This window comes from Aquabacterium sp., from assembly GCF_034003525.1.
Lineage (GTDB): Bacteria > Pseudomonadota > Gammaproteobacteria > Burkholderiales > Burkholderiaceae_C > Aquabacterium.
The window spans coordinates 1-40,637 of the sequence record NZ_JAVEYN010000025.1 but is presented as its reverse complement, the minus strand read 5'-3'; the positions used below and the strand labels follow the sequence as shown (position 1 = coordinate 40,637).

The window sequence follows — 40,637 nt, the reverse complement described above, 5'->3', positions numbered from 1 at the left end:
TGGCTCATGGCCACGGCCTGGAGCTTGAACTCCAGGCTATAGCGTTTGGTCTTTTGTGGTCCAGGTGTGCCCATGGCACGTATTCTCCGTTAGGTCAGAGTGTCCACAAAAGTCAGGCAAGGTTCGAGTCGGTTCCAGCGAAAGGTTAGCCCCCACTTTCGCACGAGAGTTTGCCTTGTAGTTGTAGTAGCCGAGCTTGGTACTCCTCCGCTTGCCGACGTGTTTCAGCGGCTCGTTGCCTTGCACCAGATGCGTCGTTGTTCATGTCCAGTCGCATGCTGTGCTCCGCTAGGTCCTTTCGTCGCTCCACATCACGGACTTGCGAAAGAACGCTGCAGTTTGCGGAAGCTTGGTTGAGCCCGCGTTGTAGCTCAGCGTTCGCACTCTTCCACTCCTCGAGCGATGCCTTCCATTGATTGAGAGCGGACTGAGTGTCACGCAGTTTTGACTCGAGCTCCGTTCTTGCCGAAGTTTGCTTAGCCAGATCGCGTTGACAATTGTCCGCACCCGAAGACAGCTCCTTTAGCTCCGTCGCTTTACGTTCGAGTTCTGCGATGCGCTCAGCCTTAGGTGCAACGCGAAGATACTCAGACACACCGACTCCGCCGGTAACTCCAATCGCGACCAGTCCGATGCCGAACCAAACTGCGTGTTTCTCAAGAGCGTCTTTGAACGACATGTAGCTTGCTTGTGGGTTGTGGGGGCTAACGAACTAGTTAACTAGCGCCGGAGCCTGAGGGGCGGAGGGGACCAAAAAGGGTCATGAAAATGCCGAAGGCATGGCCCTTTTTGGCGTCCACGTTGAACGAACAGTTAGAACCTTGTTGGCGTTTAAAGTGAATTTAATATTTCTGCGCGTTTCTTGTCGTATTCGCTTTGACTGAGCAGGCCTTTGTCTTTCAAATCTTGCAGGGTGCTTAATCGTTCAGATGTCGCTCTAGGTACGGGGCTTTCGCCAATCGGCGCCTGAGGCTTGAACTCACCTTCAGTACTATATTGATTTTTTGTGTGCGGCAATCTTAACTCAATTAATGCATTCTGTGTTTTTTGCAGGGCGTCTTCCATTGCTCGTCGTCCGGCAAAGCCATGATCAAATATCCTTTCGTTGTTTGCTGAGCCGTTGCCTACCACGCGCACATTAGCTAAGTGCCTTCCATTTGCATCTCTAATGTTATTGGTGAGATCTACCGTGAAATTTGTCGGGGGCCAAGTGAAAAATCCGGTGCTGCCAGAGTTTGTTAATATTTCAGGCTGGATTACGTAATCAATTCCCTGCTGCTTAAGCCTCGAAAAATCTGGCGTCGCAATCAACCTTGTTGCATCTTTGAATACATTTTTTAATGTTTGTTTATATCCGATTTCAATGTCACGATAGGGGAAGTAACGAACATTGTCGCCGCCTCCACCAGGGGTCGTGACTTCCAGGTTAATAAGTGAATCAGGAATGTAGTAACCGACTATTGCATTTGATTTTTCGGTATTGGTGCCAAGTGCTTGCAGTTTTGATGTGTCTGGTTCAACCTTGATGGGGTGCGCACATCCGGCAAGTGTCGTTGCGATGCAAATCAAGAATGTCGATGCTAGTATTTTCATTTTGATAGGTGAGGTGGCGTGAATAAGGATTCTAACTAGTATTCGACGACGCAACCCCTGTAACTCAGTACGGTCTTAGCCATCGCTCACGGGCGGGCGGCAAAAAAGCGCATCTCAGAGAAGTCACGCCGTTATGCGGATGGTCACGGCTCACAGAAAAATCATTAGGCCGACTAAAAATCTGCGTCACAGAAATTGCAACAATGCGTTCCAGCATACCCGATCTGCCCCACGGCACAGTTCAACGCATGCATACTCCCCTCGTTTGGGTGATAAGGAAATGCGGGCCATACACAGCGTCGCGCAGTGCATGCTGCGACACATCGCTATGTTTTTCGGTCAGCGTCCTGCGCTGCAAATAAAATCAACCCAGCAAGGCTGAATTCACCCTCGGCAGCGCATCCCTCACATTCGCCGAAGTCCGCTCCCGCGTCTCCGCCAAACTCCACCCGCGCACCTCGGCCAGCGTTTCCGCAATCCTTGGCAATTCCGCCGGCTCGTTGCGCCCGCACTCCCCTTGCGCCCGCTGCTCGGCCGTCTTGTATAGCCAATGCGGGGGAATGTCCGGCGCATCGGTTTCCAGCACCAGCGCCTCAGCCGGCAGCTCGGCCGCCAGGCGGCGAATCTGCAAGGCCCTCTCAAAGGTCATGGCGCCGCCAAAGCCCAGCTTGAAGCCCAGCTCAATGAACGCCCTCGCCTGCTGCGGGCTGCCGTTGAAGGCGTGCGCAATGCCACCCATCACGGGCCGGCCGGCATCGCGGCAGCGCCGCAGGTGTTTCAGCAGCACGTCCGCACTGCGGCGCACGTGCAAGATCACAGGCAGGCCATGCTCGGCAGCCAGCGCCAGCTGAGCAGCGTAAATGTCTTCCTGGCGGGCGCGGTGGGCCGGGTCTTGCCAGCCGGGCACAAAGCCGTCCAGTCCAATCTCGCCCACCGCCACCAGGCGCGGGTCGTCGTGCCAGCGTTGCAGCGCGTCGGCCAGTTGGGCCACGGCATCCGTGGGCACATCGTCCACATACAGGGGGTGAATGCCCAGGGCGTACACGCCGTTGCACTGCTGGGCCGCGTCGCGGGCGGTGGCAAAGGTGGCTGGCGACACGGCCGGGATCACCATCAGGCCCACGCCGGCGGCGCGGGCGCGGGCGATCACCTCGGCGCGGTCGGCGTCAAACTCGGGGGCGTCCAGGTGGCAATGGCTGTCGATCCACATGGCCTGGCTCCGCAGCGAGTTGGCCTCAGTCGGCAAACTGGCCGTTGACCAGTCGGTGGCGTTGGGCGCAGCGTTCGGCCAGGGTGCTGTCGTGCGTGACCATGACGACGGCGGTGCCCTGGTCAGCCGCCAGTTGCATCATCAGGTCGAACACGGTGTCGGCGGTGTGGCGGTCGAGGTTGCCGGTGGGCTCATCGGCCAGCAGGCAGGCTGGCTGGATGACCAAAGCGCGGGCAATGGCCACACGCTGTCGTTCGCCGCCAGACAGCTCGGCCGGGCGGTGCGCCACGCGGTTGAGCAGGCCGACCTTGTCCAGGCACTGCTGCGCCTGAGCGCGGGCCTGCTCAATGGGCATGCGGCGGATCAGCAGGGGCATGGCCACGTTGTCGAGCGCCGAAAACTCGGGCAGCAGGTGGTGGAACTGGTAGATGAAGCCCAGGTGCTGGTTGCGCCAGGCGCCCTGCTCGGCCGCGCTCATGGCCGACAGGTCGCGGCCCATGAGCTTGACGGTGCCGCGCGTGGGCGCGTCCAGCCCGCCCAGCAGGTGCAGCAAAGTGCTTTTGCCCGAGCCCGAGGCGCCGACCACGGCCACGGTCTGGCCGCGCTGCACGGTCAGGTCCACGCCTTGCAGGATGGTGACGTCGAGCGGGCCTTCGTGGAAGCGCTTGAACAGGCTTTGCGCCTGGAGGATGGGGGTGTCAACAGACATGGGCATCAGATGTTGAGAAGCCAGGCGATGACGTTTTTCGCCACGAAGCCCAGCACCCCGAAACCGAGCACCAGGAAGAGTACGAAGGTGCCGAACTTGCCTGCCTTGGACTCGCGCGCCAGTTGCAGGATGATGAACATCATGTAGAGGATGAAGCCACCGACGCCGATCGTCAGACCGAACTGAGCGATCTGTTCCTCTGTCAAACCAAACATATCAAACTGCTTCCTGTACCACCAAGTCGCGGTACGCATGCCAGGTCGCGTGGCCCAGCACGGGCATCACCACGATCAGGCCAATCATCCAGGTGCCCAGGCCCACCAGCGTCAGGCTCATCACCAGCAAGGCCCAGGTGCTCAGGCAGATGGGGTTGGCCATGACAGCGCGCCAGCTGGTGAGCACGGCGGCCTGCACCGTCACCCGGCGGTCCACCAAGAGGGGGATGGCAACGACGCTGGAGGCAAACACGGGTGCGGCCATCAAGCCGCCCACGAGCAACCAGATCTCGAAAAAGCCGGGGTTGGGGGCCAGCACCACACGGGTCAGAAAATCTTGCGGGGTGGTGACCGAGGGGCTCACGCCCAGGGTGATGAGCGCCGCCGAGGTGACGACCCAGCCGGTGCCCAAGGCCATGAGCAGGATGCCGAAGCGCACCAGGCGTTGGTCGAGCGAGGCCCACACTTGCCACACGGCCGACAGGCCCGCCGCCTCGCCGCGCAGCAACGCACGGCTGACGGCGTACAGGCCGGTGGCCAGAATGGGCGCCACCATCAAGAAGCCCGACATGGCGCCGGCCAGCACCCAAAAGCGGCCCCACGCCAGCCACAACATCAGCGCGCCAAAGCCAGCCATCAGCACACCGTGCGACAGGCCGACCAGCGGGGCGCGGGCAAAGTCACGCGCGCCTTTGGCGAGCCAGATGAAGGTGCGCAGGGAGTGCACCTTGCGCACGCGCAAGGGACGGTGGTGGGCGGGCAGGATGTCACTCATACCGAAGGGCCTCTGCAGGTTGGACACGGCTGGCGCGCCAGCTCGGGTAGAGCGTGGCAGCCAGGGACAGCACCAGGGAGATGACGGCGATGGGGGCGATGTCGCCCCACTGCGGGTCGGACGGCATCTTGCTGATGAGGTAGATGCTGCCGGGCAGGAAGTGCACGCCCAGGGCCTGCTCGATGGCAGGCACGATGACGTCGATGTTGAAGGCGACCAGCAGGCCCAGGCCCAGGCCTCCCAGCGTGCCCATGACGCCCGAGAGCGCGCCCTGCACCATGAAGATGCCCATGATGGAGCGCGGGCTGGCGCCCAGGGTGCGCAAGATGGCGATGTCGGCGCGCTTGTCGGTCACGGTCATCACCAGGGTGGAGACGAGGTTGAAGGCGGCCACGGCCACGATCAGGGTGAGGATGATGAACATCATGCGCTTTTCCACCTGCACCGCGTCAAACCAGTTGCGGTTGGTGTGCGTCCAGTCACGAACGATGATGTCTGCACCCAACGATTCGGCCAGCTCGCCGGCCACACGGCGGGCGTCTTGCGGGTCTTTGAGCTTGAGTTGCACCCCCGTGGGACCGCCGGTGCGGAACAGGCGGGCGGCATCGTCGGCGTGCATCAGCACCAGGCCGCTGTCGTATTCGTAGTGGCCGGCGTTGAAGATGCCCACCACCGTCACCTGCTTGAGGCGGGGCACCACGCCAGCGGGTGTCACCTGGCCGCTGGGAGCCACGACGGTGAGCGGGTCGCCCACGGTCACGCCCAGCACGCGGGCCATTTCCTGCCCGATGACCACGCCCCACTGCCCGCTTTGCAGGCGCGCGAAGGTGGTTTGCATGGCGGCGGCCAGGGGTGTCACGGCCGCTTCTTCAGAAGGGACGATGCCGCGCACCATGGCGCCGCGCATGTCTTCACCCCGGGCGATGAGGGCCTGGGCGGGCACAAAGGGCGCCGCGCCGATGACGGCAGGGTTCTGCTTGGCCTGGGCGGCCAGGGCGTGCCAGTCGGGCAGGCCTTCGCCGCTGGCGTTGTAGAGCTCCACGTGGGCGACCACCGAGAGCATGCGGTCGCGCACTTCCTTCTGGAAGCCGTTCATGACCGACAGCACGATGATGAGCGCCGCCACCCCCAGGGTGATGCCCAGCACCGACACACCGGAGATGAAGGAGATGAAACCGTTGCGTCGCGCGGAGCGGCTGGCGCGGGTGTAACGCCAACCCACGCGCCATTCATAAGGGAGATTCATGGTGGGGCAAGTGTACTCATTCGATAATCCCATCCCATGCACCCGCCCTCTTCTGTTGTGGCCGCACCCCGTCATTGGGTGTTGCCATTCGCCGCCAGCCTGTCCGAACCCTGCCAGCACGCCCTGCCGCACCTGAACGCCGAAGGGACTTTGCCGCATTTGCGCCGCCTGCTGGGCGCCTTGCAGGTGAGCCAGCGCCTTCTGGGGGATGAATACGCCCTGTCGATGCCGCACGAGCGCGTGCTGGCGGCGGAAATGGGCTGGCCGGGTGCGGTTGCCGACAGCAACCCGGCGGACGCCGACGGTTTGCTGCCCTGGGCCGCCTGGTGGGCCGCGCAGGACGGCGTGAGCCTGGACCCCGCGCAGTGCTGGGGCCTGCTGAGCCCGGGCCACTGGCTGATGGGCCGCGACCACCTGACCTTGCTGGACCCGGCCACGCTGGGCCTGAGCGAGGACGAATCCCGCACCTTGCTGGAGGCCGTGCGCCCGTTGTTTGAAGAAGACGGCTGGACCCTGCAATGGGGCGCGGCACAGCGCTGGTACGCCGCCCACCCCTCGCTGCAAGACCTGCCCACGGCCTCGCTGGACCGGGTGATTGGCCGCAACCCCGACCTGTGGCTGACCGATCACCCGCAGGCCCGCATGGTGCGGCGTCTGCAAAGCGAGGTGCAGATGCTGCTGTACCAGCACCCGCTGAACGAGGCCCGCGAGGCAGCGGGCCTGGCCACGGTCAACTCCTTCTGGCTGAGTGGCTGCGGTCAGCCCCCGGCGAACACCGCCCTGCCCGCCCCCGTGCAATGGGTGAACGACTTGCGCGCGCCCCTGCTGGCCGACGACATGCCGCTGTGGCTGGAGGCCTGGCAGCATGTGGACGCCACCGTGCTGAAAGACATTTGCACCGCGCTGGACGCGCGCGAGGCCGTGAAGCTGACCCTGTGCGGCGAGCGCCATGCCGTGACACTGACGCTGGCTGCGGCGCCTTCCCTGGGCGCCCGCCTGGGCCGCGCCCTGCGCCAACTCACCGGCCGCCCTGACACCGCCCGCGTGACCGACCTGCTTGAGACCCTGTGACCATGAAAATCATTGCCCGCGACGTGCCGCCGCGCACCGCCTGGAGCCTGGAGCAAGCCGGCGTTCACCCCCTGTTGGCCCGCCTGTATGCCGCGCGCGGCGTGCGCAGCGCCGAAGAGCTGGACGACAACGCCAGCAAGCTGCTGCCGCCGACAACCCTGCGTGGCACGCAGGAAGCGGCCGCGCTGCTGGCGGACGCCATCGCGCAAGGCCAGCGCATCTGCATCGTGGCCGACTATGACTGCGACGGTGCCACCGCCTGCGCCACCGGACTGCGCGGCCTGCGCATGCTGGGCGCCCGGGCGGACCAGCTCAGCTACGTGGTGCCCGACCGCGCCCTGCACGGCTACGGCCTGACGCCGCCCATCGTCGATTTGGTGAAGGCCCAGCAAGCCGATGTGCTGGTGACCGTGGACAACGGGATGGCCAGCCACGAGGCGGTGACCCGTGCCCGGGCGCTGGGCATGCGCGTCATCATCACCGACCACCACTTGCCGGTGGTGCTGGACGACGGCCAGGTCAGCCTGCCGGATGCCGACGTGATCGTGAACCCCAACCAGCCAGGCTGCGACTTTGCCAGCAAGGCCCTGGTGGGCGTGGGCGTGATGTTCTATGTGCTGCTGGCCCTGCGCGCCGAATTGCGCCAGCGCGGCGTGTTCGACGCCACCACCCAGCCCCGCATCGACAACCTGCTGGACCTGGTCGCCCTGGGCACGATTGCCGACGTGGGCCGCCTGGATGCCAACAACCGCCGCTTGGTCGCCCTGGGCCTGAAACGCATCCGCGCCGGGCGCATGCAGCCGGGCATTGCGGCGCTGTTTGCCGCCGCCGGACGCGATCCGGCCAAGGCCAGCAGCCAGGACTTTGGCTTTGCGCTGGGGCCGCGCATCAACGCAGCGGGCCGTCTGGCCGAGATGGGTTTGGGCATCGAGTGCCTGATCACCGATGACCCGGTGCGGGCGCAGGCCCTGGCGCAGCAGCTCGACGGCATCAACCGGGAGAGGCGCGAGCTGGAAGCGGGCATGCGCGAGCAGGCCGAGATGATGCTGGAATCGGTGCTGCCGGAGGGCGAACCGCCTGCCGCGCTGGCAATTTTTGATCCCGAGTTCCATGAGGGCGTGGTGGGCATCGTGGCCTCGCGCCTGAAGGACCGGCTGCACCGCCCGACGTTTGTGTTCGCGTTGGGGCAGGATGGTTTGCTCAAGGGCTCAGGCCGCTCGATTGCCGGTTTTCACCTGCGCGATGCCCTGGATTTGATCGGCAAGCGCCACCCTGGGCTGCTGCGCAAGTTTGGCGGCCACGCGATGGCGGCCGGCTGCACCATTGCCGAGGAAGACTTTGACACCTTTGAAGCGGCGCTGGTGCGCGTGGCCCATGACGACCTGGACCCCAGCCTGCTGCTGCGCCAATTATGCACGGATGGCCCCCTGGATGCGCAATGGTTCACAGCGGAGACTGTGTTGGAACTGGATAGCGCCGTGTGGGGACCGGGATTTGAAGCCCCGGTGTTCAGCGACGAGGCGGAGGTGTTGAACCAGCGCCTGGTGGGCGAGCGCCACCTGAAACTGAGCCTGCGCGTGCAGGGTCAGGTGCGCGACGGCATCTGGTTTGGGCGGACGGAGCCGCTGCCGAGCAAGGCTCAACTGGCGTTTCGCATCGACCTGAACGAGTTTCAGGGACGCCAGCGCGTGCAGTTGATTGTGGAAGGTGCCAGCGAAGGCTGAGGCTCAGCGGTAGGCTTTGCCCACCGCGCGGGCGGCCGGGCTTTGCCCCAGGGCACCGTAGGTGTCGTTGCCGTCTTGCGGGAAAAGCGCCCCCAGGGCGCGCCCGGTCGAGGCCAGCACACGGTGCACGGCCTGCAGTTGGGACTGGGAACGGGCTTGCGCCGCTTGCAGGCGCTGACGCAGATCGGGCGTCAGCGCATCCGGCGCAGCTTGCTGGAACACAGTCAGACCTTCGCTCAGTGCGCGTTGCAGGTCTTGGGCCTGGGCCTCGATGCGGTTGGCTTCACCCGAAGCCAGGGCGGCATCCAGCGCGTCCAGACAGGTTTCGATGCGCGCGACCCCAGCGATACATCGGTCGTGGGGCGCAGGCGCAGCGGTCATGCAGGGTCAGGTGCTCAGCCTTGGCGGCCTTGCAGCAGTTCTTTGGCGTTGCCGATCAGCTTGTCGGCGATGGCGCCGGCATTGACCTGATAGCTACCGTTGTCGATGGCTTGCTTGATGCGGGCCACCTTGGCCGCGTCGAACGCGGCCGAGTCGTCCGACAGCAAGCTGGCGGTTTCGGACAGGGTCACGGTGGTGCTCTTGCTCACACCGCCATCCAGCGACGCGGTTTTGCCCGACGTTTTGGGGGCACCAACGCTCTCAGGGCGTGAACTCAGGCCCGTCAGGACCTTGTCCAATTGGCTACCGATTTTCATGATTTGCTCCTTGCACCCGGCCGATCCCAAGTGCTCACATCTGCGATATCGACGTGATGAGAACAAACTTTAGCGTTAATTGCCTTTGCCCCCTGCAGAGGGGGTAAGCATTGGTAAGCAGGACACCTTGCAAATTTCACAATGTGAGTTCCGCGAGCCCATCCGCGACCGGCTGAGCACACACGACCTTGCCTTGGCCGGTGCGCACCCGGGCGCAGCGACCTTCGTCGCCGTGGGCCAAGGCCACGCCTTCGGCTGCAGCCATGAAGCCGACCCCCTTCACGCGCAATCGTACCGGATCACCGGCAGAAAACCAGCGGCGCGCCCGCAAATCTGACTGGCGCAGGCTCTGCCCAGCCTGCAAACGCCGCTGGGACGAACGCCCCATTGCCTCGGACAGGCTCAGCACGGCCGGCGAGCTGCTTTCGGCGAGATCGACCTCGGCGAGCTTCACATCTTGCGGGCCCAACTCCTGCCCCGGCTCGACCGGGGAGGTGACCACCAGGGCCGAGCCCCAGACCTTGACCGTCACCGGCCAGAACACGTTCCAGCGCACCGGGCCTTGTTCGCAGCGCAAGCCCACCCGGGTCTTGCCCCACAGCCTCATGCCCTGGGGGATGTAGGCGTTCACCTTCTGGCACGGGGCCAGCTTCAATCGGGGGTCCAGCTCACCTAACACCACCTCGACACGCGGGGACTTGGCTTCGCCGCTGGCGGAGGTCTGCAGCGCGGGGCTCTGGGCCTGAGTCTGGCGTTGCAACAAATCGGCCACAAGGCTCGACAGGCCAGACGCATTGGCGCCGGGCGCCTGGGCCAGCACGGGACCAGCGCCGAGCAGGGCCACCATCAGCATCACCCGCCACACGCCCGCGGCCACGCGGCGCAGTGCTGCGCGGCACCAGCGCGAGGCCTGTGTGAGGGGGAGGACGTGGCGGAAATTGGACATGGTGACGACGACTGTACGGGTCTGTGCGCCACCCCAGGGCAGGAAATGCGCCGGGAAAGTCCGTTTATTCCGGCTCATGTTTTGGCGCCAGGCGATCACCATACCTGTCAGAACCACCCTTCGTGCGAGCTGCCCACCCCGGAAGGCCTGACCATGTTGAACCGACTGACCGATTCCCTGAATTTCCAGACCGAAGCCTTGAAGCTGCGGTCGGAGCGTCAGCGTCTGATCGCCAGCAACATCGCCAACGCCGACACGCCGGGCTATGTCTCCCGCGATTTCGATTTCGCCACGGCGCTCAAGAACGCCACGGGCCAGGCCTCGACCGGGCCGAGCGGCCTGTCGGCCCCGCGCCTGGCCATGAACGCGGCCAACCCGGCGCACCTGCAACGCAATGGCCAGTTGGCCGGCAGCGGCGCCACCACCGAGCTGGCCTACGCGCCCACGACCCAGACCAATCTGGACAACAACACCGTGGACATGGACCGCGAGCGCGCCAACTTCGCCGACAACACCGTGCGCTACGAGGCCACGCTGCGCTTCATCAACTCGTCGATGCGCACGCTCAACACGGCCATCACGGGCCAGTGAGCCGGACGTAACAGGAGCCCATCATGTCGATGTTCAAGATTTTCAACGTGGCCGGCAGCGCCGTCAGTGCGCAGTCGCAACGCCTCAACGTGGTGGCTTCCAACCTGGCCAACGCCGACACGGTGGCCGGCCCCGATGGTTCGGCCTACAAGGCGCGCCAGGTGGTGTTCAGCACGACGCCGATGGGTGGCCCGGGCACGGCCGGTGTCACGGTGAGCCAGGTCACAGAAGACAACACGCCCGGTCGCCGCATCCACGATCCCAAGCATCCTCAGGCCGACGCCGAGGGTTATGTGACCTATAGCAACGTCAACACGGTCGAGGAGATGGTCAACATGATCTCGGCCTCGCGTTCGTACCAGAACAACATCGAGGTCATGAACACGACCAAGTCGCTGTTGATGAAGACCCTGCAGATGGGCCAAGGCAGCTGATGCCCGCCGCCTCGTCTGAACCTCGAAGCAAGGACCTCCCATGAGCACCACCGCGATCTCCGGCACCAGCGGCGCCAGCAATGCCGCCGGCACGCAGAGTGCCACCGCCGCCGCCAACGAGGCGTCCGACCGCTTCCTTAAGCTGCTGGTCACGCAGATGCAGAACCAGGATCCTCTCAACCCGATGGACAACGCCCAGGTGACGAGCCAGATGGCGCAGATCAACACGGTGACGGGCATCGACAAGCTCAACAACACCGTGTCAGGCCTGGGTGGCAGCCTGGCGCAGATGCAAATGCTGCAAGGCGCCAGCCTGGTCGGCCGTGCGGTGCTGCTGGAGGGCAACAAGCTGGCCGTGAACGCCGAGACGGGTGCCGTCGGTGGCGGGTACGAGCTGGCCTCGGCTGCCACCAAGGTTCAGATCGACATCGTCAACAGCAGTGGTGCGGTGCTGGGCACGGTGACGCAGGCCGGCAAGCCCTCGGGACGTCAGTCCTTCGAGTGGGTGCCGCCCGAAGGCACCGACACCAGCAACCTGACCTTCAAGGTCACCGCCATGAACAACAACACCGCCGTGAGCGCCACGCCGCTGATGACGGACCTCGTCAACGCCGTCAACACCTCCGACGGCACGCTGACCCTGGAGCTGCTCAACGGCGGCAACACCGCTTACAGCAAGGTCAAGGCCATCGCCTGACCCTCCTCATTTCAGCGCAGTACACCCGAAAGGACAACATCATGGGCTTCCAGCAAGGTCTCTCCGGTCTGAGCATCTCCAGCAAGAGTCTGGAGGTCATCGGCAACAACGTGGCCAACGCCAACACCTATGGTGCCAAGGCGGCACGTGCCGAATTCGCCGACATGTATGCCGCGTCCCTCAGTGGCGGCGGCAACAACAACATCGGGATTGGCGCACGCATCGGCGCTGTGGCGCAGCAGTTCACGCAGGGCAACATCACCACCACGTCGAACACCCTGGACCTGGCCATCAACGGCCGAGGCTTCTTTGCGCTGACCACGGCACAAGGTGAAACGGTGTACTCGCGCAACGGGCAGTTCAAGCGCGACAAGGAAGGCTTCCTGGTCAACAACGAGAAGCACCAGTTGCTGGGGCAGGCGTTGGACGCGGCGGGTTCCCCCGCTGGCCCGGCAGGCTCGCCCATTCAGCTGACCAATGACAGCTCGCCGCCCCAGGCCGCCAGCAAGATCAGCATGACAGCCAACCTGGATGCGAGCGCCCAGATTCCCGCCAATCCCGTCCTCGACTTCACCCAACCCGGCACCTACAACTTTGTCACCTCCCAAACGGTGTATGGCGACAACGGCGCCCCCGTGGCCGTGAACTACTACTTCCGCAAGACCGCCGACGCGAATGCGACCGATGGCGGCACCTGGGAGGTCTACATGACGGCCGACGGCAATACCAATGCAGCGTCGGTACTCACGGATGGCGCCGGCAATCCGGCACCCGTCGGCACGCTGACCTTCAATATTGACGGCAGCCTGCCGCCCAACACCATCTTGCCCGCACTGGACATTCCGGGCGGCATGAACGGGCAGCCCATCTCTGGCGTGACCATCAATGTGTCCGGACTCACCGAGTACGCCGGCAAATACGCGGTGACCGACCTGAGCGGCGGCGGCTATGCCCAGGGCAATCTGTCGGACTTCATCGTCGAAAGCGATGGCACGGTCATGGCCCGCTACACCAACGGCCAATCCAAGGCCATTGCCCGCGTGCAGTTGGCCGATTTCAAGAACCTCAATGGCCTGCAGCCGATTGGCGGCAACGAGTGGAAGGCCACCAGCGCATCCGGTGAGCCCCTGCCGCTGGGCGCGCCAGGCAGTGGTGTCTATGGCCTGCTGCAATCGGGGGCGCTGGAAGAGTCGAACGTGGACCTGACCGGTGAGCTGGTCAACATGATCGTGGCACAGCGTGCCTACCAAGCCAACGCGCAGACGATCAAGACCGAAGACCAGGTCCTGCAGACCCTGGTCAACCTGCGCTGATCTGCCTCGCACTTAGGAGCCCATCATGGACCGCATGATCTACCTCAGCATGGCCGGCGCCAAGATGAACATGCAGCGCCAGGAAGTGCTCTCGCACAACTTGGCCAACGTGAGCACCACGGGCTTTCGCGCCGAGCTGCAAGCGGTGCGCGCCGTGCCCGTGCGCGGCGATGGCGCCAGCACCCGCGTGTACGCGCTCGACACCACGGTGGGCTACGACGACAGCACGGGGCCAGTCAACTTCACCGGCCGTGCGCTGGACGTGGCCATGCGCGGCAAGTCCATGCTCGCGGTGCAGGCGCTGGACGGCACCGAGGCCTACACCCGTGCAGGCTCTCTGGTGGTCGATGCGCAAGGCAACTTGGTCACCCAAAGTGGCCTGCAGGTGATGGGCGATGGGGGCCCAATCAACATCCCGCCCAACACGCAGCCCAGCATTGCGCCTGATGGCACGGTGAGCGTGCGCCAGCAAGGCGGCGTCACCACCCCGGTAGGTCGCCTGAAGCTGGTCACCCCCGAAGTCAAGCTGAACCGTGGCGATGATGGCCTGTTCCGCGCCGCCGATGGCGCCCTGCCGGCCGATGCCAACGCACAGCTGCAAGACGGTGCCCTGGAAGGCTCGAACGTGAACCCGATCGAGACCATGGTGTCGATGATCGCGGCCGCCCGGCAGTTTGAAACGCAGATGAAGATGATGCAAACCGCAGAACAGGACGAGAAAGCAGCCGCTCAATTGCTGAGCAACGCTGGCTGATTGCCTGGACACTGAGCAGGCATTGCGTATTGACTTCAAAGGAGAACGGCCATGATGCGTTCACTGTGGATTTCCAAGTCGGGCATGGATGCCCAGCAGGTTCAGCTGGACCACATCTCGCACAACCTGGCCAACAGCTCGACCACGGGCTACAAGCAGTCGCACGCGCAGTTCGAGGATCTGATGTACCAGACCCTGCGGCAAAGCGGTGCGAACAGCTCCGAACAGACCCAGTTGCCCACCGGGCTGCAAGTGGGCTTGGGCGTGCGCACGGTGGCCACCTCGCGTGAGTTCACGCAAGGCACGCTGCAGCAGACGTCCAACAGCCTGGACATCGCGATCCAGGGCGACGGCTTCTTCCAGATCACCATGCCTGACGGTACGACGGGCTACACCCGCGATGGCTCGTTCAAGCTGGACTCGAACGGCCAGATCGTGACCAACAACGGCTATGTGCTGCAGCCGGGCATCACCGTGCCGGCCAATGCCAAGAACCTGACCATCGGCAACGACGGCACGGTCACGATCACCCAGCCAGGCTCGACAGCGATCCAGCAACTGGGGCAGTTGCAGCTGGCGACCTTCATCAATCCGGCCGGGCTGGACCCCAAGGGACAGAACCTGTTTGCCGAGACTGCCGCCTCGGGTACGCCGCAAACCGGCAGCCCCAACAGCGAAAACTTTGGCTCGCTGTCGCAAGGCTTCCTGGAGTCGTCCAACGTCAACGTCGTGCAGGAGCTGGTCACCATGATCCAGACTCAGCGTGCCTACGAGTTGAACTCCAAGGCCATCCAGACCTCGGATCAGATGCTGCAAAAGCTGGGGCAATTGTGATGCGTACGCTGTCCAGACTGTCGCACGCGGCCGCTCTGGCCGGCGTGCTGCTGCTCACCGGCTGCATGGCCATGGCGCCCAAGGTCGACATCGCGGAGCCCGTCCAGGCGCGTCCGCTGCCGCAAACCTACGCGCCCGCACAATCCGGCGCCATCTTCCAGAGCGCGGGCTACCGGCCGCTGTACGAAACGCACCGCGCACGGATGGTGGGCGACATCGTCACCATCGTCATCCGCGAGTCGATCACGGCCAAGCAGGAAAGCAGCAGCAGCATCGAAAAATCCGGCTCGATCTCGGGTTCGGTTTCGGCCTTACCGTTCTTGCCCAAGACCTCGTCGGTGCTGGGCAAGCTGGCGGTCGGTGGCAGCAGCAACAACACCTTTGACGGCACTGGCTCCAGCGAAGCCAGCAATCTGTTCAACGGCACCATCACGACCACCGTCACCGAGGTGCTGCCCAATGGGCACCTGCTGGTGGCCGGCGAAAAACAGATTGGCGTGGGCCAGAGCGTGGACATCCTGCGCTTTTCCGGCCAGGTCGATCCGATGACCATCCAGCCAGGCAACAGCGTGAGCTCCGCCCAGGTGGCCAACGTCCGCGTGGAGCAAACCGGACGCGGCGCACGCCAGGAAGCGATGGGAATAGGCTGGCTTGCGCGGTTCTTTTTGAGCGTTGTCCCGTTCTAAAGTTCTCCAAAATGGAGCCGACCCCCTAAAGGATTCGGCCCATGACTTCCACCTCCACCCGCACCAAGCCGCTGATTGCCCTGGCCTGTCTGGCCGCCTCGGCCGCCCTGTGGTGGCCGCTGGAAGCGCAGGCGGTCCGGCTCAAGGAAATCGCCGCCGTTCAGGGCGTGCGCACCAACCAGTTGACCGGCTACGGCCTGGTCGTGGGCCTGGATGGCACCGGCGACCAGACCACCCAGACCCCCTTCACCACGCAGAGCGTGCAGGCCATGCTGCAGCAGATGGGCATCAACCTGCCCGCTGGCACCGCCATGCAGCTCAAGAACGTGGCGGCCGTCCTCGTCACGGCCTCTTTGCCAGCGTTCGCACAACCGGGTCAGGCGATCGACATCAACGTGTCATCCATGGGCAATGCCAAGTCGCTGCGCGGCGGCACCCTGATCGCCACCCCACTCAAGGGCGCGGACGGTCAGATCTACGCCATGGCGCAAGGCAATGTGGTCGTCGGCGGTGCAGGAGCCTCTGCCGGTGGCTCCAAGGTGCAGGTCAACCACCTGAGCGCCGGGCGCATCCCTGAAGGGGCCACGGTCGAGCGCAGCGTGCCCACACCGTGGCTGCAGGGCAGCACGATCCAGTACGACCTGCGTGCCGATGACTTCAACACGGCCCGCGAAGTGGCCAATGCCATCAACCGCGCCAAAGGCGCCGGCACCGCCGAGGCCATCAGCGGCCGCACCGTGGCAGTGAACCTGCCGATGCAGCCGGGCCAGCGCGTGGCCTTCATGGCCGATCTGGAGAATCTCAACATCGACCGCGCGACGCCCGCCGCCAAGGTGGTCATCAATGCGCGCACCGGCTCGGTGGTGCTGAACCAGGCCGTGACGGTCGGCCCCTGCGCGGTGGCCCACGGCAACCTGTCCGTCACCATCAGCTCCACCCCCATCATCAGCCAGCCCAACCCGCTGTCGCAAGGCCAGACCGTGGTCACGGAGAAGAGCAACATCCAGATCAACCAGGAGCCCGGCGCCCTGATCCAGATGCCCGCGGGCACCCGCTTGACCGACGTGGTGAAGGCGCTCAACACCCTGGGCGCCAACCCGCAGGACCTGCTGGCCATCTTGCAGGCCATGAAGGTGGCTGGCGCCCTGAATGCGGAACTGGAGGTGATCTGATGAGCAGCCCCACCCTGCCAGGCCAGAACAGCGGCCTGACCATGGACCTGCGCTCGCTGGATCGGCTCAAGGCCGCATCCGGCCAGAACGCAGCCAGCCAGAGCACCATCAAGGAAACCGCGCGCCAACTGGAAGGCCTGTTCATGCAGGAGCTCATGAAAAGCATGCGCGCCACGACCATGAACATCGGCATGCTCGACAACTCCGGCACCGAGATGGGCCAGAGCATGCTCGACACGCAGCTGGCCACGCAGATGACCGGCTTGCCACGCGGCCTGAGCGCGTTGATCGAGCGCCAGTTGTCGCGTCAGATGGGTGTCGCCTCGCCAGAAGGCGGAGCGGCATCGGCCCCCACCCTGAACGAGTTGCCCGTCCGCCCGACCTTGAGTCTGAGCCGAACCGACGGCCAGCACGTCTCCGCCAGCCTACCCCTGGACCGCACCATTGAGGCGCGCCTGCCTGCCGAGACACTGGCAGCAACCACCGCCGCTGATGTCAAGGGCAACCGCAAGCTCAACCCGGCCGAAAGCTTTGTGCGCAAACATCAGGCCGCAGCCGATGCCGCCGAGCGCGCCACGGGCATCCCGTCGGCCAACATCCTGGGGCAAGCCGCCCTGGAGTCGGGCTGGGGCAAGCGTGAGATCCGCGCCAACGACGGCAGCAACAGCCATAACCTGTTCGGCATCAAGGCGACATCCGGATGGAAGGGCAAGGTGGCCGAGGTCACCACCACCGAGTACATCGGTGGGGTGGCACGCAAGGTCACAGCCAAATTCCGTGCGTATGACTCGTACGAAGAGGCCTTCAAGGATCACGCCCGCCTGCTCAGCCAGAGCCCCCGCTACAGTCAGGCGATGGCTCAGACTGACTCTGTGCGTGGCTATGCCCAAGGTCTGCAACGCGGCGGCTATGCCACCGATCCGGCGTATGCCGACAAGCTGACCCAGGTGATCAACACCGCCTTGCGTCTGCAACAGCGCTCGGCCTGACACCTGAGAGGAGACACGCATGGGATCCGGAATCTACTCCCTTGGCACGCGGGCGATGTTCGCCAGCCAGGCCATGCTGGACACGACTGCCCACAACATCAGCAACGTCAACACGCCGGGCTATTCGCGCCAGCAGGTCGAGTTGGCCACCGAGGGTGGCATGTACACGGGCGCCGGCTTCTTTGGCCGCGGGGTGCGCATCGCCACCGTCACACGCTCGACCAACGAATTCCTGATCAAGGAAGCCAACGTCAACACGGCCGCCTCGGCTGCTGACCAGACGCGCCTGGGCAAGCTGGAGCAGCTGGAAAAGATTCTCCCGACCGGCCAGAACGGCCTGGGCTATGCTGCCACGCAGTTTCTCAACACTTTCGTGGACGTGTCCAACCAGCCGCAGGACATGTCAGCCCGACAGGTGACGCTGTCGCGCGCCCAGGAATGGGCCAACCGTGTCAACACGGCCGCCAAACAGCTCGATCAGCAGCAGGCCGGCGTGATCATGGACATGCAGACCAGCGTGAGCCAGGTCAACAGCCTGACGCAGAAGATTGCCGGACTCAACCAGCAAATTGCGGTCTACAACGGCAGCGGCCACACGGCCAACGACCTGCTGGACCAACGCGACAACCTCATCAAGGACCTCAACAAGCTGGTGCAGGTCAACACCGTGGAAGCCGACGATGGCAGCCTGAGCGTGTTCATGGGCGGCGGGCAGGTGCTGGTATTGAGCAACACCGCCCAGACGCTGAAGGTCGAGCGCGACGCATCTGACGCGACCAAGGGACGGGTGGCCCTGGTGACCAATGGCACGAGTCGTGTGCTGGACTCCGGCCAGATCACCGGCGGTGCCCTGCAAGGACTGTTGCGCTACCAGGACGAGGACCTGACCAACACACGTGCCGAGTTGAACAATTTCGTTGCGGAGTTTGCCAACAAGGTCAACGAGATCCATTCCTACGGCCAGACGCCGGACGGTGCCTACGGCGACCCGATTTTCAGCAACACCGGTTCACCATCTACACTCAGGGTCAACCTGAGCAACCCCAAGGATCTGGCTGCCGCATCGCCCCTGATTGCTCACACCAACACCGCCAACACGGGCACGGTCAGCGTGGGCGGGGTGACCATGACCGGGACCTTGTCAACGGCAACGCCCCCCACGGCCTTGCCACTGACCATCAACTTCGTGGCAGATGCCACCGCCGCCAGCGGCATCCGCTACGACATTGTGGATGGTGGCGGCACCACTCTGGCCTCGAGTGCCTGGGTCGCTGGCACCCCCCTGGATGGCAGCAGCCTCAACCCACCTTTCAGCCTGAATCTCAGTGGTGCCCCGGCTGACGGCGACTCACTGACCATGCAGGCCATCAACGCCAGCACACTCCCGGGTAACAACGGCAACGCCTTGGCCATGCTCGCCTTGCGCGACCATCAGTTCACCGGTCTGGGCGGCGCCACGGTGACCGACGCCTACGCCGAGATGATCGGTAACCTGGGGGTCAAGGTGCAGGATGGTCGCATCGCAGCCGGTCTTTCCAAAACCCTGGAGGATTCGTCCAACCAGACCCTGAGCAGCACCGCCGGGGTCAACCTCGACGAAGAAGCCTCCCGACTGATCCAGTTCCAGCAAAGCTACCAGGCTGCGGCCAAGGTGTTGCAGGTCGCTCAGACCGTGTTTGACACCCTGCTGAACATCACGCGTTAAGGACACCAACCATGCGCATCGCCACTGCCTTCCGTTACGAGCAGTCCATCAGCAACCTGCAGCAGCGTCAGCAGGATCTGAGCACTGCCCAAATGCAACTGACTTCGGGCAAACGCGTCAACGCCGCCAGCGACGACCCGACCGCCGCCGCCCGCGCCGAACGCGCCCTGGCCTCGATCGCGCGGACCGATGCCGACCAGCGTGCCGTGGACGCCAGCAAGAACGCCATGGCGATTGCGGAATCCGTCCTCGGCGATGCGGTGGAGTTGATGCAAAGTGCTCGGGAAACCATCGTCGCTGCCGGCAACGGCGCCTACTCATCCTCAGACCGCCAGGCCCTGGCTGCCAAGCTGACCGAAATCCGCAAACAACTCCTGTCGGTGGCCAATCGCCCGGACGGTGGTGGCGGCTACGTCTTCGGTGGACAGGGGGCCACCCAAGTGCCGTTTATTGAATCTTCGGCGACCGTTCCCAGCACGGTGGTGTTCCAAGGCCAGCCCGGACAGATCGAAGCCGCGTCCACAGAGAAGGTCAACCTCACCCTCGACGGACAGCGCATCTGGATGTTCGGGCGCGAGCAAGACGGCACACTCTCACCCGTCAATGTGTTCGATGCGCTGGCCACTGCTGTCGAGAGATTGAACGACCCCAGCATCACCGGTACGGATGCACAGACCACCGTGAACAACGGCCTTGGCGACCTCGACAAGATCCTGGGCAACGTGCAGTCTGCACGCTCGGAAGTGGGCGAAATGCTCAACCGCATGGACGGCATCGAGTCCCGCCTGGCCGACAGCAAGCTGGCCGCCCAGACCGAAAAGTCCAACGCCGAGGACTTGGACATGGTGGACGCCATCTCCCAGTTCCAAAACAAGCAAACCGGGTACGAAGCCGCACTTCAGAGCTACGCATCGATTCAGAAAATGTCCCTGTTCCAGTACATTAACTGAACCAAGTTCCCCGCTGCTTTGCCTCCATGAACCATCCCATACTGGGTCAGACCGCCCTCGCCTACAGCCCCGTCATCGACCGCAACCGCACCGTCATCGCCACGCGCCTGACGGTGATGCCGCTGACCCAAGGGGCGGCGCTGGACGCCTCGGCCCTGCTGGCGGCCCTGGCCGACACCTGGCCGGAAGGCGGGCAGCACCTGTGGCTGAACGTCGCAAGCGAAAGCCTGCTGCAAGACCTGTTGCAAGCCGAAGTGCCTGCGCACATCTTCATTGAGGTGCCCGCTTTCATGGCCCTCGACCCTGTCAACAGCCCCGCGCTGCTGGCCCTGCACGACCGTGGCAACACCCTGCTGCTCAAGGGGCGCCCGCTGCAAGAGCTGCCGCGCGAGGTCCTGCCCTGCTTCAAGTACTCCATCATCGATTACAACGATGACCGCCGCATCCAGCAAGGCAACCCCAACCAGCCCAGCACCGCCCCGGAAGGCACGGTGCGCAACATCAGCCACGTGCAGGCCGGCATCACCAGCATCGAAGAGATGGAGCTGTCGTTCCGCAAGGGCGCCCTGGCCGTGCTCGGCTGGCCCATCGACAACGTCATCGACCAGTCCAGCAAGCCCGCCGACCAGCCCGCCCTGCAGGTGATCGTGCAACTGATCGACCAGTTGCACCGCGGCGAGGACATCGACGACCTCGAAAACACCCTCAAGCGCGATCCGCCTCTGGCCTTCAAGCTGATGCGCTACATCAACTCGCCGGCCTTCGGTCTGTCGGTCGAGATCAGCTCCTTCCGCCACGCCATCATGATCCTGGGCTACCAGCGTCTCAAACGCTGGTTGGCCCTGCTGCTGGCCACCGCCAGCAAGGACCCGAACATGCGCCCGGTGATGTTTGCCGCCGTGCGCCGGGGCCTGCTGATGGAAGAGCTCGCCAAGATCAGCGGCGACGACGAGATGCGCAACGAGCTGTTCATCTGCGGCGTGTTCTCGCTGCTCGACCGCATGTTCCGCCAGCCCTTCAGCGAACTGCTCAAGACCATCCCGGTGCCCGAGCGCGTCTTCCAGGCCCTGGCCGACCAGTCCGGCCCCTACGAGCCTTATTTCGAGTTGGTGCAGGCCATCGAGGCCGGCATCATCTACGACATCAAGGACGTGGCCGACAAGCTGCTGCTGACCTTCCCGGACCTGAACGGCGCCATCCTCAAGGCCATGTACAACGCCGCCCAGCTGGACTGAGCCCGCACGTCGCCTAAGATGCGGCATGCACGCCGCTGACACCCCTTACGCCGACCTCACGCCTGACCTCGTCCTCGACACCCTGGAGGCCTTCGGTCAGGCCGTGGACGGGCGGCTGCTGCAGCTGAACTCCTACGAGAACCGCGTCTTCCAGGTCGGCCTGGACGATGGCCGCTTTGTGGTGGCCAAGTTCTACCGCCCCGGCCGCTGGAGCGACGCGCAGATCCTGGAGGAGCACACGTTCACGCAGGCCCTGGCCGACGCCGAGGTGCCCGCGGTGCCCCCGCTCACCCTGACGGACACTGGCACCGAAGGTGCGCAGCTGCTGGGCACGCCCCCGACCCTGGGCGCCTTCCGGGGACACCGCGTGGCCGTCGCCCCCCGTCGAGGCGGCCGCGCCCCCGAACTCGAAGACCCGGACGTGCTGCGCTGGCTCGGGCGCTTTCTGGCCCGGCTGCACACCGTCGGTGCCGAACAAGCCTTCGTCCACCGCCTGCGCCTGGACGTGGACCAGACCGGGCGCAGCGCCCGCGACTGGCTGGTGTCGCACGACATCCTGCCGCCCGACCAGGCGCCCCGCTGGCTGAGCGCAGCCGACCATGCCCTCGACCTGGCGCAGGCTGCCTTCGACCGCATCCCCGACCTGCGTTACCGCCGCGTGCACGGCGACTGCCACCCCGGCAACGTGCTGTGGACCCCGGACGGTCCGCACTTCGTGGACCTGGACGACGCCTGCATGGCTCCGGCCGTACAGGATTTCTGGATGCTGCTGAGCGGCAACGAAGCCGACCGCCGCGGCCAGCTCGACGCCCTGCTCGACGGCTACGAGACCGTGGCCGAGTTTGACTGGCGCGAGCTGCGCCTGATCGAGCCCCTGCGCACATTGCGCATCCTGCACCACAGCGCCTGGCTGGCGCGCCGTTGGGCCGACCCGGCCTTCCCCGCCGCCTTCCCCTGGTTTGGCAGCGGCAACTACTGGCAACAGCAAACCGATCTGCTGCACCAGCAAATCGAGCTGCTGCAGGCCCCCACCGACCAACCGGCCTGGCTGTCCTGAGCCCACCGCCCCGGCAGCGCCCGTGACATAGTCCCGCGGCGCGCCATCCTCCCAACACGCGCGGCGGCGAGCCCGGTGTAAGGTGAGCGCTTGAGTCAACAGGAGATTTCTGGATGAGTGCGGCAACTGCCCGATCCGACAGCAACCGCAGCGTGTGGACCCTGATCCTGGGTGGCGCCGCCTTGATCGCCACGCTGGCTTTGGGCACCTGGAGCTGGCAGAAGTACGCCTCGCCACCGGATGAAGTGGTGCGTCCCGTCCCCATCTACCTGAGCATCGACAAGATCGAGTCCAAGATGTCCGACGGCAGCGTGCTGGCCTTCAAGTTTGGCCTGCAGCTCAAGGACCCCAAGGACCAGCAAGTACTGGGCCCCTACGCCCCGGCCTTTCGCAGCATGGTCGCCAACCTGACCACGGAGTTGACCTACCAGGACCTCGCCGCCCCGGGCAGCATGACCGAGATGGGGGGCTACATCGAGTACACGCTCAACGACTACCTGACACAAAAGGGCCTGCCCCAGCGGATCCAGGGTGTGCTGTTTGAAGACTGGCTTCTGCTGATGTGATGCAGCGGGTTCAGCCTTTGGCGCTGACCGTCACCTTGGTTTTGCGGGCGACCGGCTTGCTGCGCGTCTTCGCCGCGGCACTCTTGCGCGACAGGCGGCGACTGATGTCGTCGGAATCAATCCAGTAGTCTGCGCCCTTGAGGATGCGGTCCACCTCGTCGTCGGTCAGGAAGGGGGTACAGATGCGCCGCATGACCTTCTCGAACCAGCGACCCACCGCGGCGATCTCGGCCTGCTGCTCGTTGCCCTTGCCCGCAAAGATGCCGGAATAGGTGTGGAACATGAGCTGGCAGTTGTCATGCACGAACAGCTCGTCACCACTCAGGAAGATCAGTGCCGCCATCGAGTAAGCGCGCGCCTCCAGTATCGTGACCACCCGGGCGCTGGAGGCCGCGATGTTGTTGATGATCTGCAGGCCCGTGTTGAAGTCTCCGCCCGGCGAGTTCAGGTGCAGGTAGATCAGATCGGTTTCGCTGGCCGTGCGCAGCGTGTAGAACAGCTCGGTGTAGTACTGCGGCTCTTTCAGCTCACCACAGATGTAATACGACACCTGCCGCACGGGCACCTGACGCTCGTAGCGCAGCAGGCCCTGGAACGGCACGATGTCGCCGTTGCTGTCATCTTCATCTTCACGTCGGGTGGAAACTGGCAAGGTGCAATCCTCCATAGAACGGAATGGCCATTATCCGCAGTTCGGCTCCCCAACCGGTGGGTCAACCAGGACAATGGTCTGGCGGCCTGCCTCCTTGGCACGGTACATGGCCGAATCCGCCTGCTGCAGCAAGCGGTCTTCGCTGCCGGTCTCGCTGTGGAACAAGACCAGGCCAATGCTGGCGCCGCACACATGCGTCACCGTCTGCACAATGCCGTCGTCTTGAGGCAAGGTCAGGTGATAGGGCTCGGACAAGGTGAGCAACACCTTGTCGGCCACGCCGCGTGCCTGAGCCAGCGAGGTCGGCCGGTCTTCGTGCAGATCGGCCAGCATCACGACAAACTCGTCCCCCCCAAAGCGGGCCACGGTGTCGGTTTCGCGCACGCAACGCAGCAGGCGCTGCGCTACCTGGATCAGCACGAGGTCGCCGGCCGCATGCCCGTGGGCATCGTTCACAGGCTTGAAGTGGTCCAGGTCCAGGAACATCAGCGCACCGTAGCGTGGCTCGCGCTTGTGGCTGGCCAGCGCCTGCTTGAGCCGGTCACGCATCAGCACCCGGTTGGGCAGCTGCGTCAGGCTGTCGTGATAGGCCAGGGAGCGGATCTGGTTTTCCATCTCGACTCGGTCCTGGATGTCGGTGAGGAAGTTGAGCGTGGCCGGACGCCCCTCCCACTCAAACTGCGTGCCGCTGATCTCAAACCAGCGCAGGCCGCGGTCGTGGGTGAGCACGCGCAAGGGGTACTTCAAGCCATGCGCCAGGCCCTGCACACGCAAGCGGTAGGACTCCAGCACCTTGGCGCGGTCATCTTCGTGCACGAACAGCAGCAGGTCCTGGCCCAGCACATCCTCGGCGGTGTAGCCCAGCGAGGACAGCAACATCGGGTTGGCAAACTGCACCCGCCCGCTCTGTGCCACCACAATGCCCTCGCAGGCGTTCTCCACCAGCAGGCGGTAGTTGTGGTTGCTGAGGAACAGGGCCTTCGCCAGCCGCTCTTCACTCATCAGCACCACGCCCAGCACCAGCAAGGACATGCCCACCAGGGCCGCCATGATGGTGAGCGATTGCACGAGGCTGGAGTCACCGAACGACAAGGCGGGGTGAGGCGCACTGAGCGCACCGTAGAGCCGCAAAGCGAAAATCAGCAACACCAGGCTCACGCCGCTCAGCGTGATGAAGCGGCCACGGCCAGGCAGGGCTGGGTGGGGTCGCCACAGCAGCCACCCCAGGCAGACGCACAGTCCACCGTAGACCACGCTACCCATGGACACGCGCAGCGCCAGGTGGGACGGAGATTGCAGGAAGGCGTAGATCAATGGCAGCGCCACGACGGGCGCCCACCACCACCAACGCCGCTCCTGTACCTCGCGGAGGTCGAGGAAGATCTTGACGAGCACGGCCAGCGAAGCCAGCAAGGCCGCATTGCCCAGCACCACCGGCAGGAAAGGCGGGGCTTTGCCGGTCTGGGCAAAGCACACATACGCCACGCCATGCAAGGCCATGGACAGGGCGCACCACAGCAGGTCCTTCTTGCGGGGCCAGGCCACACAGGCCAGAGCCACGGCCCAAGCAAAGCTGAGGATGATCACCACCAGCAAAAGCGTTGGGGCGTGCATGCCGGTCATGAAAGCTGGCTCCAGGCCCACACGCTCACCACCGCGATGCACACCAGATCGAGCGCGCCGCCTGCACGCAGCATGTCGGCCTGCGGCACCCGACCCGTGCCGAACACCAGGGCGTTGGGAGGCGTGGCCACCGGCAAGGCAAAACCGCAGGAAGCGGCCAGCGCGACGGCGATCACCAGCACGTCCTGCGGCAGACCCATGCGCGCTGCAATGGCGGCGAAAACGGGGATCAGCAGGGCCGCGGCCGCCGTGTTGCTGGCGAACTCGCTGAGCAGCACCATGAAGGCACACACCGCCAGCAGCATCCAGACGGGGTTGCTGCCTTCCAAGCCTTGCGCCACCTGGGTCCCCAGCACCTGCGAGGCACCGGAGGCACCCAGCAACTCACCCAGCGCCAACCCGCCACCGAACAGGATCAGCACGCCCCAATCGGTCTGCTCGGACAACTGCGTCCACGAGGCCAGCCCCAGCCACACCACGGCCACCAGGGCCGCGAGGGCGAAAAAGGTGTCGGGACTCTGGATGCCCAGGGCCTGCAAACGAGGGCCACCGAGCGTCCAGCCCAGGGCCGTGAGGGCGAACACCATGAGGGTGAGCACGCGGCTTCGGGTCCAGGGGATCACCTCGGCTTCGAGGGGGATGCGCTGATGGAGCCGGGGCCGCAGCACCAACCACAGCGTCAGCACCATCAGTGGCATCAGGACGCCGACCAGGGGCAGGCCAATGCGCAACCAGCCCGCGAAGTCCACCCCGGCCGCACGGGCCGCCAGGGCATTGGGCGGCGAACCCACCAAGGTGCCCAGCCCGCCCAGGCTGGCCGCGTAGGCCACACCCAGCAACACGAAGGTGTGGGTGCGGCGGTCACGTTCCGGGTCGACGGCCCGCAACACACCCATCGTCAGTGGCAACATCATGGCCGCCGTGGCCGTGTTGCTGATGCCCATGGACAGGAGCGCGGTGGCCGCAAACAGCAGGCCCACGGCCGCGCCCAGGTGACCGCGCGACAGCGCCAGCAAGGCCACCGCCATCTTGCGGTCGAGTTGCTGCACCCGCAGGGCAGCCGCCAGCGCGAAACCGCCCAGGAACAGAAACACGATGGGGTCGGCAAACGGCGCCAGAGCCTTTTGCGTGGTCAAGCCATCAAAGCCCAGCAGCAAGGCGCCCAGGGGCACCAGCAAGGCCACCACCGCCAGGGGCAAGGCCTCGGTCAGCCAGAGCACCCCGATGAAAACAGTGAGGCCAAGGCTCTTGCGAACCTCGGCCTCAAAAGGCAGCCGCGCATACAGCACGGCTGATACCGCCAGCGCCCCCAGCATGATGACCGCTGAGCGCACGCTGGCACGGTCCATCAGAAGGTCTCCCAGTCCTGATCGTCCACCACAGCCGCTGCCTTGGCGGCAGCCGGACGTGCGGGAGCCGGGGCCGATGCGGCCTGCGGTTTCGCCGGGGCCTTGGCCTGCGGTGCCGTCACGGCAACCGGATCGACCTTCGCCGCCACAGGCGTCGAAGCCGCAGCCGCCGAGCGCACGGCGGGCGCAGCCGGCACCGCGGACGAGGCGCGTACGGCAGGCTTGTGGAGCTTGGGCGCCGACAGCGCCGAGTTGGCCGGCGTGGCAACGCCGCCATTGACCTTGAACAGCGACACCACCTCGCCGAGCTTGCGGGCCTGCTCGCTCAGGGCGCTGGCGGCAGCAGCCGACTCTTCCACCAAGGCGGCGTTCTGCTGCGTCATCTGGTCGAGGTTGCCCACGGCCTGATTGACCTGGCTGATGCCCTGCTGCTGCTCGCTCGCGGCCGCCGAGATCTCGGCGATCAGATCACCAACACGCTGCACACCCATCACGATGTCTTGCATGGCCGAGCCCGCTTCGGTCACCTGTTGCGAGCCGGACTCGACACTCTCGACCGAGCGCTGGATCAGGGTCTTGATCTCCTTGGCGGCTTCGGCGCTGCGGTGCGCCAGACTGCGCACTTCGCTGGCCACCACCGCAAATCCACGACCTTGCTCACCGGCGCGAGCGGCTTCCACGGCCGCGTTCAAGGCCAGGATGTTGGTCTGGAAGGCAATGCCGTCGATGACACCGATGATGTCGGAGATGCGGCGCGAGCTGTCCGAGATGTGCTGCATGCTGGTGACCACATTGCCCATGACCTCGCCACCACGCGTAGCCGCCTGGGTGGCGTTCAGCGCGAGCTGGTTGGCCTGGCGAGCTGTCTCGGCCGACTGGGTCACGTTGCTGGTCAACTGCTCCATGCTGGCGGCGGTCTCTTCCAGGTTGGCTGCAGTCTGTTCGGTGCGAGCAGACAGGTCCTGGTTGCCATTGGCAATCTCGGTCGACGCGGTCGACACGGAATCCACCCCCGCGCGCACCTCCGAGACGAGGCTGCGCAGGCGCTCGCTCATCTGAACGAAGGCCTTGAGCAGGTCACCGAACTCGTCGTGACGATGGGAGTGCAGGTTTTGCGTCAGATCGCCCTCGCTGATGGACTTGGCCACGGCGATGGTCTGCTGCAAGGGATGAACGATGGAGCGGATCAGGAGCAGCGTCAGGCTCACGGCCACCGCCAGCAAGAAGGCCGCGGCGATCAGGCCCATGATGGCGGCCTTGCGGCGCGCAGCGTGCATGACCTCGACCGCCTCGTCGCGGTCCTTCTCCTGCAGCTTGACGAATTCGTTGAGCGCGCTCAACAGCTGACTGGCGGCCGGGCCGAACTGCTCTTGGGTGAACTTCAGCATGGCAGCACTGTCACCCGTCGCCTTGACCTCAGGAACCTGCTTGAGCAAAGCCACGGCTGTGGCACGAGCTTGCGCCACCTTCTCGTAGGCCTGCTTGTCAGCGTCAGTGACCAGGCTCTCACGAACAGCTTGCTGGATCTCGGTGATGTTCGCCGAATTGGCCGCCGAGCGTTCGCCCAGGAGCTTGTAGGCGGCCTCGTCTGGCACGTTGATCGCGGCGGTGGTCCGCTCGATCACCACCTCGGTCAAGCCCTGCCAGCGCAAGGCGCGGGTGATGGCGGCCTCATTGGCCTCCACCTCTTCCAGCGCCGTGATCATGGCCACGCTCGCTCGGTTCTGGGTGAAGGCGGCGACCGCCAACATCACGATCAGCAAACCCATGATGGTGCCCCAGAGCTTGGGGGCCACCCGAATGTCGTCCAGCTTCATCTTGTGATTCCGTTCTACGTTCAACTCAAGTGATTCAATTTACCGGAACGGCCAATCGGTGGAGCGAACGGACGCGGAAATAGTGCAAGGTCGTGCAAGACATCGCACCTCGCAGTCGGTCAACGTGGCGAAAGTGCACAGCTTGCGCCGCATGTCAGCACGCAGCGCGACGCACTTTACTTCTTGGCGTAAGGAGTCAGCACCCGACAGGTGACGGCAAACGGCACCCGATAGGCCTCGAACCATTGCGCGACCGCCATCCAGGTGAGCTCGCCACGCTCCAGCAACAGCAAGGCCCGGTCAATCATTCGACGCATCTCGTGTCGATAGCGTTGCTCTGTCATGTTTCACCCCGATTGATTTAATTTGTAGGCCAAATATAGCCAGATTCAGGCAGATGCCAAAGCCTTGCCTCCGGTGCTGGCATCGGTCCAGCCCGTGCGTGCGCGATACTCGGCCTTCCTGGTCGCTTGACCAGATCACCTTATCGGAGCCCCCCATGACCAAACACCGCAGCCGTCGCCAACGCAAGAAACTGCACGTCGGCGAATTTCAAGAATTCGGCATTGCGTTTAAAGCCAAACTGAAAGAAGGCGCCCGCGAGGAGCTCTTCGTGGACGCTCTTCTGGACGAGTTGATCGAACCCAAAGGCCTGGAATTTGGCGGCTGGGCCAACGGCGGCTTCATCACCAAGGCCGTGCGCGGCAGCGTCTCGCTCGAAGACCGCACCACCCTGATCGACTGGCTGCGTGCCCGCTCCGACGTGGCCTCGGCCCGCGTCAGCGATCTGGTCGATGTCTGGTACACCGACTTCGTGACGGACGACGTCATGACGCCTGTGGTCGGCTGACGATGGCGAGGGCCGTCTGAGTCCTCGCTTTTGACGCCACACCTTTACATGCGAATGATTCTCGTTTATTATTCTTCGCATGTTGCCGCAATATGAAGTCTCCCCCGCCCTGAGCGCGCATGCGCAGCACAGGCCCACCTGCGGCCATGCCGACGCGATCGGGGCCCTCGCCAGCGGTCGAATCTCCAGCAGTGTCCTGCTCAGCCAGCGACGCATGCTGGAGATCGTGCACGAGGGGTGCATTTATCAGCTGCGGCTGACATCCAATGGAAAACTCATCCTGACCAAGTAAACCCGCCACCAGCCAGCCGTCGCCAGCCAGTGTCAAACCCAGAAGTGAAACACGATGCTGCGATTGACGCCGATTGCTCTGGCCCTGAGCGCCATGGCCCTGCCCGTCTGGGCTCAAACTCCTCCGAATGACGCCCCCCAAGAGGCGGTGACCCTGCCGGCGGTGAAAGTCACGGCCTCGTCGGCCAACCCGAACGCCGAACTGCCCCAGCCCTACGCGGGCGGCCAAGTGGCCCAAGGCGCGCGCCTGGGCGCCCTGGGCAACCAGGATGTGCTGGACACCCCGTTCAACATCACCAGCTACACGGCGGAGTTGATCCAGAGCCAGCAGGCCCGCACGCTGGCCGAGGTCCTGGGCAATGACCCCTCGGCACGCTTCACCACCTCCAGCGGCCACCAGTACGAGAACTTCCGGCTGCGTGGCTTCGATGTCCACGCCAGCGACGTGGCGCTCAACGGCCTGTTCGGCCTGGCCCCCCTGGGCCATGTGCCACTCGAATTCGTGGAGCGCGTGGAGGTGCTCAAAGGCCCGAGCGCCTTGTTCAGCGGCATGGCGCCCAGCGGCGGCGTCGGGGGCGTCATCAACCTGGCGCTCAAGCGCGCGGGGGAGGAGCCCCTCAACCGCCTGTCGGTCGGGCTGCAAGAGGGCCAAGGGTTCACCAGCGCCGACATTGCCCGCCGCTTCGGCGAACACCAGGAATGGGGGCTGCGCGTCAATGGCGCCTACAGCGACGGTGAAACCGCCCTGGATGGCCAATCCAAGAAGCGCGAGCTGCTGTCGGCCGCACTGGACTACCGTCATCGTGGCCTGAGCGCATCGCTGGATGCGTACACCGTCCGGGAGTCGTTCAAGGATGGCTCGCCGGCGATGTTCTGGTTCGCCACCACCGATATTCCGGATGCACCCGACGCCGGCATCAACCAGTTCCCAACCGGTCAGGGCCAGTTGGACAGCCAGGCCGTGATCGCACGGGCCGAGTACGCCTTCAACCGCCACCTCACAGGCTTTGCCAGCGTGGGGATGCTGAACCAGGACTACACCGGCTTCCTCTCCGGCACCCATGTGCGCCAGCTCAACGCCGCAGGCACCAGCACTGCCACGCGAACCTATGGCCAGCGCGGCTACACCGATGGCACCAGTGCCGAGGCCGGCCTGCGCGCGCACTTCGCAACGGGCCCGGTGCGCCACGAATTGGTACTGCACGCGACCCAGCTGGATCAGGAGTCAGGCTCGGCCTCCAACAGCTCGAGTGCCTACACGACGAGCATCTACCAGCCCACGGTGCAGGCCATGCCCGCCTTGCCGACCACCGCCCCCAAGACCAGCGAGAACACCTTGTCGAGCCTGGCCCTGGTGGACACCTTGTCGTTCCTGGATGATGCCGTGCGCCTCACCCTGGGCCTGCGCGATCAACGGGTGAAGACCGACAACTTCAATGCCAGCGGCGCGGTGACATCCTCGTATGACAAACGTGTCGTGACGCCGGCGGTGGCCCTGGTGGTCAAGCCATGGGGGCCCGATGTGTCCCTGTACGCAAACCGGGTGGAGGGCCTGAGCAAGGGAGATGCTGTCTCGACGCCCACGTATGCGTTCAACAAGGTGTTCGCACCGTATAAGACCCAGCAAATGGAAGTGGGGGCGAAGTGGAACGCGGGCACCTTCGCCCACACAGCCAGTGCTTTCGAGATCACCAAGCCGATGCTGATCACCCTCAGTGGCAATGTGCCGTCCGATGGGGGCGAAAAGCGGGTGCGGGGTGTGGAGTGGAGCACCTTTGGTGAGGTGCTGCCTCAAGTTCGCCTGCTCGGGGGTGTCGCCTACAGCCAGGGCGAGCAGACCAAGACCGCCAACAACCAGTTCAATGGCAAGACCGCTGTGGGCGTGCCGCGCTGGCAAGGCAACCTCGGTGCCGAGTGGGATACGTCCTGGGTCCCAGGTCTGACACTGAGCACCCGCCTGCAAGCCACCTCCAGCCAGTACCTGGATGCGGCCAACACGATGCGCATTCCTGGCTGGGCCCAGGTCGATGCAGGCGCTGCCTATACCACCCGCCTGGATGGCCGCAAGCTGGTGCTGCGCCTGAACGTGGCCAACCTGTTCGATCGCCACTACTACTCGGGCAGCTTCAGCGACACCACGCCGATTGCCACGCTGGGACAGGCGCGCACGGTCACCGCATCGGCCACCATGGACTTCTGACCCATGGCACGCTTGACCTCAATGCTGTGCCAGGGCAGCCTGGCACTGGCCACCGTCTGGCTGCCCACCTGGGCCGCCACCCCAGAGGCGGGCTCTGCCACGCCCGCCTCGCCTGTCGACAAGGCTGATCCACCGGCCTGGAGCCCGGTCTTGATCCCTGCGACACAGAAGTTGGATGTGCGCGCCACGGGATCGGGGCACCGCTACCGCATCTTCCTGTCGGTGCCGCCCGGCCCGGTCCCACCCCAGGGCCACCCTGTGTTGTACGTGCTCGACGGCAACGCCGCCTTCCCCGTCGCGGCGTTCCTCAGTCGGGGCGCTGCGCGGCGCACCGAGGTCACCGGCCTGTCTGCGCCGGTGGTGGTGGGCATCGGCTACCCAGGTGACAGCGATTTCCATGTACCCGAGCGCCGACGCGACTACACCGTGGGGGCCAGCCAAGCCGGTGCCACGGCCACGGAGGGGCGCGCCGATGCGTTTCTCGATTTCATCGAGCGCGACCTGAAACCACGGATCACGGCGCAATACCGCATCGACCCTGCACGGCAAGCCCTCTTCGGCCACTCCTTCGGCGGCCTGCTTGTGCTGCATGCCCTGTTCACACGGCCCCACAGCTTCAGCACCTACCTGGCCTCCAGCCCATCCATCTGGTGGAACGACAAGCAGGTGCTACAGGGGCTACCGGCCTTGCAACAGCGGTCTGCCCAACCGCGACCGAGGGTGCAGGTGAGCGTGGGGGCGCTGGAAGATGAGCCTCCCAAGGGCAAGTACACGCCAGAGATGCTGGCCTGGCACGCCGCACGCCCCATGGTGTCCGAAGCCCGCAGCGTGGCCACCCGGCTGCGCGGCCTGCCCGGCTGGGCAGATCGGGTCGTCTACCACGAGTTCGCCGGCGAGGAGCATGGCCCGGTGTGGCTCCCCGCCCTGTCCCGTGGCATGCAGTACTTTCTGGAGCAGCCATGAAGGCCCCGGTCCTGCTGGCCTGGGGCTTGACCTGGGCGGGGTGCGCCTGCCTTTACCTGAGTTCCCCCCACCAGCGCTGGCGCGCTACACCCTGGCCGGCCCGTCCGGCTCGGGCTGCCGGGGCCGCGCTGCTGCTGCTCGGCCTGCTGCTCTTCGGCCGGGGCATGCACGCCACCGCAGCCACCTTCTCCTTCGTCACCTGCGTGATGCTGACCTGCACCCTGCTCCCCTACCTCGGGGTGCTCCTGAGCCTACGCCGGGCCACCTGACATGAGCCACCTCAAACCACCCCCCATTCAGCGCGACTGGGTGTCAAAGACGCTGGCCGGCACCCTGTTGGGTTTCACCTTGGCCATTGCCTGCAGCGGCGTGTTCGCCCACCTCACCCACAGCATCCCCATGGCCACACGTGCCCAGTTGGCCATGTGGATGGTGGCGCCCATCTGGCTGGGCACCCTCAGCGGCGTGTATGCCTTTGCCAGCGGCCCGCGTGCCTGGCTGTGGCTGAGTGGTGCCAACCTGGTGGCATTCGGCAGCCTGGGCCTGCTGCGCCTGTCTCAACCCTGAAGCCTGCCACCATGCGCGCCGACATCATCCGCATCTACAAAGCGGTCCACACCTGGACCGGCATCCTCACCGGCATGGCGCTGTTCATCGCGTTCTATGCCGGCGCCCTGACCGTCTTCAAGGAACCGCTCACCCGTTGGGCCTCTGCGCCCCAGCCGGTGCCCACGGTTCCCCTGAGCGATGCCCAGACGCTGATCACGCAAACCCTGAGCGCGCATCCGGCCGCGTCGAAGGACTTCACGATCCACCTGCGCGAGGACGAAGACATCGCAGCCCGCATGGGCTGGCGGGTACGCCCCCTGGGGGGCGACGACCACGACGAATCCACCGTGCGCCACTACGTGGCCACCCTCGATGCCCAAGGCGCCGCGCAGGTCCACGAGACACAGCCAGCAGGCCTGGCCGGCTTCCTGGACACACTGCACCGTGTGGTGGGCCTGCCCGTGGACAGCGACCCCAACCGCTGGTTCATGGGCGTGGTGGCCTCGCTGTACGCCCTGGCGCTCGTCTCTGGCGTGGTGGTGCTGGTGCCCTCGCTGGTCAAGGACTTCTTTGCGCTGCGCGTGGGCAAGAACCTCAAGCGCATGTGGCTGGACGCGCACAACGTGGTCGGCATCGTCTCCCTGCCTTTCCACGTGGTCATGGCGCTGTCGGCGGTGATCTTCGCCTTCCACGATGGCATCTATGCGGTACAAGACCAGGTGGTCCACGACGGCCAGCGCACCGGCGCGTTCCAGGGCACGAGACCCGGCGCCACAGCGCCCCCCGCACGCGACCTGGCCACCATGTTGCCCCCGATGACCTTGGTGGCACGCGCACAAGCGCTCTCACCCGGCTTTGAAGCGCACAGCCTGCAGTACCAGAACGTGAGCGGCCCGCGCGCCGTGGTGCGTGTGTGGGGCAAGGATGCCGCCGCGGTGTCACCGCGGGCACGAGGCGGCTTTGTGGCGCTGGACCCGTACAGCGGACGGGTGATGAACCGTGACTACCTGCCCGGCCACCAGGACACGCCCAACCTGTTCGTGAGCAGCTTCTTTGCACTGCACATGGCAGCCTTTGGTGGCCCCCCCGTCCAGTGGCTCTATTTCTTGCTGGGCTTGGCGGGAGCCTGGCTGTTCTACAGCGGCAACCTGTTGTGGATCGAAACGCGACGCCGCAAGACACCACGGGGCAGCCATGACACCCCCATTCAGCGGCGGGACACGCACTGGATGGCATCGGCCACCGTGGGCATCTGCCTGGGCTGCATGTGCGGCATCTCGCTCACCATCGTCGGGGCCAAGTGGCTGCATGCCCATGTCACCGACCTGTATGCCTGGCACCAGATCCTGTACTACACGACCTTCTTCGCCTGCATTGCTTGGGCGTTCTGGCGCGGCGCGGCACAAGCGGCCGTGCACCTGCTGTGGCTGGCTGCGGCCCTGACCTTGGCCATTCCACTGACCAGCCTGCTGGCCTGGGTCATGCCTTCTTTGGGCATGTGGACACACACCTCGCTCACCGCCCTGGGGGTGGACGCCACCGCCCTCGCTGGGGCCCTGGGCTTTGCGTGGATGGCCCGCGCCACCGCCCGCCGTGTGCATACCGGCGCCACCGACAGCGTGTGGTCAGGACATTCGTCACACACATCGACCGCCACCGAATCGCCAACCGCCACGCTGACCACTCAGACTGCTTCAAGGAGGACTCATGTGTGATCAATGCTCCCATACGGGCCCTGCCTCGGCAGGATCCCGTCGTCGTCGCCTGTGGGATTTGCCCAGCCAGTGCCACTGCCCCGTCATCGGTGTGTGCTTTTTGCTGCCTGAGTTACGCCAACTGGTGAGCAAGGCGCTGGGCGCCCCGGTTGCCGCCGACGACTACGAAATCCACGTGGGCACCGTGGCCCAGTGCCAGCATCGCCATCGACTGACGGAGCTGCTTCAGAAAGACCTGGAAACCCGCTACACCCGTACCATTCAAACGTTCAAGGCCGCCCGCAGCACCGAGGCCCTGGCCGAGCGGTGGTCACAGGCCACAAAGCACGGTGAAGTGCCAGCGGCCTTCTGGGCCACCTTGACCCACCCGCGCTGCGATGCCGCCCTGCAAGAGCAGGTGCTCCGCGATATGCACATGCTGCAGCACCAGGCGGGCGCCGCGGAACGTGTCGACACCGTTCGCTTTCAGGAACTGATGAGGGAGCACGGCGTGCTCGCCCGCGAACTGGGCAAGGTCCAGGAGCGCTGCACCCGCGTGATCACCGAGAAGTGCGCCGAGATCGAGCAACAAGGTGCCGAACTGATGCGGCTGCGAGCCCATGGCATCAGCCAGGAAACCCGCATCGCCTGCCTGCTGCAGGAAATAGAGGCGCTGAAAGCGTCTCTGCCTGATTACGAGAACACCACCCGCCTGCTCAAGAAGCTGGAACAACTCAGCGCACGGCAGTCCGAGCTGGAAACCTACAACGCCCACCTGCGCCAACAACTCCATGAGGCGCACAGCGCGCTGAAGCAGCGTGACACCGAACCGGCATCACCCGCCCTCACGCTGCCACTGCCTGCGGTGGTGGCCGAGCTGCCCGTCACCGTGCACCTGCGGCAAAAGAACGTGCTGTGCGTCGGCGGTCGGCTCGGCAACGTGACGAACTACCGAGAGGTGATCGAGCAGGCTGGCGGACGCTTCGCCCACCACGATGGCGGTGTGGAGGACAGGCACAGCGCCTTGGAAAGCAGCCTGGCGGCGGCCGACCTGGTCATCTGTCAGACCGGGTGCATCAGCCACAACGCCTATTGGCGTGTGAAGGACTTCTGCAAGCGCACGGGCAAGCAATGCGTGTTTGTGGAGAACGCTAGCACCTCGTCCTTGGTACGATCGGTTCAGCAGATCGCTGAGAACGAACAAGCCTGGCCCGCACCGGCCACCTCCGAACGCTGAAATCAGCCTTGCCAGCGGCGCACCCGGCCGGTGTCGAGATGCAGGAATTGCTCAGAGGGATAGTACCCGACGCCACCCGCCTGCAGCGACAGGGCCACATCGCGCAGCTCGCTGAGCGGGACCCCGGGCAGGCGAATGTCGATGGCTTTGCCATCCATGTGCAGGCTGCGTCGCGCAACACCACCGCTGCGCGTGGTGCGCAGCGTCTCATTGGTGGTGGGGCAGCGGTAGCCAGAAATCACCTCGAACGATTGCGAAACACCCAGCTCCAGGCGGACCCGGTGCAACAGGTCGAACAAGTTCGGATCGATCACCCCCACATCACCGGTGTAGTGGTCGCGCAGGAAATGGTTCAACGAGGCCAGGGCATCGGGCACGTACTGTTCGCCCTGCGCATACACCAGGTCCAGTTGCTCGCCAGTGTGGGTGTGGTCCAGTGCCAGACTGCGCACGTCCGATTCCGTCGCCAGGGCGGGTGTCGGCACCAGAGGCGCGGCGATGCCAGCCACCGCCAGCTGCGCAGTGCGGCGGATGAACAGTCGACGGGCAGGATGTGACAGCGACACAGGCATCTCAGAGGGGCAAAACCAAATTTTATTCTGCTGCCATTTTCGGCTGATGCCTTGGGGTCAATCCCGCGGAGCGCTCGCGCAGCGCCTGGTCCAGCATCGCATCATGCCCGTACAGGTCGGGATAGAAAAAGACCCGGCCGCCCTTGATGACCACCGTGCTGTACGCGATCAGCACCCGCAGTGGCTGCTTCAGCCGCAACGTGCGGGACTCCCCTTTGGTCATCGCCTCCTGGATGCGCTCCACCGTCCATTCCGGCTCGTCTTTCAACACAAACTGGGCCAGCGAGACGGGCTCCTGAACGCGGATGCAACCGTGGCTGTAATCGCGCCGCTCACGCTCAAACAGCTGTGGTGCCGGGGTGTGGTGCAGGTAGATGTTGTCGTGATTGGGGAAGACAAACTTGATGTCACCCAGCGCGTTCTGTGGGCCGGGCCGCTGCCGGATGCGCCATCCACCCTGAAGGACCGCCTCCAGATGCGCTGGCGCCACGGTGGTGACCACCTGGCCACTCGGTGTCACAAACTCGAAGCCCTGCTCCCGAAAATAACCGGGGTCGCGCCGGATCTTGGGCACTGTTTCGGCACGCGCGATCGATGGCGGCACGTTCCAGTAAGGACTGAACTCGATGAAGCGCATGTCGGCATCGAACAGGGGCGTGTGGGTGTCCAGCGCCTTGCCCACGATGACCCTCATCGTCAACTGGACGCTCACTTGCTCATCTCGGACCTCGTACGCACGCAGAACGAACTCCGGCACGTTCACCACGATCATGCGCGGCGCGTTCAACAGCGGGGTCCAGCGCAACCGCTCCAGAGACAGCTCAATCTGCCGCACGCGCTCGGCCGGTGGCACGTTCAGTTGCTGCAGTGTGGCCCGCCCCAGCACGCCATCGGGCGCCAGGCCGTGGCGCTCCTGAAAGGCCTGCAAGGCCGACAGCAGCACCCCTTCGAAACGCTCGGGCACGGGCGTCCCGACGGGCAGGTCGCCCAGGGCTTCCAGGCGCTGCGCCAGCAGCGTCAGGCCCACATAGGCTTGCCCCGACTCCAGCTTGCGGCGCGGCAAGGGCGGCAGCGGCGTCTGCCAAGCGGGATGATCGACCAGCGCGCGGTACTGGGCCAGCGCCTGGCGCAACTCGGCGTACATCGGCAATCGGGGCGCCAGGTCGCGCAGGGCCTGGGACAGGTTGCCGGCGAACATGGCGTCGAGCAAGAAGGCTTTTGCGTCAAATGGCGCACGCAGGGGCACTGCAAAGTTGGCGTGAATCTGGCGAGGGTCGACCCGTCCATTGCGCAGGTCCGTCAGGTACTGCTGGAGCGCCGAGGTCAGCGTGGCATCCAGCGCCTCCGATTCCACGTCGGACAGCACCGCCCCTTGTTGGGCCGCAGTCAACTGCGCATCCAGCAAGGCAGCCTGGTAGTCACCGGGGTTCAGGCCCTCATGGGCCGACGACAACAGAGTGTCCACCGCCTGCCTGGCTTCGGCCGTCGGTCGTCCGGCGTTGAACCAGATCTGCGCCTCATCGGCCAGGGCCGGCCCCGCCACCGAGGCGACGACCAGCAGGAGAGATCGAACCCACTTCGACAACATCGTCAGCATCCACTCCAAGTCAAAAGTGCTCGATCGAGAGCGATCATTGGATTTGTGGCTCGTTTCTTGGCATCGCCATGATCAGCGTCGCCCCATCAAGGGTGATCGACCAATTTTGCTTTGCTCCGATTTCAGCTTTGCTGGCGCAGAGAATCCCTCAAAGGCATCCCCGGCGCGCCATTCACCCACGGCGTAAACACGTTGATCGCGCAGACCCTGCACCCCCTCGGACCAAGCCATCAAGATGCGTTTGCCGATGTCATTGAATCCGGCGTGCAAAACCATGGCTTCTCGAACGTCCTTCCCCACATCCGCCACAGCGTCACTGATCGCTTCCACCATCTGGGCCTGCTCCTTGGGCTGAATGCCAAAGGTCAGCGCGATGAACTTCTGCAGGTTCTTCCCCGGCGCCCAGGTCTTCTTGCCCATGAACTCAATGCCAGGCGGGTTGTGCTGAAAGCCCGCATACACGCTGGTGGTCAGCATGTCGTAGGCAGGCGAGAGGTGCACATCAGCCCGGCTTGTGTACAGCAGCGCCAGGTTCTTGGCATGACAATCGGCGTTGCGTAAGGCATAGGTCAACAGCAAGGTGGTGGCCAGTTGTCGGAAGGTGTCTAACCTGCGCTCTACAGGCACGTGGTCACGCACAGCCTTGGCAATGCGCACCCAGGTGGTGTCGTACTTCGCGGCAGGCCTCAAGCCCAGCAGCGAGCAAAAGTCTTCCATTCCCCAGTGCGGCTGGCCCTGCTCGTCCACATCGAAGCGGTGCACCACCAGTGCCTGCCCGTCGTCTGACACTTCCGTCTTGGCCGTGGGCATGACCCTTGAGGCCACCTGCATGCACAGGTGCTCGTTCAAGGCCACAAAAGGTAATTGCTTGCTGGAGCCCTTGATGATGTGTCGCCGGGTGATCAGGCTGGCTTTCTTGTGCGCGGCCAACGGCGAGGCTAACTGCTGAGGCTCTTCAGCCTCATCCAGAAACTTGGGCACCACACCTGACACGCCACTGGTGGCATGCTGACGAACCAGCTCGGCAAAGGCCTCTTCTGAGTTGTCCCCCTTCAGCAATGAGGCCACCTCGATGGGCTTGGCGGGCTGGTTCAGCTCTGCACCTGTGGCAGCCACCTGGATGCGGCCGACCATGTTGCGGCCGATGACGGACAGCAAGGCGATGGGGCTTGCACCAATGTGCGGACCAAACTGCTCTTGCAGCACCTGCAGCAGATAGCCCTCGGGCAGGTTCATCTGCAGCACCGGCGGCAGTTGGTCATCCCACACATAGGACTCGGTTCGCACCGGCATCGTGAGGGATACAAAGTCGTCAGGCGCGGTGTTGGCGTGATAGCTCAGGATGCTCTTGAAGTCGCCCGATTGCTCCAGCACGGCCACATCGCGACCCATGACGTAGACCGAGAGCTTCATGCTTGGTTGCGCTCACGGCGCAGTTCGTCCAGCGTGCCAGCCTGCCCGGTGGGGATGATGTTGAGCTCCATGCCCAGCACGGCCAATACGGCCAGCAGCTTGCGGGCGCCAAACTCGGCACCGCGCCCCCGTTCGAAACGGGACAGGGATTCAGGTGTGATGCCAGCCTGCTCGGCGACCACCTGCTGGCGCAGTTTCAATGCCTTGCGACGCTCGGCAACGGCTTCACCTAGCTCTTGGAGGGTTTGCATTTGATATTTATATCAAAATTATGCAGGGGCGCATAATTTTTTGACATAGAAATCAAACGTTGAGGAGTGGTAGGCCGTGTTGGACTTGAACCAACGACCAAAGGATTATGAGTTGGCCAGACACGGTGTGTACCTAGCATAGTGTACCGGAAGGAACCGTAGCCTAAAAGAGCTGAAAGTATTTTGGTGACAGTAACTTAGCGAAGTTTTCCGGAATCGGTCAAAGCTGATGGTTGTACCGCTGGTGTACCGAGAACGTCGGTACACCTAGTGTTGAAGCTTGGTATGCGTCCGGTGAAGTCATCTTGAGATCAAACGCGTGACCCGCAACGATAGTGTCCACCAAGGAGATTAGTGGACACTATGCAAAGCACGCCAACGAAGCGCACGCGTCGATATCACCCGCCGG

General features: G+C 64.5%; 42 protein-coding genes. 24 read left to right on the top strand and 18 right to left on the bottom strand.

What is annotated here, in order from left to right:
• Nucleotides 1-831: 831 nt before the first annotated feature.
• From RBT42_RS13590 to RBT42_RS13565, 6 genes are all read right to left on the bottom strand, one after another.
• Nucleotides 832-1,569, bottom strand: coding sequence for an SHOCT domain-containing protein (locus RBT42_RS13590; RefSeq protein ID WP_320366018.1), 738 nt, complete (start codon nt 1,567-1,569; stop codon nt 832-834).
• 388 nt (nt 1,570-1,957) lie between these two features.
• Nucleotides 1,958-2,803, bottom strand: coding sequence for a TatD family hydrolase (locus RBT42_RS13585; RefSeq protein WP_320366017.1), 846 nt, complete (start codon nt 2,801-2,803; stop codon nt 1,958-1,960).
• A gap of 25 nt (nt 2,804-2,828) precedes the next feature.
• Nucleotides 2,829-3,512: a lipoprotein-releasing ABC transporter ATP-binding protein LolD gene (lolD, locus tag RBT42_RS13580; RefSeq protein WP_320366015.1), complete on the bottom strand. Its 684-nt coding sequence runs from the start codon at nt 3,510-3,512 to the stop codon at nt 2,829-2,831.
• A 5-nt stretch (nt 3,513-3,517) separates the two neighbouring features.
• Nucleotides 3,518-3,727: a DUF2788 domain-containing protein gene (locus RBT42_RS13575; protein WP_320366013.1), complete on the bottom strand. Its 210-nt coding sequence runs from the start codon at nt 3,725-3,727 to the stop codon at nt 3,518-3,520.
• 1 nt (nt 3,728) lies between these two features.
• Nucleotides 3,729-4,502 (bottom strand): DUF2189 domain-containing protein, encoded by a 774-nt coding sequence (locus RBT42_RS13570; protein WP_320366011.1) that lies wholly within the window; start codon nt 4,500-4,502, stop codon nt 3,729-3,731.
• Nucleotides 4,495-5,748: a lipoprotein-releasing ABC transporter permease subunit gene (locus RBT42_RS13565; protein WP_320366009.1), complete on the bottom strand. Its 1,254-nt coding sequence runs from the start codon at nt 5,746-5,748 to the stop codon at nt 4,495-4,497. Before RBT42_RS13565 ends, RBT42_RS13570 begins: the two co-directional genes overlap by 8 nt.
• Before the next feature lie 36 nt (nt 5,749-5,784).
• On the opposite strand from RBT42_RS13565, the gene RBT42_RS13560 reads away from it, so the two are divergent.
• Together RBT42_RS13560 and recJ are read left to right on the top strand one after the other, a co-directional pair.
• Complete coding sequence (locus tag RBT42_RS13560) at nt 5,785-6,819, top strand: hypothetical protein (protein WP_320366007.1); 1,035 nt, start codon at nt 5,785-5,787, stop codon at nt 6,817-6,819.
• A 2-nt stretch (nt 6,820-6,821) separates the two neighbouring features.
• Nucleotides 6,822-8,543 (top strand): single-stranded-DNA-specific exonuclease RecJ, encoded by a 1,722-nt coding sequence (recJ, locus tag RBT42_RS13555; protein ID WP_320366006.1) that lies wholly within the window; start codon nt 6,822-6,824, stop codon nt 8,541-8,543.
• A gap of 3 nt (nt 8,544-8,546) precedes the next feature.
• Here the strand turns inward: recJ and RBT42_RS13550 are convergent, their stop codons facing one another.
• The 3 genes from RBT42_RS13550 to flgA all read right to left on the bottom strand — a co-directional run bounded on the left by RBT42_RS13550 (nt 8,547) and on the right by flgA (nt 10,265).
• Complete coding sequence (locus RBT42_RS13550) at nt 8,547-8,924, bottom strand: hypothetical protein (protein ID WP_320366004.1); 378 nt, start codon at nt 8,922-8,924, stop codon at nt 8,547-8,549.
• Between the two features lie 14 nt (nt 8,925-8,938).
• Entirely contained in the window at nt 8,939-9,241 is a 303-nt protein-coding gene (flgM, locus tag RBT42_RS13545) for a flagellar biosynthesis anti-sigma factor FlgM (RefSeq protein WP_320366002.1), read from the bottom strand.
• A gap of 136 nt (nt 9,242-9,377) precedes the next feature.
• A complete protein-coding gene (flgA, locus tag RBT42_RS13540) occupies nt 9,378-10,265 on the bottom strand; it encodes a flagellar basal body P-ring formation chaperone FlgA (protein ID WP_320366000.1) in 888 nt (295 codons plus the stop codon).
• A 75-nt stretch (nt 10,266-10,340) separates the two neighbouring features.
• On the opposite strand from flgA, the gene flgB reads away from it, so the two are divergent.
• The 14 genes from flgB to RBT42_RS13470 all read left to right on the top strand — a co-directional run bounded on the left by flgB (nt 10,341) and on the right by RBT42_RS13470 (nt 23,170).
• Nucleotides 10,341-10,778, top strand: coding sequence for a flagellar basal body rod protein FlgB (gene flgB / locus RBT42_RS13535; protein WP_320365998.1), 438 nt, complete (start codon nt 10,341-10,343; stop codon nt 10,776-10,778).
• Between the two features lie 23 nt (nt 10,779-10,801).
• Complete coding sequence (gene flgC / locus RBT42_RS13530) at nt 10,802-11,212, top strand: flagellar basal body rod protein FlgC (RefSeq protein WP_320365996.1); 411 nt, start codon at nt 10,802-10,804, stop codon at nt 11,210-11,212.
• A gap of 40 nt (nt 11,213-11,252) precedes the next feature.
• Nucleotides 11,253-11,909 (top strand): flagellar hook assembly protein FlgD, encoded by a 657-nt coding sequence (locus RBT42_RS13525; protein ID WP_320365995.1) that lies wholly within the window; start codon nt 11,253-11,255, stop codon nt 11,907-11,909.
• A 41-nt stretch (nt 11,910-11,950) separates the two neighbouring features.
• Nucleotides 11,951-13,222 (top strand): flagellar hook protein FlgE, encoded by a 1,272-nt coding sequence (flgE, locus tag RBT42_RS13520; protein ID WP_320365993.1) that lies wholly within the window; start codon nt 11,951-11,953, stop codon nt 13,220-13,222.
• 25 nt (nt 13,223-13,247) lie between these two features.
• Nucleotides 13,248-13,976 (top strand): flagellar basal-body rod protein FlgF, encoded by a 729-nt coding sequence (gene flgF, locus RBT42_RS13515; protein WP_320365991.1) that lies wholly within the window; start codon nt 13,248-13,250, stop codon nt 13,974-13,976.
• Between the two features lie 51 nt (nt 13,977-14,027).
• Nucleotides 14,028-14,810 (top strand): flagellar basal-body rod protein FlgG, encoded by a 783-nt coding sequence (gene flgG / locus RBT42_RS13510; RefSeq protein ID WP_320365990.1) that lies wholly within the window; start codon nt 14,028-14,030, stop codon nt 14,808-14,810.
• Nucleotides 14,810-15,496, top strand: a complete 687-nt coding sequence (locus tag RBT42_RS13505) for a flagellar basal body L-ring protein FlgH (RefSeq protein WP_320365988.1) — start codon at nt 14,810-14,812, stop codon at nt 15,494-15,496. The genes flgG and RBT42_RS13505 overlap by 1 nt, the downstream gene beginning before the upstream one ends.
• A 41-nt stretch (nt 15,497-15,537) precedes the next feature.
• On the top strand, nt 15,538-16,668 hold the full coding sequence (locus tag RBT42_RS13500) for a flagellar basal body P-ring protein FlgI (protein ID WP_320365986.1): 1,131 nt from the start codon (nt 15,538-15,540) through the stop codon (nt 16,666-16,668).
• A complete protein-coding gene (gene flgJ / locus RBT42_RS13495) occupies nt 16,668-17,657 on the top strand; it encodes a flagellar assembly peptidoglycan hydrolase FlgJ (RefSeq protein WP_320365984.1) in 990 nt (329 codons plus the stop codon). The genes RBT42_RS13500 and flgJ overlap by 1 nt, the downstream gene beginning before the upstream one ends.
• A gap of 19 nt (nt 17,658-17,676) precedes the next feature.
• On the top strand, nt 17,677-19,362 hold the full coding sequence (gene flgK / locus RBT42_RS13490) for a flagellar hook-associated protein FlgK (RefSeq protein WP_320365982.1): 1,686 nt from the start codon (nt 17,677-17,679) through the stop codon (nt 19,360-19,362).
• An 11-nt stretch (nt 19,363-19,373) separates the two neighbouring features.
• The gene (gene flgL / locus RBT42_RS13485) at nt 19,374-20,312 is read left to right on the top strand and encodes a flagellar hook-associated protein FlgL (RefSeq protein WP_320365980.1); all 939 of its coding nucleotides are present in this window, start codon (nt 19,374-19,376) and stop codon (nt 20,310-20,312) included.
• 26 nt (nt 20,313-20,338) lie between these two features.
• Nucleotides 20,339-21,547, top strand: coding sequence for an EAL and HDOD domain-containing protein (locus RBT42_RS13480; protein WP_320365978.1), 1,209 nt, complete (start codon nt 20,339-20,341; stop codon nt 21,545-21,547).
• A gap of 25 nt (nt 21,548-21,572) precedes the next feature.
• The gene (locus RBT42_RS13475; RefSeq protein ID WP_320365976.1) at nt 21,573-22,604 is read left to right on the top strand and encodes a serine/threonine protein kinase; all 1,032 of its coding nucleotides are present in this window, start codon (nt 21,573-21,575) and stop codon (nt 22,602-22,604) included.
• A 113-nt stretch (nt 22,605-22,717) separates the two neighbouring features.
• Complete coding sequence (locus tag RBT42_RS13470) at nt 22,718-23,170, top strand: hypothetical protein (protein WP_320365975.1); 453 nt, start codon at nt 22,718-22,720, stop codon at nt 23,168-23,170.
• Between the two features lie 10 nt (nt 23,171-23,180).
• On the opposite strand, the gene RBT42_RS13465 is transcribed toward RBT42_RS13470, so the two are convergent.
• The 5 genes from RBT42_RS13465 to RBT42_RS13445 all read right to left on the bottom strand — a co-directional run bounded on the left by RBT42_RS13465 (nt 23,181) and on the right by RBT42_RS13445 (nt 28,928).
• Complete coding sequence (locus RBT42_RS13465) at nt 23,181-23,822, bottom strand: Clp protease ClpP (protein WP_320365973.1); 642 nt, start codon at nt 23,820-23,822, stop codon at nt 23,181-23,183.
• Between the two features lie 30 nt (nt 23,823-23,852).
• Nucleotides 23,853-25,445, bottom strand: a complete 1,593-nt coding sequence (locus RBT42_RS13460; RefSeq protein ID WP_320365970.1) for a sensor domain-containing diguanylate cyclase — start codon at nt 25,443-25,445, stop codon at nt 23,853-23,855.
• Nucleotides 25,442-26,794: a DASS family sodium-coupled anion symporter gene (locus tag RBT42_RS13455; RefSeq protein ID WP_320365968.1), complete on the bottom strand. Its 1,353-nt coding sequence runs from the start codon at nt 26,792-26,794 to the stop codon at nt 25,442-25,444. Before RBT42_RS13455 ends, RBT42_RS13460 begins: the two co-directional genes overlap by 4 nt.
• The gene (locus RBT42_RS13450) at nt 26,794-28,611 is read right to left on the bottom strand and encodes a methyl-accepting chemotaxis protein (protein ID WP_320365966.1); all 1,818 of its coding nucleotides are present in this window, start codon (nt 28,609-28,611) and stop codon (nt 26,794-26,796) included. The genes RBT42_RS13455 and RBT42_RS13450 overlap by 1 nt, the downstream gene beginning before the upstream one ends.
• 176 nt (nt 28,612-28,787) lie before the next feature.
• Nucleotides 28,788-28,928 (bottom strand): hypothetical protein, encoded by a 141-nt coding sequence (locus RBT42_RS13445; protein ID WP_320365965.1) that lies wholly within the window; start codon nt 28,926-28,928, stop codon nt 28,788-28,790.
• 182 nt (nt 28,929-29,110) lie between these two features.
• Between RBT42_RS13445 and RBT42_RS13440 the strand changes: the two genes are divergently transcribed.
• From RBT42_RS13440 to RBT42_RS13405, 8 genes are all read left to right on the top strand, one after another.
• A complete protein-coding gene (locus RBT42_RS13440) occupies nt 29,111-29,461 on the top strand; it encodes a YggL family protein (protein ID WP_320365963.1) in 351 nt (116 codons plus the stop codon).
• A gap of 79 nt (nt 29,462-29,540) precedes the next feature.
• Entirely contained in the window at nt 29,541-29,753 is a 213-nt protein-coding gene (hemP, locus tag RBT42_RS13435; protein WP_320365961.1) for a hemin uptake protein HemP, read from the top strand.
• A 54-nt stretch (nt 29,754-29,807) separates the two neighbouring features.
• Nucleotides 29,808-31,952, top strand: coding sequence for a TonB-dependent siderophore receptor (locus RBT42_RS13430; RefSeq protein ID WP_320365959.1), 2,145 nt, complete (start codon nt 29,808-29,810; stop codon nt 31,950-31,952).
• A 3-nt stretch (nt 31,953-31,955) separates the two neighbouring features.
• On the top strand, nt 31,956-32,915 hold the full coding sequence (locus RBT42_RS13425) for an alpha/beta hydrolase (protein ID WP_320365958.1): 960 nt from the start codon (nt 31,956-31,958) through the stop codon (nt 32,913-32,915).
• Complete coding sequence (locus RBT42_RS13420; RefSeq protein WP_320365954.1) at nt 32,912-33,184, top strand: hypothetical protein; 273 nt, start codon at nt 32,912-32,914, stop codon at nt 33,182-33,184. The genes RBT42_RS13425 and RBT42_RS13420 overlap by 4 nt, the downstream gene beginning before the upstream one ends.
• Before the next feature lies 1 nt (nt 33,185).
• Nucleotides 33,186-33,482 (top strand): hypothetical protein, encoded by a 297-nt coding sequence (locus RBT42_RS13415; RefSeq protein ID WP_320365952.1) that lies wholly within the window; start codon nt 33,186-33,188, stop codon nt 33,480-33,482.
• An 11-nt stretch (nt 33,483-33,493) separates the two neighbouring features.
• Nucleotides 33,494-35,179 (top strand): PepSY-associated TM helix domain-containing protein, encoded by a 1,686-nt coding sequence (locus RBT42_RS13410; RefSeq protein WP_320365950.1) that lies wholly within the window; start codon nt 33,494-33,496, stop codon nt 35,177-35,179.
• Nucleotides 35,172-36,395, top strand: a complete 1,224-nt coding sequence (locus tag RBT42_RS13405; protein WP_320365947.1) for a DUF2325 domain-containing protein — start codon at nt 35,172-35,174, stop codon at nt 36,393-36,395. Before RBT42_RS13410 ends, RBT42_RS13405 begins: the two co-directional genes overlap by 8 nt.
• A 2-nt stretch (nt 36,396-36,397) precedes the next feature.
• On the opposite strand, the gene RBT42_RS13400 is transcribed toward RBT42_RS13405, so the two are convergent.
• The 4 genes from RBT42_RS13400 to RBT42_RS13385 form a co-directional block, all read right to left on the bottom strand.
• On the bottom strand, nt 36,398-36,967 hold the full coding sequence (locus RBT42_RS13400) for a YcbK family protein (protein ID WP_320365945.1): 570 nt from the start codon (nt 36,965-36,967) through the stop codon (nt 36,398-36,400).
• Nucleotides 36,968-36,989: 22 nt separating this feature from the next.
• The gene (locus tag RBT42_RS13395) at nt 36,990-38,564 is read right to left on the bottom strand and encodes a L,D-transpeptidase family protein (protein WP_320365943.1); all 1,575 of its coding nucleotides are present in this window, start codon (nt 38,562-38,564) and stop codon (nt 36,990-36,992) included.
• Between the two features lie 72 nt (nt 38,565-38,636).
• Complete coding sequence (locus RBT42_RS13390; protein ID WP_320365941.1) at nt 38,637-39,977, bottom strand: type II toxin-antitoxin system HipA family toxin; 1,341 nt, start codon at nt 39,975-39,977, stop codon at nt 38,637-38,639.
• Nucleotides 39,974-40,228 carry a helix-turn-helix domain-containing protein gene (locus tag RBT42_RS13385; RefSeq protein WP_320365939.1) on the bottom strand — a complete coding sequence of 85 codons (255 nt, stop codon included), beginning with the start codon at nt 40,226-40,228 and terminating at the stop codon, nt 39,974-39,976. The genes RBT42_RS13390 and RBT42_RS13385 overlap by 4 nt, the downstream gene beginning before the upstream one ends.
• Nucleotides 40,229-40,637: the final 409 nt, after the last annotated feature.

Coding starts and splice junctions, on each gene's coding strand:
- RBT42_RS13440 (WP_320365963.1), top strand. CDS start 29,111: ATGACCAAACACCGCAGCCGTCGCCAACGCAAGAAACTGCACGTCGGC.
- RBT42_RS13400 (WP_320365945.1), bottom strand. CDS start 36,967: ATGCCTGTGTCGCTGTCACATCCTGCCCGTCGACTGTTCATCCGCCGC.
- flgB (WP_320365998.1), top strand. CDS start 10,341: ATGTTGAACCGACTGACCGATTCCCTGAATTTCCAGACCGAAGCCTTG.
- RBT42_RS13410 (WP_320365950.1), top strand. CDS start 33,494: ATGCGCGCCGACATCATCCGCATCTACAAAGCGGTCCACACCTGGACC.
- flgF (WP_320365991.1), top strand. CDS start 13,248: ATGGACCGCATGATCTACCTCAGCATGGCCGGCGCCAAGATGAACATG.
- RBT42_RS13575 (WP_320366013.1), bottom strand. CDS start 3,727: ATGTTTGGTTTGACAGAGGAACAGATCGCTCAGTTCGGTCTGACGATC.
- RBT42_RS13500 (WP_320365986.1), top strand. CDS start 15,538: ATGACTTCCACCTCCACCCGCACCAAGCCGCTGATTGCCCTGGCCTGT.
- lolD (WP_320366015.1), bottom strand. CDS start 3,512: ATGTCTGTTGACACCCCCATCCTCCAGGCGCAAAGCCTGTTCAAGCGC.
- RBT42_RS13420 (WP_320365954.1), top strand. CDS start 32,912: ATGAAGGCCCCGGTCCTGCTGGCCTGGGGCTTGACCTGGGCGGGGTGC.
- RBT42_RS13430 (WP_320365959.1), top strand. CDS start 29,808: ATGCTGCGATTGACGCCGATTGCTCTGGCCCTGAGCGCCATGGCCCTG.
- RBT42_RS13385 (WP_320365939.1), bottom strand. CDS start 40,228: ATGCAAACCCTCCAAGAGCTAGGTGAAGCCGTTGCCGAGCGTCGCAAG.
- RBT42_RS13585 (WP_320366017.1), bottom strand. CDS start 2,803: ATGTGGATCGACAGCCATTGCCACCTGGACGCCCCCGAGTTTGACGCC.
- RBT42_RS13460 (WP_320365970.1), bottom strand. CDS start 25,445: ATGACCGGCATGCACGCCCCAACGCTTTTGCTGGTGGTGATCATCCTC.
- RBT42_RS13405 (WP_320365947.1), top strand. CDS start 35,172: ATGTGTGATCAATGCTCCCATACGGGCCCTGCCTCGGCAGGATCCCGT.
- flgK (WP_320365982.1), top strand. CDS start 17,677: ATGGGATCCGGAATCTACTCCCTTGGCACGCGGGCGATGTTCGCCAGC.
- RBT42_RS13570 (WP_320366011.1), bottom strand. CDS start 4,502: ATGAGTGACATCCTGCCCGCCCACCACCGTCCCTTGCGCGTGCGCAAG.
- hemP (WP_320365961.1), top strand. CDS start 29,541: ATGTTGCCGCAATATGAAGTCTCCCCCGCCCTGAGCGCGCATGCGCAG.
- RBT42_RS13445 (WP_320365965.1), bottom strand. CDS start 28,928: ATGCGTCGAATGATTGACCGGGCCTTGCTGTTGCTGGAGCGTGGCGAG.
- RBT42_RS13425 (WP_320365958.1), top strand. CDS start 31,956: ATGGCACGCTTGACCTCAATGCTGTGCCAGGGCAGCCTGGCACTGGCC.
- RBT42_RS13565 (WP_320366009.1), bottom strand. CDS start 5,748: ATGAATCTCCCTTATGAATGGCGCGTGGGTTGGCGTTACACCCGCGCC.
- RBT42_RS13455 (WP_320365968.1), bottom strand. CDS start 26,794: ATGGACCGTGCCAGCGTGCGCTCAGCGGTCATCATGCTGGGGGCGCTG.
- flgE (WP_320365993.1), top strand. CDS start 11,951: ATGGGCTTCCAGCAAGGTCTCTCCGGTCTGAGCATCTCCAGCAAGAGT.
- flgJ (WP_320365984.1), top strand. CDS start 16,668: ATGAGCAGCCCCACCCTGCCAGGCCAGAACAGCGGCCTGACCATGGAC.
- RBT42_RS13505 (WP_320365988.1), top strand. CDS start 14,810: ATGCGTACGCTGTCCAGACTGTCGCACGCGGCCGCTCTGGCCGGCGTG.
- flgA (WP_320366000.1), bottom strand. CDS start 10,265: ATGAGCCGGAATAAACGGACTTTCCCGGCGCATTTCCTGCCCTGGGGT.
- flgL (WP_320365980.1), top strand. CDS start 19,374: ATGCGCATCGCCACTGCCTTCCGTTACGAGCAGTCCATCAGCAACCTG.
- RBT42_RS13450 (WP_320365966.1), bottom strand. CDS start 28,611: ATGAAGCTGGACGACATTCGGGTGGCCCCCAAGCTCTGGGGCACCATC.
- recJ (WP_320366006.1), top strand. CDS start 6,822: ATGAAAATCATTGCCCGCGACGTGCCGCCGCGCACCGCCTGGAGCCTG.
- RBT42_RS13415 (WP_320365952.1), top strand. CDS start 33,186: ATGAGCCACCTCAAACCACCCCCCATTCAGCGCGACTGGGTGTCAAAG.
- RBT42_RS13395 (WP_320365943.1), bottom strand. CDS start 38,564: ATGCTGACGATGTTGTCGAAGTGGGTTCGATCTCTCCTGCTGGTCGTC.
- RBT42_RS13525 (WP_320365995.1), top strand. CDS start 11,253: ATGAGCACCACCGCGATCTCCGGCACCAGCGGCGCCAGCAATGCCGCC.
- flgM (WP_320366002.1), bottom strand. CDS start 9,241: ATGAAAATCGGTAGCCAATTGGACAAGGTCCTGACGGGCCTGAGTTCA.
- RBT42_RS13560 (WP_320366007.1), top strand. CDS start 5,785: ATGCACCCGCCCTCTTCTGTTGTGGCCGCACCCCGTCATTGGGTGTTG.
- flgG (WP_320365990.1), top strand. CDS start 14,028: ATGATGCGTTCACTGTGGATTTCCAAGTCGGGCATGGATGCCCAGCAG.
- RBT42_RS13480 (WP_320365978.1), top strand. CDS start 20,339: ATGAACCATCCCATACTGGGTCAGACCGCCCTCGCCTACAGCCCCGTC.
- RBT42_RS13550 (WP_320366004.1), bottom strand. CDS start 8,924: ATGACCGCTGCGCCTGCGCCCCACGACCGATGTATCGCTGGGGTCGCG.
- RBT42_RS13470 (WP_320365975.1), top strand. CDS start 22,718: ATGAGTGCGGCAACTGCCCGATCCGACAGCAACCGCAGCGTGTGGACC.
- RBT42_RS13390 (WP_320365941.1), bottom strand. CDS start 39,977: ATGAAGCTCTCGGTCTACGTCATGGGTCGCGATGTGGCCGTGCTGGAG.
- RBT42_RS13475 (WP_320365976.1), top strand. CDS start 21,573: ATGCACGCCGCTGACACCCCTTACGCCGACCTCACGCCTGACCTCGTC.
- flgC (WP_320365996.1), top strand. CDS start 10,802: ATGTCGATGTTCAAGATTTTCAACGTGGCCGGCAGCGCCGTCAGTGCG.